This window comes from Lactobacillus gasseri ATCC 33323 = JCM 1131 (assembly GCF_000014425.1).
In the GTDB taxonomy this organism is placed as follows: domain Bacteria; phylum Bacillota; class Bacilli; order Lactobacillales; family Lactobacillaceae; genus Lactobacillus; species Lactobacillus gasseri.
In genome coordinates, this window is record NC_008530.1 from 576,715 (window position 1) to 631,588 (window position 54,874).

74 protein-coding genes and 2 tRNA genes (2 of these 76 running past the window's edge) are annotated in these 54,874 nt (G+C 35.5%); 69 read left to right on the top strand and 7 right to left on the bottom strand.

What is annotated here, in order from left to right:
• The 14 genes from LGAS_RS02690 to LGAS_RS02755 form a co-directional block, all read left to right on the top strand.
• A protein-coding gene (locus LGAS_RS02690; RefSeq protein ID WP_003652376.1) for a GNAT family N-acetyltransferase crosses the window boundary here: on the top strand, positions 1 to 59 show its final stretch. 463 nt of this gene lie to the left of the window's left edge; only the last 59 of its 522 coding nucleotides appear in the window; its start codon lies off the left edge, out of view; the stop codon is at positions 57 to 59.
• Between the two features lie 117 nt (positions 60 to 176).
• Positions 177 to 1,046, top strand: coding sequence for a phosphate ABC transporter substrate-binding protein (locus tag LGAS_RS02695; RefSeq protein WP_003653540.1), 870 nt, complete (start codon positions 177 to 179; stop codon positions 1,044 to 1,046).
• Positions 1,047 to 1,062: 16 nt separating this feature from the next.
• On the top strand, positions 1,063 to 2,055 hold the full coding sequence (gene pstC / locus LGAS_RS02700) for a phosphate ABC transporter permease subunit PstC (protein ID WP_003647610.1): 993 nt from the start codon (positions 1,063 to 1,065) through the stop codon (positions 2,053 to 2,055).
• Positions 2,055 to 2,945 (top strand): phosphate ABC transporter permease PstA, encoded by an 891-nt coding sequence (gene pstA / locus LGAS_RS02705; protein WP_003647609.1) that lies wholly within the window; start codon positions 2,055 to 2,057, stop codon positions 2,943 to 2,945. The genes pstC and pstA overlap by 1 nt, the downstream gene beginning before the upstream one ends.
• A 10-nt stretch (positions 2,946 to 2,955) precedes the next feature.
• On the top strand, positions 2,956 to 3,756 hold the full coding sequence (gene pstB, locus LGAS_RS02710) for a phosphate ABC transporter ATP-binding protein PstB (RefSeq protein WP_003647608.1): 801 nt from the start codon (positions 2,956 to 2,958) through the stop codon (positions 3,754 to 3,756).
• Between the two features lie 10 nt (positions 3,757 to 3,766).
• Positions 3,767 to 4,522, top strand: a complete 756-nt coding sequence (gene pstB / locus LGAS_RS02715; RefSeq protein ID WP_003652383.1) for a phosphate ABC transporter ATP-binding protein PstB — start codon at positions 3,767 to 3,769, stop codon at positions 4,520 to 4,522.
• 17 nt (positions 4,523 to 4,539) lie between these two features.
• The gene (gene phoU, locus LGAS_RS02720; protein WP_003647606.1) at positions 4,540 to 5,223 is read left to right on the top strand and encodes a phosphate signaling complex protein PhoU; all 684 of its coding nucleotides are present in this window, start codon (positions 4,540 to 4,542) and stop codon (positions 5,221 to 5,223) included.
• A gap of 133 nt (positions 5,224 to 5,356) precedes the next feature.
• On the top strand, positions 5,357 to 6,895 hold the full coding sequence (locus LGAS_RS02725; protein WP_003647605.1) for a YfcC family protein: 1,539 nt from the start codon (positions 5,357 to 5,359) through the stop codon (positions 6,893 to 6,895).
• A gap of 79 nt (positions 6,896 to 6,974) precedes the next feature.
• A complete protein-coding gene (locus LGAS_RS02730; RefSeq protein ID WP_003647604.1) occupies positions 6,975 to 7,442 on the top strand; it encodes a Dps family protein in 468 nt (155 codons plus the stop codon).
• Positions 7,443 to 7,566: 124 nt separating this feature from the next.
• On the top strand, positions 7,567 to 7,908 hold the full coding sequence (locus LGAS_RS02735) for a hypothetical protein (RefSeq protein ID WP_003647603.1): 342 nt from the start codon (positions 7,567 to 7,569) through the stop codon (positions 7,906 to 7,908).
• A 58-nt stretch (positions 7,909 to 7,966) separates the two neighbouring features.
• Complete coding sequence (rbsK, locus tag LGAS_RS02740; protein ID WP_003647602.1) at positions 7,967 to 8,890, top strand: ribokinase; 924 nt, start codon at positions 7,967 to 7,969, stop codon at positions 8,888 to 8,890.
• 2 nt (positions 8,891 to 8,892) lie between these two features.
• Positions 8,893 to 9,591: a ribose-5-phosphate isomerase RpiA gene (gene rpiA / locus LGAS_RS02745; protein ID WP_003647601.1), complete on the top strand. Its 699-nt coding sequence runs from the start codon at positions 8,893 to 8,895 to the stop codon at positions 9,589 to 9,591.
• 114 nt (positions 9,592 to 9,705) lie between these two features.
• The gene (locus LGAS_RS02750) at positions 9,706 to 10,629 is read left to right on the top strand and encodes a nucleoside hydrolase (RefSeq protein ID WP_003652389.1); all 924 of its coding nucleotides are present in this window, start codon (positions 9,706 to 9,708) and stop codon (positions 10,627 to 10,629) included.
• Complete coding sequence (locus LGAS_RS02755) at positions 10,629 to 11,357, top strand: GntR family transcriptional regulator (RefSeq protein WP_003647599.1); 729 nt, start codon at positions 10,629 to 10,631, stop codon at positions 11,355 to 11,357. Before LGAS_RS02750 ends, LGAS_RS02755 begins: the two co-directional genes overlap by 1 nt.
• A gap of 64 nt (positions 11,358 to 11,421) precedes the next feature.
• Here the strand turns inward: LGAS_RS02755 and LGAS_RS02760 are convergent, their stop codons facing one another.
• Positions 11,422 to 11,748, bottom strand: coding sequence for a bacteriocin immunity protein (locus tag LGAS_RS02760; RefSeq protein ID WP_003647598.1), 327 nt, complete (start codon positions 11,746 to 11,748; stop codon positions 11,422 to 11,424).
• Positions 11,749 to 12,011: 263 nt separating this feature from the next.
• Here LGAS_RS02760 and LGAS_RS02765 point away from each other — a divergent pair, with 263 nt between their 5' ends.
• The 6 genes from LGAS_RS02765 (at position 12,012) to hpt (ending at position 19,047) form a co-directional block, all read left to right on the top strand.
• On the top strand, positions 12,012 to 12,791 hold the full coding sequence (locus tag LGAS_RS02765; RefSeq protein WP_003647597.1) for a DeoR/GlpR family DNA-binding transcription regulator: 780 nt from the start codon (positions 12,012 to 12,014) through the stop codon (positions 12,789 to 12,791).
• A gap of 111 nt (positions 12,792 to 12,902) precedes the next feature.
• Positions 12,903 to 15,308: a phosphoketolase family protein gene (locus tag LGAS_RS02770; RefSeq protein ID WP_003652391.1), complete on the top strand. Its 2,406-nt coding sequence runs from the start codon at positions 12,903 to 12,905 to the stop codon at positions 15,306 to 15,308.
• Positions 15,309 to 15,473: 165 nt separating this feature from the next.
• A complete protein-coding gene (locus LGAS_RS02775; protein WP_003647595.1) occupies positions 15,474 to 16,130 on the top strand; it encodes a nitroreductase in 657 nt (218 codons plus the stop codon).
• 120 nt (positions 16,131 to 16,250) lie between these two features.
• Positions 16,251 to 16,949 carry a hypothetical protein gene (locus LGAS_RS02780; protein WP_025012251.1) on the top strand — a complete coding sequence of 233 codons (699 nt, stop codon included), beginning with the start codon at positions 16,251 to 16,253 and terminating at the stop codon, positions 16,947 to 16,949.
• A gap of 50 nt (positions 16,950 to 16,999) precedes the next feature.
• The gene (locus LGAS_RS02785) at positions 17,000 to 18,379 is read left to right on the top strand and encodes a hemolysin family protein (protein WP_003647592.1); all 1,380 of its coding nucleotides are present in this window, start codon (positions 17,000 to 17,002) and stop codon (positions 18,377 to 18,379) included.
• A gap of 98 nt (positions 18,380 to 18,477) precedes the next feature.
• Positions 18,478 to 19,047, top strand: coding sequence for a hypoxanthine phosphoribosyltransferase (hpt, locus tag LGAS_RS02790; protein WP_003647591.1), 570 nt, complete (start codon positions 18,478 to 18,480; stop codon positions 19,045 to 19,047).
• Positions 19,048 to 19,130: 83 nt separating this feature from the next.
• Here hpt and LGAS_RS02795 read toward each other — a convergent pair whose 3' ends face one another.
• Positions 19,131 to 20,441 (bottom strand): APC family permease, encoded by a 1,311-nt coding sequence (locus LGAS_RS02795; protein WP_003647590.1) that lies wholly within the window; start codon positions 20,439 to 20,441, stop codon positions 19,131 to 19,133.
• Between the two features lie 113 nt (positions 20,442 to 20,554).
• Here LGAS_RS02795 and LGAS_RS02800 point away from each other — a divergent pair, with 113 nt between their 5' ends.
• The 4 genes from LGAS_RS02800 to LGAS_RS02815 all read left to right on the top strand — a co-directional run bounded on the left by LGAS_RS02800 (position 20,555) and on the right by LGAS_RS02815 (position 23,971).
• Positions 20,555 to 21,271, top strand: a complete 717-nt coding sequence (locus LGAS_RS02800; protein WP_003647589.1) for a GH25 family lysozyme — start codon at positions 20,555 to 20,557, stop codon at positions 21,269 to 21,271.
• Positions 21,272 to 21,281: 10 nt separating this feature from the next.
• Entirely contained in the window at positions 21,282 to 22,517 is a 1,236-nt protein-coding gene (locus LGAS_RS02805) for a DEAD/DEAH box helicase (RefSeq protein WP_025012252.1), read from the top strand.
• Positions 22,517 to 23,848, top strand: a complete 1,332-nt coding sequence (locus LGAS_RS02810) for a PTS sugar transporter subunit IIC (RefSeq protein ID WP_003647587.1) — start codon at positions 22,517 to 22,519, stop codon at positions 23,846 to 23,848. Before LGAS_RS02805 ends, LGAS_RS02810 begins: the two co-directional genes overlap by 1 nt.
• Before the next feature lie 50 nt (positions 23,849 to 23,898).
• Positions 23,899 to 23,971 (top strand) — tRNA-Arg (locus LGAS_RS02815).
• Positions 23,972 to 24,048: 77 nt separating this feature from the next.
• Here the strand turns inward: LGAS_RS02815 and LGAS_RS02820 are convergent.
• From LGAS_RS02820 to LGAS_RS02835, 5 genes are all read right to left on the bottom strand, one after another.
• Complete coding sequence (locus tag LGAS_RS02820) at positions 24,049 to 25,167, bottom strand: tyrosine-type recombinase/integrase (RefSeq protein ID WP_011678801.1); 1,119 nt, start codon at positions 25,165 to 25,167, stop codon at positions 24,049 to 24,051.
• A 2-nt stretch (positions 25,168 to 25,169) separates the two neighbouring features.
• The gene (locus LGAS_RS09625) at positions 25,170 to 25,307 is read right to left on the bottom strand and encodes a hypothetical protein (protein ID WP_170246882.1); all 138 of its coding nucleotides are present in this window, start codon (positions 25,305 to 25,307) and stop codon (positions 25,170 to 25,172) included.
• 73 nt (positions 25,308 to 25,380) lie between these two features.
• A complete protein-coding gene (locus tag LGAS_RS02825; protein ID WP_011678802.1) occupies positions 25,381 to 26,004 on the bottom strand; it encodes a DUF3862 domain-containing protein in 624 nt (207 codons plus the stop codon).
• Positions 26,005 to 26,068: 64 nt separating this feature from the next.
• On the bottom strand, positions 26,069 to 26,551 hold the full coding sequence (locus LGAS_RS02830; RefSeq protein ID WP_011678803.1) for an ImmA/IrrE family metallo-endopeptidase: 483 nt from the start codon (positions 26,549 to 26,551) through the stop codon (positions 26,069 to 26,071).
• Positions 26,526 to 26,864 (bottom strand): helix-turn-helix domain-containing protein, encoded by a 339-nt coding sequence (locus tag LGAS_RS02835; RefSeq protein WP_025012263.1) that lies wholly within the window; start codon positions 26,862 to 26,864, stop codon positions 26,526 to 26,528. Before LGAS_RS02835 ends, LGAS_RS02830 begins: the two co-directional genes overlap by 26 nt.
• Before the next feature lie 153 nt (positions 26,865 to 27,017).
• On the opposite strand from LGAS_RS02835, the gene LGAS_RS02840 reads away from it, so the two are divergent.
• The 45 genes from LGAS_RS02840 to LGAS_RS03060 all read left to right on the top strand — a co-directional run.
• Positions 27,018 to 27,242: a helix-turn-helix transcriptional regulator gene (locus LGAS_RS02840; protein WP_011678805.1), complete on the top strand. Its 225-nt coding sequence runs from the start codon at positions 27,018 to 27,020 to the stop codon at positions 27,240 to 27,242.
• Positions 27,243 to 27,274: 32 nt separating this feature from the next.
• Positions 27,275 to 27,610: a DUF771 domain-containing protein gene (locus LGAS_RS02845; RefSeq protein WP_011678806.1), complete on the top strand. Its 336-nt coding sequence runs from the start codon at positions 27,275 to 27,277 to the stop codon at positions 27,608 to 27,610.
• 4 nt (positions 27,611 to 27,614) lie between these two features.
• Positions 27,615 to 27,893: a hypothetical protein gene (locus tag LGAS_RS02850; RefSeq protein WP_025012262.1), complete on the top strand. Its 279-nt coding sequence runs from the start codon at positions 27,615 to 27,617 to the stop codon at positions 27,891 to 27,893.
• Positions 27,894 to 28,010: 117 nt separating this feature from the next.
• Positions 28,011 to 28,157: a hypothetical protein gene (locus LGAS_RS09630; protein ID WP_011678808.1), complete on the top strand. Its 147-nt coding sequence runs from the start codon at positions 28,011 to 28,013 to the stop codon at positions 28,155 to 28,157.
• A gap of 51 nt (positions 28,158 to 28,208) precedes the next feature.
• Complete coding sequence (locus LGAS_RS02860; protein ID WP_011678809.1) at positions 28,209 to 28,541, top strand: hypothetical protein; 333 nt, start codon at positions 28,209 to 28,211, stop codon at positions 28,539 to 28,541.
• On the top strand, positions 28,541 to 29,401 hold the full coding sequence (locus LGAS_RS02865; protein WP_011678810.1) for a DUF1351 domain-containing protein: 861 nt from the start codon (positions 28,541 to 28,543) through the stop codon (positions 29,399 to 29,401). The genes LGAS_RS02860 and LGAS_RS02865 overlap by 1 nt, the downstream gene beginning before the upstream one ends.
• Before the next feature lie 5 nt (positions 29,402 to 29,406).
• Positions 29,407 to 30,219, top strand: coding sequence for an ERF family protein (locus LGAS_RS02870; RefSeq protein WP_011678811.1), 813 nt, complete (start codon positions 29,407 to 29,409; stop codon positions 30,217 to 30,219).
• A gap of 9 nt (positions 30,220 to 30,228) precedes the next feature.
• Positions 30,229 to 31,152: a conserved phage C-terminal domain-containing protein gene (locus LGAS_RS02875; protein WP_011678812.1), complete on the top strand. Its 924-nt coding sequence runs from the start codon at positions 30,229 to 30,231 to the stop codon at positions 31,150 to 31,152.
• A gap of 5 nt (positions 31,153 to 31,157) precedes the next feature.
• Positions 31,158 to 31,463: a helix-turn-helix domain-containing protein gene (locus tag LGAS_RS02880; RefSeq protein WP_011678813.1), complete on the top strand. Its 306-nt coding sequence runs from the start codon at positions 31,158 to 31,160 to the stop codon at positions 31,461 to 31,463.
• The gene (locus LGAS_RS02885; RefSeq protein WP_025012261.1) at positions 31,456 to 32,241 is read left to right on the top strand and encodes an antA/AntB antirepressor family protein; all 786 of its coding nucleotides are present in this window, start codon (positions 31,456 to 31,458) and stop codon (positions 32,239 to 32,241) included. The genes LGAS_RS02880 and LGAS_RS02885 overlap by 8 nt, the downstream gene beginning before the upstream one ends.
• Before the next feature lie 14 nt (positions 32,242 to 32,255).
• Complete coding sequence (locus LGAS_RS02890) at positions 32,256 to 32,441, top strand: hypothetical protein (protein ID WP_003648027.1); 186 nt, start codon at positions 32,256 to 32,258, stop codon at positions 32,439 to 32,441.
• A gap of 9 nt (positions 32,442 to 32,450) precedes the next feature.
• A complete protein-coding gene (locus LGAS_RS02895; RefSeq protein ID WP_011678815.1) occupies positions 32,451 to 32,663 on the top strand; it encodes a hypothetical protein in 213 nt (70 codons plus the stop codon).
• Between the two features lie 192 nt (positions 32,664 to 32,855).
• Positions 32,856 to 33,119, top strand: a complete 264-nt coding sequence (locus LGAS_RS02905) for a hypothetical protein (RefSeq protein WP_011678816.1) — start codon at positions 32,856 to 32,858, stop codon at positions 33,117 to 33,119.
• Positions 33,116 to 33,316, top strand: a complete 201-nt coding sequence (locus tag LGAS_RS02910) for a hypothetical protein (RefSeq protein WP_025012259.1) — start codon at positions 33,116 to 33,118, stop codon at positions 33,314 to 33,316. The genes LGAS_RS02905 and LGAS_RS02910 overlap by 4 nt, the downstream gene beginning before the upstream one ends.
• Positions 33,313 to 33,669 (top strand): hypothetical protein, encoded by a 357-nt coding sequence (locus tag LGAS_RS02915; protein WP_025012258.1) that lies wholly within the window; start codon positions 33,313 to 33,315, stop codon positions 33,667 to 33,669. The genes LGAS_RS02910 and LGAS_RS02915 overlap by 4 nt, the downstream gene beginning before the upstream one ends.
• Before the next feature lie 69 nt (positions 33,670 to 33,738).
• A complete protein-coding gene (locus LGAS_RS02920; protein ID WP_238374678.1) occupies positions 33,739 to 33,993 on the top strand; it encodes a hypothetical protein in 255 nt (84 codons plus the stop codon).
• 12 nt (positions 33,994 to 34,005) lie between these two features.
• Entirely contained in the window at positions 34,006 to 34,467 is a 462-nt protein-coding gene (locus tag LGAS_RS02925) for a RusA family crossover junction endodeoxyribonuclease (protein WP_011678819.1), read from the top strand.
• Positions 34,468 to 34,689, top strand: a complete 222-nt coding sequence (locus tag LGAS_RS02930; protein ID WP_011678820.1) for a hypothetical protein — start codon at positions 34,468 to 34,470, stop codon at positions 34,687 to 34,689.
• Positions 34,690 to 34,758: 69 nt separating this feature from the next.
• Positions 34,759 to 34,890, top strand: a complete 132-nt coding sequence (locus tag LGAS_RS09745; RefSeq protein ID WP_255308706.1) for a hypothetical protein — start codon at positions 34,759 to 34,761, stop codon at positions 34,888 to 34,890.
• Entirely contained in the window at positions 34,880 to 35,170 is a 291-nt protein-coding gene (locus tag LGAS_RS02935) for a hypothetical protein (RefSeq protein ID WP_011678822.1), read from the top strand. The genes LGAS_RS09745 and LGAS_RS02935 overlap by 11 nt, the downstream gene beginning before the upstream one ends.
• Before the next feature lie 2 nt (positions 35,171 to 35,172).
• On the top strand, positions 35,173 to 35,391 hold the full coding sequence (locus tag LGAS_RS02940) for a hypothetical protein (protein ID WP_011678823.1): 219 nt from the start codon (positions 35,173 to 35,175) through the stop codon (positions 35,389 to 35,391).
• On the top strand, positions 35,375 to 35,545 hold the full coding sequence (locus LGAS_RS09550; protein WP_011678824.1) for a hypothetical protein: 171 nt from the start codon (positions 35,375 to 35,377) through the stop codon (positions 35,543 to 35,545). The genes LGAS_RS02940 and LGAS_RS09550 overlap by 17 nt, the downstream gene beginning before the upstream one ends.
• Before the next feature lie 29 nt (positions 35,546 to 35,574).
• Positions 35,575 to 36,105: a hypothetical protein gene (locus LGAS_RS02945; protein ID WP_011678825.1), complete on the top strand. Its 531-nt coding sequence runs from the start codon at positions 35,575 to 35,577 to the stop codon at positions 36,103 to 36,105.
• A gap of 729 nt (positions 36,106 to 36,834) precedes the next feature.
• A tRNA-Gln gene (locus LGAS_RS02950) sits at positions 36,835 to 36,907 on the top strand.
• Positions 36,908 to 36,962: 55 nt separating this feature from the next.
• Positions 36,963 to 37,247 carry a ParB N-terminal domain-containing protein gene (locus LGAS_RS02955; protein ID WP_011678826.1) on the top strand — a complete coding sequence of 95 codons (285 nt, stop codon included), beginning with the start codon at positions 36,963 to 36,965 and terminating at the stop codon, positions 37,245 to 37,247.
• Positions 37,248 to 37,687: 440 nt separating this feature from the next.
• Positions 37,688 to 38,305 carry a DUF4145 domain-containing protein gene (locus LGAS_RS02960; RefSeq protein ID WP_003648039.1) on the top strand — a complete coding sequence of 206 codons (618 nt, stop codon included), beginning with the start codon at positions 37,688 to 37,690 and terminating at the stop codon, positions 38,303 to 38,305.
• Between the two features lie 182 nt (positions 38,306 to 38,487).
• On the top strand, positions 38,488 to 39,144 hold the full coding sequence (locus tag LGAS_RS02970) for a hypothetical protein (protein ID WP_003648517.1): 657 nt from the start codon (positions 38,488 to 38,490) through the stop codon (positions 39,142 to 39,144).
• Between the two features lie 60 nt (positions 39,145 to 39,204).
• Positions 39,205 to 39,726 carry a terminase small subunit gene (locus LGAS_RS02975; protein ID WP_011678827.1) on the top strand — a complete coding sequence of 174 codons (522 nt, stop codon included), beginning with the start codon at positions 39,205 to 39,207 and terminating at the stop codon, positions 39,724 to 39,726.
• Positions 39,727 to 39,814: 88 nt separating this feature from the next.
• On the top strand, positions 39,815 to 40,546 hold the full coding sequence (locus tag LGAS_RS02980) for an NUMOD4 domain-containing protein (protein WP_011678828.1): 732 nt from the start codon (positions 39,815 to 39,817) through the stop codon (positions 40,544 to 40,546).
• Between the two features lie 2 nt (positions 40,547 to 40,548).
• Positions 40,549 to 41,772, top strand: a complete 1,224-nt coding sequence (locus LGAS_RS02985; RefSeq protein WP_025012257.1) for a PBSX family phage terminase large subunit — start codon at positions 40,549 to 40,551, stop codon at positions 41,770 to 41,772.
• Complete coding sequence (locus LGAS_RS02990; RefSeq protein ID WP_011678830.1) at positions 41,763 to 43,175, top strand: phage portal protein; 1,413 nt, start codon at positions 41,763 to 41,765, stop codon at positions 43,173 to 43,175. Before LGAS_RS02985 ends, LGAS_RS02990 begins: the two co-directional genes overlap by 10 nt.
• Positions 43,165 to 44,697 (top strand): minor capsid protein, encoded by a 1,533-nt coding sequence (locus LGAS_RS02995; protein ID WP_011678831.1) that lies wholly within the window; start codon positions 43,165 to 43,167, stop codon positions 44,695 to 44,697. Before LGAS_RS02990 ends, LGAS_RS02995 begins: the two co-directional genes overlap by 11 nt.
• Complete coding sequence (locus tag LGAS_RS03000; RefSeq protein WP_025012256.1) at positions 44,681 to 44,878, top strand: hypothetical protein; 198 nt, start codon at positions 44,681 to 44,683, stop codon at positions 44,876 to 44,878. Before LGAS_RS02995 ends, LGAS_RS03000 begins: the two co-directional genes overlap by 17 nt.
• 117 nt (positions 44,879 to 44,995) lie before the next feature.
• The gene (locus LGAS_RS03005) at positions 44,996 to 45,556 is read left to right on the top strand and encodes a phage scaffolding protein (protein WP_011678833.1); all 561 of its coding nucleotides are present in this window, start codon (positions 44,996 to 44,998) and stop codon (positions 45,554 to 45,556) included.
• Positions 45,556 to 46,638 (top strand): hypothetical protein, encoded by a 1,083-nt coding sequence (locus LGAS_RS03010; RefSeq protein WP_011678834.1) that lies wholly within the window; start codon positions 45,556 to 45,558, stop codon positions 46,636 to 46,638. Before LGAS_RS03005 ends, LGAS_RS03010 begins: the two co-directional genes overlap by 1 nt.
• An 8-nt stretch (positions 46,639 to 46,646) precedes the next feature.
• The gene (locus LGAS_RS03015) at positions 46,647 to 47,036 is read left to right on the top strand and encodes a head-tail connector protein (RefSeq protein ID WP_011678835.1); all 390 of its coding nucleotides are present in this window, start codon (positions 46,647 to 46,649) and stop codon (positions 47,034 to 47,036) included.
• Entirely contained in the window at positions 47,033 to 47,395 is a 363-nt protein-coding gene (locus tag LGAS_RS03020; protein WP_011678836.1) for a hypothetical protein, read from the top strand. Before LGAS_RS03015 ends, LGAS_RS03020 begins: the two co-directional genes overlap by 4 nt.
• Entirely contained in the window at positions 47,392 to 47,826 is a 435-nt protein-coding gene (locus LGAS_RS03025) for an HK97 gp10 family phage protein (RefSeq protein WP_011678837.1), read from the top strand. The genes LGAS_RS03020 and LGAS_RS03025 overlap by 4 nt, the downstream gene beginning before the upstream one ends.
• Positions 47,823 to 48,230, top strand: coding sequence for a phage tail terminator family protein (locus tag LGAS_RS03030; protein ID WP_011678838.1), 408 nt, complete (start codon positions 47,823 to 47,825; stop codon positions 48,228 to 48,230). The genes LGAS_RS03025 and LGAS_RS03030 overlap by 4 nt, the downstream gene beginning before the upstream one ends.
• Positions 48,214 to 48,432, top strand: coding sequence for a hypothetical protein (locus LGAS_RS03035; protein ID WP_025012255.1), 219 nt, complete (start codon positions 48,214 to 48,216; stop codon positions 48,430 to 48,432). Before LGAS_RS03030 ends, LGAS_RS03035 begins: the two co-directional genes overlap by 17 nt.
• Positions 48,432 to 49,787, top strand: coding sequence for a phage tail sheath family protein (locus LGAS_RS03040; protein ID WP_011678840.1), 1,356 nt, complete (start codon positions 48,432 to 48,434; stop codon positions 49,785 to 49,787). Before LGAS_RS03035 ends, LGAS_RS03040 begins: the two co-directional genes overlap by 1 nt.
• 11 nt (positions 49,788 to 49,798) lie before the next feature.
• Complete coding sequence (locus LGAS_RS03045; protein WP_011678841.1) at positions 49,799 to 50,269, top strand: phage tail tube protein; 471 nt, start codon at positions 49,799 to 49,801, stop codon at positions 50,267 to 50,269.
• A gap of 11 nt (positions 50,270 to 50,280) precedes the next feature.
• On the top strand, positions 50,281 to 50,700 hold the full coding sequence (locus LGAS_RS03050; protein WP_011678842.1) for a phage tail assembly chaperone: 420 nt from the start codon (positions 50,281 to 50,283) through the stop codon (positions 50,698 to 50,700).
• Between the two features lie 236 nt (positions 50,701 to 50,936).
• Positions 50,937 to 54,347: a tape measure protein gene (locus tag LGAS_RS03055; protein WP_011678843.1), complete on the top strand. Its 3,411-nt coding sequence runs from the start codon at positions 50,937 to 50,939 to the stop codon at positions 54,345 to 54,347.
• A 1-nt stretch (position 54,348) separates the two neighbouring features.
• Positions 54,349 to 54,874, top strand: partial view of a hypothetical protein gene (locus tag LGAS_RS03060; protein WP_003654297.1) — the 5' portion only. It continues 155 nt past the right edge of the window; 526 of the gene's 681 nt are visible here — the first part of the coding sequence; its start codon is at positions 54,349 to 54,351; the stop codon falls past the right edge of the window.

The following is a 54,874-nucleotide window of genomic DNA, read 5'->3' on the forward strand; positions in this document are numbered from 1 at the left end:
TACATGGGATTTATCGTCCAGATGAAATTTCATACGTTTATGAAAATGTCAGAGAATAAATAACTTTTTGGCTAGGTTGAAAAACCTAGCCTTTTGTTTAGTTTAGTCGTTCTGTTGACAGAGAATATTATGATAAAATATTCTTGTTAAATACTGTAAATTACATGGAGAAATTGATGAGAACAAATTTTAAATTTAAAATAGCTGCTGTTTTAGGACTATTAGCTATTTTAATCGGACTTACAGGCTGTGCTAACAATAATAGCAATAAGATTACTGTTGTTGGATCTAGTGCCATGCAGCTTTTAGCTGAGCAAGCTGGAAATGACTATCGTCTTTCTCATCCAGACAGTAATATTGTTGTCCAAGGTGGAGGTTCTGGTACTGGTCTTAGCCAAGTACAGGCTGGCGCTGTTGAAATCGGAACTTCTGATGTTTTTGCTGAAACACAAAAAGGAATTGATGCAAAAAAATTGCAAAATCATCTAGTTGCAGTTGTAGGGATTGTACCAATCGTTAATAAGAGCGCTGGCGTGAAGAATTTAACCAGACAGCAATTGAGTGATATTTTTACTGGTAAGATTACCAACTGGAAACAAGTTGGTGGTAAAAATCAAAATATTACTGTAATTAATCGCTCTAAAGGTAGCGGTACACGAGGTACTTTTGAAGGTTTAATTCTAAACGGAAAGAAACCAATTCAAGCGCAAGAGCAAGATTCTAACGGTACTGTACGTAAGATCGTTAGTTCTACGCCAGGGACCATTTCTTATATTTCTTTCCCTTATGCTAATGATGAAAATATTCAAAAATTGAGTATTGACGGAATAAAGCCTACAAATAAAAATGTAGCAACAAATCGTTGGCATCTTTGGTCTTATGAGCATATGTATACTAAGGGAAAGCCTAATAAAAATGTTCAAAAATTTATTGATTATATGCTTGGCAGTAAAGTTCAGAATGACTTAGTACCTAAGTTAGGCTACATTAGTATCAACAAGATGCAAGTTGAACGTGATAGTAATAATCATGTTGTGCAAAAATAAAGAATAGGACGTTTTGATGGATAACAAAGATCTAAAAAAAGTAGTTGAATCTGCTTTAGATAAGCAAAAAGTTCCTCATGTTAAATTAAAGAAGATTGGAACTAGCAAGGTTGATGTTGCTAGTTTAACTGAACCTTCAAAAGAGACGCGACAAGAATATTGGGGTAAGGGGTTAACTTACTGTGCTATTATCCTAATTATTATTTTAGTTGCTTCAATTATCGGTTTTATTGGCTTTCATGGTTTAGAAACATTTACCAAAGATCATGTAAATGTGTTCCAATTTTTGACCTCTAGCGACTGGGATCCGGGTGAAGGAAAGAGCCATGTAGGTGCAGCTGCAATGATTATAACTTCTTTTTCAGTTACTTTATTAGCAGCTTTAGTAGCAACCCCATTTGCCATTGCGGTGGCCTTATTTATGACTGAGTATTCTTCTAAAAAAGGAGCACGCTTTTTACAATCTGTAATTGAATTATTAGTTGGGATTCCATCTGTTGTTTACGGATTTTTGGGATTAACAATTATTGTTCCATTTATTAGAAATATTTTTGGCGGCACAGGATTTGGTATTTTGTCTGCTACTTTGGTTTTATTTGTCATGGTCTTACCAACGATTACTTCCTTGACTGTTGACAGTTTAAAGGCCGTTCCTTCTGACTACCGAAAGGCTTCTTTGGCTTTGGGAGCAACTAAGTGGCAAACAATTTATAAGGTAATTTTACGAGTTGCTTCTCCTAGAATTATGACTGCGGTAATTTTCGGAATGGCACGTGCCTTTGGGGAGGCGTTAGCCGTACAAATGGTTATTGGTAATGCAGTCTTGATGCCAGCTAACTTAGTGAGCCCATCAGCTACTTTAACTAGTCAATTAACTAGTCAAATGGGAAATACTGTGATGGGAACGTTGCCTAATAACGCCCTTTGGTCATTAGCCCTGTTATTATTAATTATGTCTTTAGTCTTTAACTTCTTAGTCCGCTTAATTGGAAAGAGAGGACAGAAATAATGAATGCAAAAACGCGTAATAAAATTGCTACTGCTGGTATTTATACCTTGGTGAGTATTGTCGTAATTATTCTTTTTGGAATTTTGGGCGATATTTTAGTTTCTGGTGTACCGCATCTTTCATGGCATTTTTTATCTTCTGAAGCCTCTTCTTATCAAGCTGGTGGCGGAGTACGAGATCAGCTGTTTAACTCTTTGTATTTGCTAGTCTTGACACTGATTATTTCTTTGCCAATTGCATTAGGCGCTGGGATTTATTTAGCAGAATATGCTAAGGATAATTGGTTTACAAACTTAATTAGGACAACCATTGAGATTTTAAGTTCTTTACCATCCATTGTTGTAGGTTTATTTGGTTACTTATTATTTGTAGTGCAATTTGGTTTTGGCTTTTCCATTATTTCTGGTGCATTGGCACTAACATTTTTTAATCTACCAACTTTGACTAGTAATATTGAACAAGCTATTGAAGGTGTTCCACAAGCTCAAAGAGATGCTGGACTTGCTTTAGGCTTATCTAATTGGAAGACGATTCGGGGAATTGTTTTACCAGCAGCTTTGCCAGGAATTTTGACAGGTATTATTTTAAGTGCTGGTAGAATTTTTGGTGAAGCAGCAGCCTTAATTTATACTGCAGGTCAAAGTGGATCAACGATTGATTATAGTAATTGGAATCCGCTTAGCCCAACTAGTTTCTTAAATGTTATGCGCCCAGCAGAAACTTTAGCTGTTCATATTTGGAAAGTTAATACAGAAGGAATCATTCCGGATGCAACTATTGTTTCAGCTGCAACTTCTGCTTTATTAATTATTGTGGTAATTTTGTTTAACCTAGGTGCACGTGCTTTAGGTAACCATTTATACCGTAAGTTGACAGCTGCTAAGTCATAAGGAGAAATTTATGCAAAATGTGAATGAAGCACCTACTTTTATTCATCAATTCGATCAAGATGAACAAATTATTTCTACTAAAGATCTTAGTGTCTTTTATGGTGGGAGTATTCAAAAGCTTTTTGGAGCTAGCCTGCAATTTAAGAAAAAAACGATTACTGCCTTAATTGGAGGATCTGGATCAGGAAAGTCGACTTTTTTACGTTGTCTTAATAGAATGAATGATAAGGTTGCTCGAGTTGATGGTGAGATTTGGTATCACGGCTTAGATATTAATAAAAACAATATCAATGTTTACCAATTAAGAAAGAATATTGGGATGGTCTTTCAAAAGCCAAATCCATTTCCAAAATCAATTAGAGAAAATATTACATATGCTCTCAAAGCAAATGGTGAAAAAGATAAGCAAAAGCTGGATCAAATTGTTGAAGAAAGCTTAAGAGCAGCTGCTTTGTGGGATGAAGTAAAAGATAAGCTAGATAAGAGTGCCTTAGCAATGTCAGGTGGGCAGCAGCAGCGTTTATGTATCGCTAGAGCGCTTGCCTTAAAACCTGAAATTTTGCTTCTCGATGAACCAGCTAGTGCGCTTGATCCTGTTTCTACTTCTAAGCTTGAAGATACGCTCAAGCAGTTGAGAACCGATTATACAATGATTATGGTTACTCATAATATGCAACAAGCTAGTCGAATCAGTGACTATACAGCTTTCTTTCATTTAGGACATGTTCTAGAGTACGATAAAACAGAAAATATTTTCACTAATCCTAAGGGTGAAATTACGGAAGATTATATTCGCGGAAGTTTTGGATAAGGGGTTTACTGTGGAAAATATTATTACAAGTAGAGATGTTCATCTAAGTTATGGAAATGTTGAAGCCTTGCATGGAATTAGCTTGGATTTTGAAGAAAAAGAGCTAACTGCTTTAATTGGGCCTTCGGGGTGTGGAAAGTCAACTTTCTTGCGCTGTTTAAATAGGATGAATGATGATATTCCAAACATTCATATTAGCGGTGATATTCAGTTTGAAGGACAAAACATTTATGGTTCTAAGATGGATTTGGTAGAATTACGTAAAGAAGTTGGGATGGTATTCCAGCAGCCGAGTCCTTTTCCATTTTCTGTTTATGACAATATTGCTTATGGATTAAAGATTGCTGGAATTAAGGATAAAGAGTTAATTGATCAGCGCGTTGAAGAAAGTCTCAAGCAAGCGGCAATTTGGAAAGAAACCAAAGATAATTTAGATCGCAATGCTCAAGCTTTTTCTGGTGGTCAGCAACAGAGAATTTGTATTGCGCGTGCTTTAGCAGTTCGTCCGAAAGTAGTTTTGCTTGATGAACCCACAAGTGCGCTTGATCCAATTTCAAGCAGTGAAATTGAGGAAACCTTGCTTGAATTAAAGCATGAATATACTTTCATCATGGTAACGCATAACTTGCAGCAGGCCAGTCGAATCAGCGATTACACTGCTTTCTTAATGAGTGGTGACTTAATTGAATATGGAAAAACAGCTGATATGTTCATGAATCCTAAGAAACAGATTACGAGTGATTATCTGAATGGACGTTTTGGTTAATAAGGAGAAGTTTTAAGATGCATGAAGTTTTTTTAGATGAATTACGTAAGTTAAATACCCGTTTTATGGGGATGGGGATTGATGTTAGCGAGTCAATTGAGGAAGCTACCCAAGCCTTTGTTGATCATGATAAAAAATTAGCTCAAAGCCTGGTAAAAGATGATCAAAAAGTTTCTCGGGCTGCTACTAAAGTTGAGAAGAGAACCTTGAAGTTAATGGCTCTGCAGCAGCCGGTTGCTAGTGATTTTAGAAATGTAATTAGTATCTTAAAGGCAACGGGAGATTTAGAACGAATTGGTGAAAATGCACTTTCAATTGCTTGGGAGACAATAAGAGTAAAGGGTAATCCACGTATTCCAGAAGTTGAAGCAATCATTAAGTCAATGTCTAAGAAAGTTAACTTCATGCTTGATCAAGTTTTAAAAGCTTATGTTCAAGGTGATGAAAAATTAGCTCGGGAAGTTGCTAAAAAAGATGACGAAGTAGATGAAGATTATGTAAAGGCGCGTAAGTTGATTATTGCTGGAATTAAACAAGATCCAGAAGCCGCTGTTGCTTCTTCAAGTTACTTTATGGTAATTCGTTTACTGGAACGGATTGGAGACCACGTAGTTAACTTGGCGCAGTGGGTTGTTTATAAGATGTCAGGCGAATTAGTTGACTTAAATACTAAAGATACTGATGAAATGACTGAACTATAATCGAAAATATTTAGACTAAAAGACTGCATTTTGCAGTCTTTTTTGTGCAGATAAATGTAAGCGCGTGCAAATTTTCATAAAGAAATCTATAATAAAACTATAAATTAAACTGTAAATGTGATCGGGGGAAGTTATGAGTAATACAGTTCAAAAAAAGAAAAAGCATCAATTTCCAACAGCGTATACGGTTATTATTATCGTTCTGTTATTGGTGCAGATTTTAACATTTTTTATCCCATCAGGTAATTATGCAACGCTTGAGTATGATCAACCTAATAAGGAATTTGTGATTACTAAGCCAAATGGTAGTAAGCATAAAGAGGCAGCAACTCAAAAAACTTTAGATAAGTATAAAGTTAAGATTGATGTGAAGAAGTTTACTAATGGTACTATTTATAAGCCAGTGGCAATTCCTGATTCTTATGAAAAGATTGATCAGAAAAAGCCAGGATTAGGTGGAGCAATTTATCAATTTTTATCTTCACAAGTAAACGGAATTGCGCAAAGTATTGATATTATTGCCTTTGTTTTAATTCTGGGTGGATGTATTGGCGTTGTGCACGCAAATGGTGCTATTGATGCCGGTATGCAGGCACTTTCTAAAAAGATCAAGGGTAAGCAAGTATTACTAATCGTTTTGGTAATGGGCTTGATTGCCATTGGTGGTACAACCTTTGGTTTAGCTGAAGAGACCATGGCTTTTTATCCAATTTTGATTCCCGTATTCTTACTGGCTGGCTTTGATCGTATGACGGTTGTCGCGACGATCTTCTTAGGAACCAGTATTGGTACGATGGCGTCGACGATTAACCCATTTTCAACTGTAATTGCTTCTAACACTGCTGGTGTTAACTTCACAGAGGCATTGCCGTTAAGAATTTGTATGTGGGCAACTTGCGTTATTGTGGGGATGATTTATGTTATCGCTTATGCCAAAAAGGTACAAAAGAACCCCAAGGCCTCATATGTTTATAATGACTTCGTTAAAGAAGATCAAGAATATCTGAATCAAGACCAAACAACGCAAGAACAAGAATTTACTTGGCGTCAAAAATTAACATTGCTTGTTTTCGCAATTGCATTTATCGTAATGATTTGGGGTGTTCAGCAAAAGGGCTGGTACTTTACTGAAATTGCGGTTGTCTTCTTGGCAACTGGATATATTTTTGCCTTTATTTCAGGCTTGAGCGAGCACAAGTTTGTTGAAAGCTTTGTAAATGGCGCAGGCGACTTATTAGGTGTGGCTTTAACAATTGGATTAGCGCGTGCCGTTTCAATTGTAATGGAAGAAAGTCATACTAGCGATACCATCATGAACTTCTTTAGCCAACAAGTCTCTGGTATGCCACCACTAGTGTTCATTTGGTTTATGTTCTTGGTCTACATTGTTTTAGGCTTCTTTATTCAATCATCTTCTGGTTTAGCCGTTCTCTCAATGCCAATTATGGCGCCATTAGCCAACGTAGTTGGTATTGACCGAGCAAGCATTATTGATGCTTATAACTGGGGACAGGGCTTTATCAGTTTGGTAGCTCCAACTGGTTTGATTTTAATGAGCTTAATGATGGTGAATATCGGCTTTAACAAATGGTTTAAGTTTTGCTGGAAATTATTAGTAATTGAGTTTGGTATTTGTTTAGCATTTTTAGCAATTGGTCTGGTTGTTTACTGATAAGGCAGATAAATAGCTTTTATTAATTTTTATAGTTATGATTTAAATATGAATATTATTTTATTTAAGGAGGCATTTTATGGCTTATCCAAAAACTAAAAAAATTATGAATGAAATCGTTGCCGATTTAACTCAAACACATATGGTTGTGCATCAACATCATTGGTATATGCTCGGAAGAGGATTTTTGAAATTACATCCATATTTAGATGATGTAATGGATGAATTAGCTGAGCAACAAGATGGAGTTGCTGAAAGATTAATTGAGATTAACGGTAGTCCAATTTCAACTTATGAAGAAGTGTTAGAAGAAACTAACGTTCCAGATCAAGTTGGCAGTTGGGATTTATCCATGGAAGAAAGATTCCAATTAATTGTCAATGCATATAAGCAATTACGAGATGATTATGAACGTGGTATTAAGATTAGTGAAGATGAAGGAGATAATTCCACTAATGACTTGTTAATTGCTTATCATACCGCCGTTGAAAAGAGAATCTGGATGATGTCAGCTGAACTTGGCAAGAGACCTGGCGAAGGTGAATAGATTTTAAAGAATAAAGAAGGGGCGAATAAATTTTTGCTCCTTTTTTATCATTTATTGTTATGATTTAGAAAATTATAAGTTAAATATATTCTTTATAAGTGATATAGAAAATTTAGGTATAACAATGGATCTATTTAACAACCAACAAGCTAGAGATGCTGCAATTAAAGCCATGCATGAATACCATTTAGCTTACAAAACAGGTAAAAATATTGATACAGCAAAAGTTAAACAATCACTAAAAAAGTTATCCCAGTCAGATAGAACTTTTATGTTTATCATAGGAAATACAAGCAATCCCTTAGTTGCAATTCCATCGATCAATTATGATATAAAGAAGAATACTCTAAATAAATTAATTATGGCCTGCTTTTATTTCAAAAAAGAAACCGAAAACAAAATGGATAGGCAAATATTAGTGGTGCAGGCAGATAACTTTTATAAATCGGTTGCCTTAAATAAATAATAAATGAACCTTTTTGCTATAATTAAAAGAAAAAGATCGTGCATGAAAGGAAAAATTGATGAATAAAGTTACAATTGTTGGATCAATTAACGTTGACAACATTATGCATATCAAAAAGCTTCCTCAACCAGGAGAAACAATAGCAATGTCCGAATTTTCAAAGGCAGCTGGTGGTAAAGGTGCAAACCAAGCAGTCGCAAGTAGTCGTGCCAAGAATGAGACAATATTTGTTGGCCGTGTTGGGGATGATGACAATGGTCGCTTTATGCTTGAACAATTTAAGGATAATGGCGTTAATGTTGAACATGTAACAGTAACTCCTAATGAGCAAACTGGTCAAGCTTATATTTTACTTCAAGAATCTGGTCAAAATTCAATTATCATTCAACATGGCGCTAACTTTGATGTAACGGCTGCAGATGTTAGAAATGCTAAGAGTCAAATTGAAGATAGCGATTTTGTGATTGCACAATTTGAAACTCCACTTGAAGCAACTATTGAAGCTTTCAAGATTGCTAGAGCTGCTGGTAAAACTACTATTTTAAATCCTGCTCCTGCTCGTACTGACATTCCCAAAGAATTGTTAGAGCTAACCGATTTAATTACACCTAATGAAACTGAAGCTGAAAGCATCACTGGAATTAAGGTTGATAGCGAAGAATCAATGAAGAAGAGCAGCGAACTCTTCCACAAGATGGGAATTAAGGGTGTAATTATCACAATTGGTGAGCGTGGTTCTTACGTTTCTTATGAAGATATCGAAGAAATTATTCCAGCTTTTAAGGTTAAGGCAGTTGATACAACCGCTGCTGGTGATACTTTCTTAGGTGCTTTATCTAGTGAATTAAAACCTGATTTAAGTAACTTAAAAGAAAGCGTAGTTTATGCTTCTAAATCTTCTTCATTTACTGTACAGAAATTAGGTGCATTTCCATCCATTCCGACTAGAGATGTAGTTGAGCAAGCTTTAAAGGAGAATTAAATATGGATAAGAGTGAACAAGATCAATTAAAAAAAGAAGCAGCCACTAAAGCCGCTATGATGGTAGAATCTGGTTCTGTTTTAGGTGTTGGAACCGGTTCGACAGTTGCGTTCTTTATTGATGCATTAGGGGAACGCAAAGAAAAAGAGAATTTTAGTCTTAAACATATTGTTACTACTTCTAACCGCAGTAAAAAGCAACTTGAAGGCCTAGGCTTTCAAGTTGATGAATTAGCGGATATTGATCAAGCTGATTTGACTGTAGATGGAGCAGATCGCGTCGATGATAATTTAGATGGAATCAAAGGTGGCGGCGGTGCTTTGACTTTAGAAAAGAATGTCGCTATTAACTCTAAAAAAGTCATTTGGATTGTTGATGAGTCTAAGCTTGTTCACCATTTAAGTGGTTTTCCTCTTCCAGTTGAAGTTCTACCTGTTTCTGCAGAACAAAATTTTAAGCGTTTTGAAGAAGAAGGATTAAAGCCGCAATGGCGTCTTGATGATAACGGCAAACGTTATGTAACGCACTATGGAAATTACATTATTGACTTAGCGGCTGATCCAACTCCTGTACCACATGGTTTAGCAGATTACTTAGATCATACAGTTGGTGTTGTTGAACACGGGTTGTTCTTAGATATGTGCGATGAAGTGATTATTGCTCATAGCGATGGTACGATTGAAGACAAGAAGAGAAAGTAAATATTTTTAAAGAAAATAATCTAACTTTTAAAGACTTGACTAGTTCAAGTCTTTTTTTGTAACAAATCTTAGTTCATAATAAATATGATACGTAAAATAGAAAGAAGGACCTTTATGTCAAAAAAGCCCTTAATTATTAGTACAGATCCAGGAATCGATGATGTTGCTGCAATAACGATTAGTCTTTTTGCAGCTGATCTTGATGTTAAAATGATCGTACCAACTTGGGGCAATGTTTCCTTAGAGCATACCCTACAAAATACTCTTGATTTAGAAAAATTTTTACATACTGAAGTGCCTGTAGTGAAAGGTGCTAATCAACCATTGGTACGTCCAGCTATTAGCGCTGCTTCAGTTCACGGTAAGACAGGAATCGCTGGTTTTGAATTTGAAAAAGCAAATAGTGATTTACTTGAAGAAGGACTTGCTGCTACTAAGATGTATGAAGAAATTAAAAGCAGTCCTGAAAAAGTAACTCTTTTAGGAATCGGGCCGTTAACTGACTTTGCGCTTTTATTTAAACAATATCCTGATGTAGTAGACAATATTGCTGAAGTTTACATTATGGGTGGAAATATTGGCCACGGAAATCATAGTCCATTTGCAGAATATAATATTGCTGGAGATCCAGAAGCTGCTCAAATTGTCTTTCATTCTGGGTTGCCAGTCTATGTTGCTCCACTCGAGGTTGGTGATAAAGCACATCTAACCAAAGATCAAATGGATAAGATTAAGGAATGTGGCGAAGTTGGAAATATGCTATATTCAATGTTCTCAAATATTCATGAACCTGATGGAGATACTAGAATTAAGATTTATGATCCAACTGCCGTAGGAATTATGCTTCATCCTGAATTTTTCACCTTAAAACCTGCGAATGTTGAAATTGAATTAGCTGGACGTTATACTTATGGCGCTAGCGTGATGGACTTTTTAAGTGAAGAACATAATGCGCAAATCGCAACCGACGTCGATACAAAGAGCTTTGCAACTTGGTTTGTTCAAAGTATCCAAGCTGCCAATAACGGGAGAAAATAATGACTGATTTAGTCTATCGCTCAGTGATGCGCGATATTAAACAAAAAATACTTAATAATGAATATGAAGATATGCGCTTACCAGATGAGCGGAGTTTAAGTGACTATTATCATGTAAGTCGTTCATCAATGAAACGGGCTTTGGGATTACTTGCGCAGCAAGGGATAGTTTTTAAAAAAAGGGGTAGTGGAACTTTCATTAATCCTCTTTACTTAAAGAACCAAGCTCTCTTTAAATATGAAGGATCAAATTTGGGTATTACTGATTCTTTTAGCGTTCCTGGTAAGAAACAAAGTATTGAGCTATTAGACTATCAAGTAATTAAGGCTGATGAAGATTTAAGACAAGATCTCTTTTTAAAAGAATCAGACTTTGTTTATCAAATTAAACGATTGCGATTATTAGATGATCAACCATTTTTGATCGAAACTGGTTTTATTCCAATTAAAATTACGCCAGAATTAAATCCAGATATTTTAAAGGGATCGCTATTTAATTATTTAGAAGACACGCAAAATAAGACAGTAACACGATCATTCTTAACAATTACTGTTGAACCTTCAACTTTAGAAGATCAATCTAAGTTAATGCTGGCTCCTAATGAACCAGTTGGCGTAATGGAAGGTATTTTCTTTTTAGATGATGGAACGCCATTTGAAGTTTCGAATATGCGGATTCACTATAAGTATATGAAATACAATACTTTTGTTAACTTAAGTCAAGAATAAAAAATAAGACATCGTTTTTCTCGGGGGATGAGAGAAACGATGTCTTTTTGCTTGAGGGGATAGTTTAATCAAATTGCAAACTATCATTAATTGGTGCCAGATATACATAGTTTAAGTTAGTATTTTTGCATTGTTCACTGAGAGAATTAATTAAAGCATCTTGTTCCTTAGTGATTGGAATTTGTTTTAACGCTATTTGAGATTGCAAAAACATAACTAATTTATTACTCCAAGCAATTGCGTCATCATGATTTTCAGCTTTTGCTATAACCTTTAAAATTGCTTTTTCAAGAGGAAGATATGCATTAATCTGTACTTTATTAAAACTAGCATATAAGTCCTTTAACGTTATGACAACTTCATTTTGTTTAGTAATAGTATTTTCTAACATGATAATGACCTCGCTATCGTAAATAACTAATTTATTTCTGGGCCCACTTAAATACTAGCATCTTGCTTATTTGAAAAGCTTATTTTGACAGTAAATAGCAACTTTTATTAAGTGTTTATCTTGATTTAAATAACGTTATGCTGATTTATTTCAGTAAATGGTTCCTTAAATACAGATAAATCCTTAAAATAAGGCTAGAAATACAGACAAATACATAAAATAAGAGGACTTTCTGCTAAGATTGATCTTGTGGGGTGAGAAAAATGCAGTCACAAATAGAAAGATTAGATCTAATTCGGCAAAAATTAGATGAAAGAAAAACGATTAGTACTCGTGAAATTATGAAATTATGTCACGTTTCTTTTGATACAGCAAGAAGAGACGTGATTAAGTTAACCAGCACTGGTCAAGCAATTAGAATTCACGGCGGATTAATGAAAATTAAACAGGGAACAGTTCCAGATTATAATTCTCGGGCACATGTCTTATCTCCGATCAAAAATAAAATAGCTAAGATGACAGCTAAGTATTTAACCGCTAATCAATTGATTTATTTAAACGCTTCAACTACGATTTCGCAGCTTTGTCGTTATTTAACTGGCTTAAATGCAACGATTATGACTAATTCAATTGATAACGCTGGAGCTTTAATGATGGATAATTTGCCTAATGTGATTTTATTAGGTGGATACTTAAATAAAGAAAATCACTATACTTCTTCTTTAAATAGTTTAAAAGAAATTGATCAGTATGAGTTTGATGTTGCTGTAATTGGAACGTCATCAGTTAATAAAAAGGGTGTATTTGTAGTTAATCATTCTGATGCTCAGATTGAAAGAGAAGTTGTTAATCGAACAAAGACAGTCATTTTGCTAGCAGAAGAATATAAATTTAAGGAAGATCGTTCTTCACCATACAAGGTAATGGACTGTAAGCAGGCAGATATTTTAATTACAGATAATAAATTAGCTCCTCAGTATCGGAAGTATTTCAAAAAGAATATCAAAATTCGCGAAGTATTAGCAGAAGAAAGCAAAAACTAAGTTTTAAAAATTGGACCGTCCCAATAATTTTAAAAGTTGAATTTTTGCGTATGATGAATTATGATTAATACTGTAATAAGCAATGAAAACTATTTCAAGGAGATACTTGCTATGGTAATAAATTATGATTCTGAAGAATACTTAAAGAGCGTCGACGCATATTGGCGTGCTGCCAACTACTTATCAGTTGGTCAGCTATTTTTAATGAATAATCCACTATTAAAAGGCGAATTAAAGGCTAAAGATGTAAAACCTAAGCCAATTGGACACTGGGGCACAATTGTTCCACAAAACTTTATTTATGCTCATTTAAATCGAGCAATTAAAAAGTATGATTTAAACATGTTCTATATTGAAGGTTCTGGTCATGGTGGCCAAGTAATGGTATCTAACTCATACTTAGATGGCTCATATACTGAGCGCTATCCAGAAATTACTCAAGATGAAAAGGGAATGGCTAAGTTGTTTAAGCAATTTAGTTTTCCAGGTGGAGTTGCTTCTCATGCTGCACCAGAAACACCGGGATCAATCCATGAAGGTGGAGAGTTAGGTTACTCACTTTCTCATGGTGTTGGTGCAATTTTAGATAATCCTGATGTAATTGCAGCTGTTGAAATTGGTGATGGGGAATCCGAAACTGGCCCACTTGCTACTTCTTGGTTCTCAAGCAAGTTTATTAATCCAATTAAAGATGGTGCTGTAATTCCTATCTTACAAATTAATGGTTTTAAGATTTCTAACCCAACTATCGTTTCAAGAATGAGCGATGAAGATTTAACTAAATATTTTGAAGGAATGGGCTGGAAGCCATACTTTGTTTCTGCATATAAAGATGGCGAATTCAATGGTTACAAGGATCACATGGAAGTTCACCACGAGATGGCTAAGACAATGGATGAAGTTGTTGAAGAAATTAAGGCTATTCAAAAGCATGCTCGTGAAAATAATGATGATTCATTAGTGAAATGGCCAATGATTGTCTTTAGAGTACCTAAGGGCTGGACTGGACCTAAATTTGACTTAGATGGTAATCCAATTGAAAATAGTTTCCGTGCTCACCAAATTCCAATTCCAGTTTCTCAAGGGGATATGAGTCATAAGGAAATGCTTACTGACTGGATGGAAAGCTACAAGCCAGAAGAATTATTCAATGAGGATGGATCACCTAAGGAGATCGTTAAAGAAAATACCTTGTCAGGCGACCAAAGAATGGCGATGAATCCAGTAACTAACGGTGGAATTAATCCTAAAGTTTTAAATATGCCTGATTACCGTGATTTTGCAGTGAAATTTGATAAACCTGGTTCTGTTGAGAAGCAAGATATGGCTGAATGGGCAAAATACTTAGATAAGATGGCTGCCTTAAATCCAACTAATTTCCGCGGTTTTGGTCCAGATGAAACTAAATCTAATCGTTTATTCCAACTTTTAGATAATCAAAAACGTCAATGGATGGAAAATATTCATACTCCAAATGATGAAAACTTGGCTCGCGAAGGTCGCGTGATTGATTCGCAATTATCTGAACACCAAGATGAAGGATGGCTTGAAGGTTACGTTTTGACAGGCAGACATGGCTTTTTTGCAACTTATGAAGCATTTGGCCGCGTAGTTGATTCAATGCTTACCCAACACATGAAGTGGTTAAGAAAAGCAAAAGAACAAACTTGGCGTCATGATTATCCAGCTTTGAACTTAGTTGATACTTCAACTGTTTTCCAACAAGATCATAACGGTTATACTCACCAAGATCCTGGTATGTTAACCCACCTTTATGAAAAGAACCGTCCAGATTTAATTCATGAATACTTACCAGCAGATACTAACTCACTTCTTGCTGTATCTGATAAGGCATTTAGAGATCGTGAATGCATTAACGTTTTAGTAACTTCTAAGCAACCTCGTCCGCAATGGTTCTCGATTGAAGAAGCTAAAAAGTTAGTTGATAAAGGTCTTGGCTACATTGATTGGGCATCAACTGATAAGGGTGCTAAGCCAGATGTTGTCTTTGCTTCCACTGGTACTGAACCAACGATTGAGTCATTAGCTGCAATTGACTTATTGCACAAAAAGTTTCCAGACTTAAAGATTCGCTACATTAATGTTATTGATGTCATGAAATTAATGTCTCCAGAAAAGAATCCAAATGCAATCAGCAATGAAGAATTCGATCGTCTTTTCCCTAAAGGTACACCAGTCATCTTTGCTTGGCATGGTTTCAAACCAATGATGGAGTCAATTTGGTTTGACCGTGGACGCGGAAAAAATGACGTTCATATTCATGGCTATGAAGAAAATGGTGATATTACTACGCCATTTGACATGCGAGTATTGAACCATATGGATCGTTATGATTTAGCAAAAGATGTTGTCGAAAGTGTTTCCGACCTAAGTGAAAAGAATGCTGACTTTATTGATGAAATGGATAGCTTGCTTGCTAAACACCATCAATATATTCGCGATAATGGTAAAGATATGCCTGAAGTTACAGAATGGCAATGGAATGGTTTAAAATAAAATTGAATAAATAGTTTTTATAGAAAGACCTAATGGATGTTAGGTCTTTTTTTATGGTTAATTAGTTATTAAAATTTGCTCTATCCTAAGTGCAGCATAGCTGTTATAATGAACTTATAGAATGTAAGTGTAATTTTATTAATGAAATATTGAAGGGATGATTGGATGGAATTTAAAGATGTCTTAACCCGTGAACATGCAACAAGAAAATTCACGGATCAAAGAGTAAGTGAAAAGACCGTACGTAAAGTTATCGAAGAAGCACAAAGAACACCATCTTTACTTAATTCACAGCCTTGGCGTATTTATGTTGCTGAAGGTGAAGTAGCAAAAACAATTCGAAAAGAACACGAAGAAAAGACCTTGGCTAATGAAGAACCCCATGAAGAATTTGATTCATTATTAAACGTTGAATGGGATACATTTCCAAGTAAGAATATGGCAACAATGAGTGAAACTTTAGACTATTTCTTACGAGGAGAAGCTGATGACTTTGATCAAGCTCAACTTAAATTATTCAATGCTCCTGTAATTGTTTTTCTTACTATTCCTAAACAATCTCCAGCTTGGTCAATCTTTGACTTAGGTGGTTTTTCACAAACTTTAATGCTTGCAGCAAATAATCGCGGCTTAAGTACAATGCCAGCACATGCTTTTGTTAAGTATCCTGAAGTGATCAGAAAATATTTGGATATTCCGGAAGATGAAACAATTGGAATTGGAATTGGCTTAGGATATCCTAATAAAAAAGCAACAATTAATAATTATAAGTCTAAGCGTGTACCACTAGATGAAATCTTAAAAATTAAGAAAAATCTTTAATCATGATTTCCTGAAGAATTGAGTGAATTTACTTTAATTCTTCAGGATTTTTTGTACTCACTTATTTAAAATAAAATTAAAATATGGCATAATTATAAGAAATAGTAAAAGGAAATGAAAATGATGACTTTATTAGTTTCTCCGCAGCAGTGGGCTAATTGGGATCAGTGGTATAACTACACTTTACCTGGCTATATTTTAATTTTAGGAACTATCTTTTTATTTGTTGGCTTAATCCCATTTTTATGTGTAAAAAATAAATTAACAGCAGTTTTATTTGGGGTAACGACTACAGTTTTGTGCCTTTTTCTAGGTGCATCTTATTTTAAAAATAAAGAGTCAACGGAATATATGAAGGAAAATCATTACTTAACTGCAATGGTAAGAGTATACGATGCCCAAATTTTTGCTAAAAAATATTATGATCCAAATGAAATTGAGGCATTTAAATATGTGGCAGATATTAAGACACCTTCTCATTTGCCTTCGATTTATCAAAAAATTCCTGTTAAACAAGAAGTTACTTATCTTGGTAAAAATGACTATTATGCCTTTGTTAAACTGGATAATACAGTAATGAAATTTAGTTTAGCAGATTGTAAGAAGGTTCCTGGTAATAAAGCCTACTTTACTGGATATCATTTTAAGATGAAAAATAAAAAATTTTTGAAATTAGGTTTTATTGATTTAAAACATGATTTGCGCGATAAGGTTGAATTACCGGCAAATTCTTATAATAAGCAAGTATCAGAGAATATTGAAGAAAATTATAATCATCCAGGATTAGTTGCAAACTGGATCCCTGATTCGGAGAAATAATGCTAAAATAGAGATGTAATTATTTAATATATAAAAAAGGTGAAGATCACTTGTCTACAAGTACTATAACTACTAATTTAATTGTCATTTTCATAACGTTTTTAATTGCGATATTCTTTGTTGTTGCCGAATTTGCTTTAGTGCAAACTAGATCTAGTCAGCTAGAAGATATGCTAGCAAACGGTCAAGGCAATCCTAAGAAGTTAAAGCGTGCTTTGCACATGGTTCATAACTTAAATGAATCATTATCTACTACTCAGGTGGGTACGACCTTAGTCGGTGTTATTTTAGGTTGGATTGGTCAAGGAACAATCGAAGAATTATTGACTGATGTATTTAAGATGACGCCATGGTTTGGGGCAAAGACTAGCGGTGTATTAGGAGCAACTTTAGGTGTTGTATTGTTAACCTACTTAGAAGTTGTTGTAACTGAAATTGTTCCTAAAAATATTGCTATCGATATGCCTGTTAAGTGTTTGATGGCTGTTGTTACTCCCTTGACAGTCTTTCATACGGTAGTATATCCATTTGTTTGGTTACTTAACCATAGCGCTAATGGCTTACTTCATTTATTGGGAATGCAATCAGCTGATGAAGAAAGCGAAGTTTATTCACAATCTGAAATTCTACGTTTATCACGTAATGCTGTAACTGGTGGATCACTTGATAAAGACGATTTGTTATACATGGAGCGTGCCTTTGAATTAAATGATAAGGTTGCTAAAGATATTATGACTGATCGTACTCAGCTTCAAGTTTTGAATGCCACTGATAATGTTAAAACTGCTTTAAAGAAGTATATTGAGGATGGTTTTAGTCGTTTTCCAGTTGTTCGTGATAATGATAAAGACGATATTGTCGGTTATGTTTATGCTTATGATATTGTAAGCCAAGATCAAGAAAGTCCTGATGTCCCGATTACTAGAATTATTAGAGCGATCATTACTGTGCCTGAATCCATGTTGATTCAAGATATCTTGAAGTTAATGATCAAAAAACATACTCCAATTGTTCTAGTAGTAGATGAATATGGTGGCACCAGCGGTATCGTAACGGATAAAGATATTTATGAAGAGCTCTTTGGTTCAATTAAAGATGAAATTGATGATGTTTCTGATGAATATATTGTTCGTGATGATCATGGGGACATTCATGTTTCAGGAAAGACTACTTTATACGATTTTGAACGTTACTTCCATACTAAACTTAAGAGTTTTGAAGACAGCGATATAATTACTATCGGTGGCTATATGATGGAACATTACCCTAACTTGAAGAAGGGTGAATCTGTTGACTTAGAAGGCTTTAAGTTCAAATTGGTAAATATCGAACAAGGTTTCATGCGTTGGTTCCTTGTTTCTAAGATAGCCAGGAACACTGATAAGAAAGCAGCAGATAGCGATCAAAATAAAGAAGAAAAAGCTAAATAATCGGTAAAAAGCACCTTAAGATGGGTGCTTTTTTTAATAATTAAATGTTATAATTCTACTAATAACAAAGCATTTATAAAAGGATATAGAGGGTTAAGATGCAAAATAGTGATAATATTGACAACATTATTGATCGTGTTTTATTCAGCCAAGATGATATTGAAGAAATTTGTCAAAGACTTGGCAAACAATTGACTGAAGATTACGCTGGAAAGTTTCCATTAGTCATTGGCGTATTAAAGGGTGCAGTTTATTTCATGACGGATTTAACTCGGCACATGAATGTAAAGATGCAAAATGATTTCATGGATGTTTCAAGCTATGGTGACGGTTTTGAGTCAAGTGGTAAAGTCAGATTAGATATTGATGTTCAAGCTGATGTCAAAGATAGAGACGTTTTACTAGTTGAAGATATTGTTGATACTGGTCATACTTTGAAGTTCATGAAGGATCTATTAAACAAGCGTGGTGCCAAAAGTGTAAAATGCTGTGCTTTACTTAATAAGACTGAACGTCGTGAAGATAATGTAGTTGTAGATTACTATGGATCAAAAGTGGAAAATGCGTTTGTTGTTGGTTATGGTTTAGACTACTTAAATGCATATCGTAATTTACCTTATGTCGGCGTTTTAAAGCCAGAAGTTATTCAGGCAAACTTAAATCGTTAATAGTTAAAATATTACTTTAATAGACAAACAAAAAAGGGTTGAAAGCTACTCACGAGAGATAGTTTCAACCCTTTATTTATAAATTAATTCTGATGATTATGTTTCTTCATATAGTAGTAAACAGGTAATCCCAAAGCTGTTAAACCAATTCCAGTTATTGAAAGCCAGAATTCATTAATTACGGTACTAATTACAATAAAAAGACCACCGCCGATTGAAATGATTGGAATAATTGGGTACCAAGGAACAACATATGGCCGTTCTAGTTTAGGCTCACGATAGCGTAGAATTACCACCGCAATTGAAATTAATGTCGTAAAGGTCCACATAACAAATACCAACATATTAGTTAAGAGATCAAAAGTTCCTAAAAAAATCATTATTAAGGAAACGGTCAAAATAATCAAAGCACTAATTGTCGGTACACCTGTATTAATGTTAGTGCGACCGATTTTATTGGAAAATGGCAACATTTTATCTTTTGCTAGAGTATATGGAATTCTCATTCCTGTAAGCATAAAGCCATTAATTGCTCCATAAACAGAAATTAAAATTCCGATTGTAATTAATTTGCCCCCTAGACTGCCAAAGAGCTTTAAGGAGGCAAGATAAGCAGTATTTTGGTTGCCAATTATTTCTTTAAAGGGAATTGCAGTTAAGAAAGCATAATTTACTAACACATAAATTAAAGTAATTGCGGATAGTCCAATAATAATGGCTCTTGACAAGTTCTTTTCTGGTTCTTTAACTTCACCAGCTAGATTGGTGACATTGATCCAGCCGTCGTATGCAAATAAAGCAGCTAGTAAACCGCCACTTAAACCAGCCCAAAAAGAAATATTATGGCCAGAACTTAAGGGAAGTAAGTTGACATTAATTTTAGTTGAATTAAAAAGGCCAAAAATTACAATTAATGCAATTGGAATAGCCTTCAGAATTGTCATCGCTGACTGCATTCTGGTTGAAAATTTGGTAGAAATAAAATTTAAACTCATTAAAAAAAGAGCGAGCAATAAAGCAATCAGGGTTGCATATTTAGTAGGGAAACCAAATAAGACAGCAAATTGTTGCCCAAATACCACGCTTAAAGCGGCGATATTGGCAGGAAAGTAGACTAGCATTTGTGCCCAGCCAAATAAAAAGCCCCAAACTTTCCCATAAGTATATTCAATATATTTAATTGATCCGCCAGTAACTGGAAGTGCAGCAGCAATTTCAGAAACTGTTAGACCAGAAGCAATAGAAACGATACCGGCTAAAATCCAAACAAAAAGAGTTAAAGATGGTGTGCCTGTTTCATGACTAATGCTACCGATTTTAAAGAAGACGCCCCCGCCAATTACAGTTCCTACCACTGTAGCCAGCGCCTGTCCGAAGCTAATTTGTCTTTTCAATATGTGCTTTCCTTTCAATTCATTTATAACTTTTAGTATTGATATCATTTTATACTAAATCTTAGTGAAAGTGGTATAGAAAGGAGAAGTTCGTTAAAATAACTAGTGGAGGGATGATTGTGCATCGTTATCGACATAAATATACTTTTCCAAGTATTATTATTTTGCTCATTCTAGCCTTTTCTGGGTTAGTATGGGGATATTTCAATATGAGGCAAAATACGACTGTGCCACGTGGCTCAAATATGAGTGTACTTGGAATTGAATTAGATCAAACTAAAGATTATATTGACCTTCATAAATTAGAAAAGAACGGGATTTCGTTTGTTTATTTGCGTTCAACGCAAGGGAAATCGTATTTTGACGACAATTATTTACTTTACCGTGATCAGCTTCAGGGAACTAATCTTAATTTTGGTACAATTATTGCCTATAGTGATGAAACCAGCAATCAGGATCAGTATCAATATTTTGTAAATAAAGTTGGAACTAATACTGGCAGTTTACCAGTTATGATTGTGCCAGCTACTAATCACTTAACTAAGTCATACTGGAAAAGAATGGGTGAATTTGCTCAGATGATAAATAATCTTGGCAAGAGAACGATGATAGCAGGCGACTACCGTTATCATAATTACTTTCCAGAAGGAACAAGATTTTTATATACGGGAGCAAGTTTAAAAGATAGACGACATTATGCCTTTTGGTGTTACACTCAAAATGGAAGAGTTAAAAATATTGATAATTTAGATCGAGACGTCACAATGTTTGCTTACATTGGTACTAATACGCAATATGCGCAACTATATAGTCAAGAGAAAACACAATAGAGGAAGTAAAATGTATTCAAAAGCAGTTTCACAAGTTTTAGAAAGAGAACGCAAGACTAAACCAACTTTAATTCAAGAGCGGACCTATGATGCAATACACAATGGTGCGAGTCTGGTTGGGCTAGCTAAGACTGGTACGGGAAAGACTTTGGCATATGGATTGCCAGTAATGGAGCGAATTGACGAAATTGGCGGCCGAGGAGTTATTTTAGAGCCGACAACTGAATTAGCAATTCAAACGAGAAATAATCTTTTGCCTTATGCTAAAGCTTTAGGACTTAAAACAATCGCACTAGTTGGGGCCGGCAATAGAAAAAGACAATTAGAGCGTTTAAAAAAAGAAAAGCCAGAAATAATTATTGCTACTCCGGGAAGGTTTTTTGATTTTTTATCCGAGAATCGGATTAAATATCAAGATATTAATGCCTTAGTAATTGATGAGGCAGATGATATTTTAGAATTTGCAAAATTAGATTTATTAAGTTCATTAGGACAAAATTTATCCTCAACAGCTCAAATTTTACTTTTTGGTGCTTCAGAGTCTGAAGTAACTAAAAATGCAGAAGATCTTTTTAATCATACTTTTTTATTGGTTGATGTACGGCCAGAGCAAAAGTCTGAAGTTAAGCATTATTTCTTGCAAGTTTCAAATGAATATAAAATGCAGTTTTTACAACGGTTAGCGAAATTAGATAAGTTCAAGGGTATTCTGTTCTTTGACAGTACTGAAACTGAAATGAGATTCGCACGAATTTTTAGTCATAGTAAGACTAAATTTGCTGTTTTAAGTAATGAAACTAGTAAGCAAAATCGCGAAAAGTTGCTTAGTGATTTCAAAGCGGGGCGGATTAAGTTCTTATTTGCGACTGATTTAGCTGCGCGTGGTTTAGATTTACCTGATGTTAGTTATGTCATTAATTTTGAAATACCAAGTGAAGTTAATACATACTTACATCGTAGCGGTAGAACTGGACGGATGAATAAGTCAGGTACAGTCGTTACTCTTGGGGATGACCATGACTTTAGAAATTTAAAGAAATTGCTAGCTGGTACTTATCAAATTGAAAGAGCATATTTTGCTGGTTATAGTTTAACTACTGAAAAACCTAAGTCTAAAAAGGTAGAGGCAGTAGAAAAGAAAGAGCATAAAAAAGTAGAAAAAAGTAAGCCAAAACATAAAAAGAAGCGTTGGCGTAATAAAAAAAATAAAGGATACCATCCTCGAAAGAGCAGAGGAGAGAAATAATGTCATCTTTAGTTAAATGGCTTGAAACTTACGTTTTACCGCCTGCATCTCGTTTAGCTCAAGTTCGGTGGCTAGTTGCAATGCGGGATACTTTCATTTCTTTATTACCGATTACAATGGCTGGTTCAATTGCGATGCTATTTAATAGCATCATTAGAGCCGCTAAAGTACAGATGCATTGGGATACTTTTTATTCTTTGATGCAGCCAGTTGTCGCAATTGATAATATTATTTGGGAAGGTACATTCGCACTTTTTGCAGTTTATTTTGCGATTTCTTGGGGCTATCACTTAGCTAAGACCTATGAAGTAAATCGTTTTGCTGGCTCAGTTGCTTCCTTAGTTGCCTTTGCAATGAGTATTAGTGATTCAGTAAAATTACATATTGATGGAGACGTAGTTGATATTAAAAATGCTTTTGATATCAAGCAATTTTCAACAATGGGCTTGTTTACGGCTATTATTTTTGGTTGCATTGGGACTGCCTTGTTTATTGTATTTTATAAGGCAAGAATTCGACTCAAAGTTGATACCAGTATGCCTCATGCTGAATGGGTGGCATTTAGTACCTTAATTCCAATTTTACTTTCAGTGTTTATTGTTGGCTTTGTTAATTATGCATTTCAACGGCTTACTGGAACTTATTTTGGCAATTGGCTTCTTGCGACTATTCAGCGTCCCTTGGTTAATTTGGGACAGGGATTTGGAGTCGTCTTATTGGTTACCTTTCTGGTGCAAATTTTTTGGTTCTTTGGAATTAACGGCATCAGTGTTTTAACTCCAGTAATGGACTCTTTGTGGTTAACCCCAGAAAATATTAACGTTACAGCTGTTCGAAACAGTGAGCGTGTTCCATATATTTGGGTTCGCGATTCATTTAATGTATTTGCCTGGTTTGGTGGAGCAGGAGGTACCCTAGTATTAATTATTGCGATCTTAATGTTTTCTAAACGTAAAGATTATCGAACAATAGCTAAGATGGCTGTAGCACCTGGTATATTCAATATTAATGAACCTATTATTTTTGGCTTGCCTGTAGTTTTTAATCCAGTTTATTTAATTCCATTTGTTGTTGCTCCGCTTGTAAATGTGTCACTAGCATATTGGGCAACAACGGCAGGTCTAGTTAATCCGGTTCAAATTTTTGTTCCAACAGTAATGCCGCCACTTATTGGGCCGTTTCTAGCATGTAATTATGATTGGCGAGCTATTGTTTTAGCACTTATTAATATGGTAATCGCACTTCTTATTTGGATGCCGTTTGTTTTTGCGGCTGACCAGATCACTAAGCAAGATAATAATCAACGTAATTTCTATTTACCACAGTATTAAATTTTTAATAGTTAAAAGTCAGTTTTTATGTTAAAGTAGAAACTGATTTTGACCCCGTAGTTCATCTGGATAGAACAATGGTCTCCTAAACTGTAGAGGTGAGTTCGAATCTCACCGGGGTCATATTGATGTAGAGCTATTTGTGGGACTTTATAAATAAACAAAAATTAAATTTGACCCCCAAATGACCCCTAAGCAAGTTAATCTTCAATTTTTTTGGATAATACATCGTTGATTTTTTTATTAACTAATTCTCTGTGCTTTTCAAATTCATAGGCGTATGTTTCTTCTGTAGTTTTAGTTGTAGCATGTCCTAGGCGTTGTGCAATGTCATAAGTAGAAATATCAGCTTGAAGCAAAAGAGCAACTTGAGAATGTCGTAAAGAATGAGGGTGGAAATCATCGGCTGAAATACCTAAATTTTTTAGTGCAGTTCTAAGACATTCTGTTAAGCCCTTAGATCCGGGTAGGCATCTATGCGTCTTTGACCAGAAAACTTTGGTTTTATGATTATTTTTTAATTCTTGAATACAATCCATCATTTTAGACGGGACACTCACAATTCGTTGAGATGACCCGTTTTTTGTTGGTCCATAATCTTTTTGAGTATATACCCAACTTTTTTCTACAGTAATGAGATTGCTTTTTAAGTTAATATTATCCCATGTTAATCCTGCAACTTCGCTTTCTCTTAAGCCCGTTAGGAGCATTAACATTAGCATATATGAGGAAGAATACTGAGGTTTCCTATGGTCGTAAAGATATTTATATAGTCTAGGAATATCTTTGTCTTGTAAATAAGTAACCTTATAGGCTTTATCTTGGTTATAAGCTAGTGAAATATCGTCAGTAAAGTTTCTTGTTATTATGCCGTCATTAATCGCAGAACGGATACAAGCTTTGATAATATTATGAAGTTTACGCATGGTCGTCTTAGCATGGTCTTTTCCAAAATCATTTATAAACTGCTGATAGGTGGTTCTTTTTATTGATTTGATTTTGGTAGCTCCAAAGTAGTTTCTAATCCGTTTACCTTGCAATATATATTCAGTTAATGTATTAGGTGCTACAGAATTACTTTGACCGTTTGGAGTACCTTTGTATGTCTTTACCCAATTATCGTAATAATCGGCGAAAATCGGGTTTTCTGTCACGTTAACACCATCGCTTACTTGGACTGCTAATTTATTATCTTTTTTTTCAGCTTCACGTTTATTTTTAAATCCTCGGCGGGTAATATAGTGACGTTTGCCATTTACATCGTACCAAGAACGCTTGATATACCATGTTTTTGATTTATTATCCTTATAAACAGACATTTTTAATCCTTTTTTTCATTAGAAATTTTAAAAAGCTTCAACAATGTTTGATAATCTTCATCACAAATATCTTTCTTTTCTCCATAAGGATCGCATGCGAAAATTCCTAATCTTCTAAGTTTCTCTCGATTGGTTAACATTTTTGTCACCTCCTTTCAGAACACTAGTTCTATCTGATCGTAAAAATAAAACCAGCGTTAACTGGTTTTAAAACTATTTCAAATCGGTTTGAGTCTTAGAGGTTAATGCACCATTCTCAAATGTAAGAGAAGCAAATGCACCGTCAGCTTTTCCTTTAATACCGGTGTACCATAATCCCGTAACCGTCTTAGTACCAAGAAGAAGAGACTCGTTCAAGCTGTCAGGTTCCCCATATTTTTTAACGATATCATCATATGTGGCGCCGTCTTGAATACTATTAAAAGCCGCAAGATCTAATTTTTCATCACGTTTTCCCCACTTAAAGCCAGTGATGTCCTTAGTAACAGCCTTATCTGGCTCAAATTGAACGGTAACAGTAACAGCGCCTTTATTCCAGATATAAGATTTTGTCTTATAACTATCTACGGTAGTGGTATCAGTTGTATTAGCTTTTCCCAGTAACTTTTCTACATCTTGAATAGTGGAACCGCCTTCACCATGATTGCTTAATTCACCAACTTTAATTTGATCGAACTTTTCTCTCAACTCTTTATTTTGAGAGATAGTTTCATTCTTTTTCTTTTTTTGGGAAGTTTTAGCAGAATCGCTTTTACTACCGCTATTAGATGAACAAGCTGACATAGACAAGCCAAGTAGGGCAAGTCCGGTAGCAGCAACTAAATATTTCTTTTTCATAAAATCCTCCTATGAGCTAACCTTAACATCAGCTTTTTAAGTCATCAGTCTTGGACTATAAAGGTTAAAATAGTAAGTCATTATTGCTTTCAAATTTTTGGGCAACCACTTTTTTCAATCTCTCAGGAATTCCAAACTGTAGCATAAATTCTCCAGGGTCTTCACAGGTATATCCTTGGGAAGAAGCATAATTCCAGATGAGATCTAATCCATATAGATCAGCTTGATCTTCCTTAAAAGCATCATCATTGCGATTAAAAGCACGATGTTCTTGCCATTTATAAGTATGGTCATAGTACATAACACCTTTATCGCCATTTATATAATGCCCTAATTCGTGAGCAGCCATGAATGGAATTTCTGGTGGATTCCACCAGTTTGTATTAATAATGATAGTTTTTTGTTTAGGAAGATACCTAGAACGGAAATGTCTGTCTTCTAAGCGGGATAGTATGTAAGAAAGATGATGATCTTCAATTAAATTACAAATATAGATTAGCAAATCATTATTGTACATGGCATTACTCGTAGTGAACGTCTCCATCATTCTTATGTCTTTCAAGAATTGCTTTGATAACGTCCATATCTTCTTCTGAAACAGGGCGTCCACCGTAACTAAGAACGACAGGATCTTTTTCTAGGTCAACGGATTTAGGCTCACTAGTTTTATCTGAACCTAATAAATAATCAGCTGACACATCAAAGTATTCAGCTAGTTTAGCTAAAGCACCGCTTGAAGGCTCAGCTTTCCCATTTTCCCATTTAGTAATAGTTTGTTGAGATACATGTAATAATTTGCTTAGTTCTGTTTGTGAGAGTCTATGAGATGTCCTCAACTCACGTATTCTATCGCCAATCATGCTCTTCAACCTCCGTTTATCAACTATTGTACTTAAATTATAATACTTTATACATATTTTTAACTTAAAAAGTAAAAAAAGTAGTAAAAAGTGTTTACATTATAAACTATGATGTATATAATATATATGTAAGTTGATAAAGGAGTTGATAAAATGAAGCGGGAACTTAAAAGCTTACGAGTTGGAGCTGGGCTTACGCAAACTGAATTAGCAAAGCGATTAGGCGTTACTAATGTTACAGTTTCAAGGTGGGAGAGAGGAGAAGCAATTCCAAAGCCCAAGTATATTAAAGCCATGGCAAAATTATTTAATATCAAGGGGCAGGATATTTTTTTAAATTTAATTACTACTAAAGCTTATAAAGTTGCTACAAAATAGAAACAAATAGTGATAATAAAGTAGGTGATTAAATGCCTGAGCTAATTAATAAAGATGCTCTCATAGTTATCTTTAAGCCGATTATCAAAGCTTTATTTGATAAGGAAAAGGAAGAAGCAGAGGGCGCAACAATTAACATTGATGAGTTCCGAAAAAAGTATTGCGGAGGTAAAGGTCAAGAGTGGGTAAGGTTGTATGTTTTCGATAAGTTTAAAAAGGAAATTGATTTCGAAAATGGTGGTTTTGTAGTTAACCCACACAACGGCAAGAAAACAATCATTTTTAGAAAAGACGCTAAAAAGTGGATTGAAGAAAACTATCACCGCATTGATTGGAATGCAAGTATTAAGAAAGATTTTGGGAGGTAGAAAAATGATAAAGGTTACAACGGGCGATGTAATTAGACAATTGGTATCAAGAGGCGTATTCGAGTGGAAGAAAGATGCTGAATATCAGATTGGCATCAAAGATGAACAGATTGTTGTTAACAAAGATGGATCGGCTGAAATTGCCTATCTAGGTAACACCTTAGAAAGTGTTATTCAGTTAGCCGATATGTTTAAAAAGGTAGGTACTAAGGAACAGCAAGAGCAAATTAACGCAGCACTTACAGATTTAGTAACGATTGGAGATCGCTGGAATGAAGCGTAAGAAGACAGATTGGCTGGTTGCAATTGTGTGTTCAGAAGTAATTGCAGCAGGGGTTATATGTATCACTATGTTGGGCTATTACTTCTGGAGAATATTCCTTTAAAGGAGGTGGGATAGATGACATTAGAAGCAAGATTAATCAGCAATAGCAACGCATTTTTTGCTAGACAAGATAAGTCACCACTAGATGTTGATGAGTACCAGAAACAATTCGAAATTGCTTTAATGCAACAAAAAAAGCCGTTACCGACTGCAAATCAGTAACGACTAATCAAAGGTTTTATAAATTAAATTACTAAGGAGTATTTTACCACAATGGTCGAAATTATGACACCCGTACAAGCTGCCACTTATAGAGAGCAGCGATTGAAAAAAGAACAAAGAAATTTAGCAAAACAAGGTATTAGTTCAGCAATGGAAGGCAAAAGCCTTGTAACCATTGGTGATGCAAATCAGGATTATTTAAGTTTTAAACATTTCGTTACAGCTCAAATTTTTAGATTGGGTATCGATACTTATATGGGTCTTACAGGTTGGGACGACAAAAGAGAATTAATTGAAGAGCTTGCCAGTGTAGAAGATCCCAATGATGATCTTTGGAAAGAGGATGTACTAGATTATTTTGACGGATTTGAGGGGAACTACTGATGAAAGAAATTTCAACAAAATTAGATGAAACTAGTCCTGATTATAAAGTTAAATTTACTCCAGCCTCAATTGAGTTTGACGATTATGGAAAGCTTAAAGAAGAGACAGATGAAATATATAAGAGATATAACGGCTATGTTGTTGTTCCTGAAAATCTAAAAGGGGATAGAGCAATTGCTGCTGATTTAAATAAAAAAGCTAAGGCTTTAAAGGCTGCTAAAAGTACTGTTAGAAAGCAAGCATTAAAACCCTTAGATGAGTTCAATGAGCAGATGGACGCCTTAATTGATGAGATTACAGATGTTTCTGGTCAAATTCATCAAGGATTGAAGGACTATAGAGAGCAAGGTATTAAGTTAAGACACGAAGCTAATATTAAGCACATCGACAAAATGGCTGAAAAGTTTGGTCTTACTCATGAAGATATAGCCTATGACGCTAAATGGGATAACAAGTCTAATAACTGGAAGAAGATTGAAGAAAACATCAATCAACTTTTAGAAAAGGCAGCACAAGAACGTGATTTCAAAAATGAAAAAATCACTTTAATTACAGAAGCTGCTGAAAAAGAGCAAATTTTACCAGATAGTTATATCAATTTGATTGATGATCTAACTATTTCTGAAATATTAGCTCGAATTAAGAATGATGGAAAACGTCAAAGAGAACTAAGTTTAAAAAAAGATGAGCCTATCAAGCAACAAGTTAAAGGCAATTCAGTAATTGATACGACTACTGGAGAAGTAGTTGGCGAAACAAAAGTTGCTTATCTAAAAATTACTGGATCAGATGAACAGATGAAAAAGTTAGTCGAATTTATAAAAAGTCAAGGATTAAAAGTAGAACCAATTGAGAGGTAATAAAGATGGAGTTTGTCGGAGAAGTAAAAGATCGTGCAAGTTGGGCATTACACTTCGCACAAGTTAAAGCTAATATCAAACAACCACAAAGAAGTCATAAGGTTCAAGTATCAGGAAAAACTAAAACTGGTAAGCCTTATACGTATGAATACAAGTATGCAGACTTAGCAGACGTTGATAAATCAGTTATGGAAGCCACTAAAAAAGTTGTTGATGATAAAGGCAATGTACAGTTTACTTACTTTTTTGATGTTAACAACACGGATCAAGGTGTAGATGTACAAACCATTCTAGTAGATGTATCTGGCTTTTATGCTGTCACAAATAAAGTTTGGTTTAAAAACTTTAATGTGGGAGACGCACAGAAAACAGCTAGCTTAATCAGTTATGCTAAGCGTTATTCCTTAAGTGCAGCTTTTGGAATTGCTAGTGAAGATGACGATGATGCGCAGGACGTAAAAAATATTGAAGAGCCTAAAGTCTTATCTAAACAAGAGTTAGATAATTACACGGTTTACTATAACGGAATTAAAGCTAATCTAGCTGAATTATATCAAGAAGCTGTAGATGGAATTGCTGATGCTCAAGATTGGATTAGAGGATCACATACTCCGCAGGACGCCCAAGCCATTTATCAGTTAAATCAAAGTTACAAACGGCGTGAAAAAGATAAGCAAGAGGCTTTAAAGAAAGCCGAAGAGGAAGCTAAAAAAGAAGAAAAATTAAGAGAAGCACAGCGAAGTGAAGAGAAGCCAAAACAAGAAGATGTATCCAATTTATTCGGAACATTACCTGCTGACGGGGAATACATCAAATAGGAGGTCAAAATGGGTAGAAGAATGTACAGCGATAAGATTGTTGAAACTGATAAATTCTTAGATATGCCCGTATCTAGTCAAAATCTATATTGGCACTTATGTATGCACGCAGATGATGATGGATTTTTAGGAAATCCTAAAACTATAGTTAGATCAATTGGTGCACAACAAGACGATTTAAAAATTCTAGTTGAAAAGGGATACGTAATTGTATTTGAAGATGGAGTAATTGCTATAACAGACTGGTTCGTTCATAACTACATTCCTAAAGATCGCTATCATGAAACAGTTTATAAAGAAGATAAAAAACAACTTGAGCTGTCCGAAACCAAGCAATACCGCCTTGTTACAAGAAAGCCGATTGTTCAGGATACAAAAAGTAAACAAGTTGTAGACAACATGGATACATCTTGTATACAAGATGATAACAAAGTGTATACCGAAGATAAGTTAAGTAAAGATAAGTTAAGTAAAGATAATAATATATATAAATTGTCGAGTTCAGAGAACATCGACACCGATCCAGAACAAAAATCTCAAAAAATACCTTACGAAAAAATTATCGATTACTTAAACAGAAAGACTAATTCACATTATCGTCCAACTTCTAAAGCTACTAGGCGACTAATTAAAGCTAGATACAACGAGGGCTTTACTGATATTGACTTTAAGTCTGTTATAGACAAGAAGTGTGCTGAATGGCTACAAGATGGCAACATGGTTCAGTACTTAAGACCAGAAACTCTTTTTGGAACTAAGTTTGAAGCATATCTAAATCAGCCAGATACAGGACCTATTCCACGAAACAATTTTAGAAATAAGCCAGTTCGAAGGGCTACAAACTGGGATAAGGTTCAGCAACAACAATCGCAAACAACACTACAAATGACGCGAGAAGAACGTAACGCAATTTTCAGAGAGTACGGGAGGTAACCACCATGCAAAATAGGCTAAAGAAATTGAGATTGGAAAAGAGATTAACTCTTGCCGATATACAAGCTAAAACCAACATTGATTTTAGAATTTTAGAAAATTTCGAAAAAGGATTGGAAAATGGAATACATAACTCTTTAGCAATTTGGCAAAAGTTGGCTAACTTTTTAGAAGTTCCAATTGAGTACCTAATGGGATTAAACGACGATAGCAAGACATTAACTGTTAACGACTTGAACCCAGCCAAAGAAGATGCTTACGAGCGTATTACGGATATGCTATGCGAAGATGAGGACGATGAAGATGAATAACGAATTAATCAAAGTAACGGTCAAGAATGACCAGCAACTAGTTAGTGCTAGAGATTTATATAAGGGATTAGGTATCAAGCGAAGATTTTCCGCTTGGTGGGAACAGAACAGCAATGACTTTAAAGAAAATAGTGATTTCCAACGTGTACTTATAAGTACACCTAGAGAAAACCGCGGTAGCATTGAGCTTCAGGACTATGCACTCACAATTGATATGGCTAAGCAGCTGTGTCTTTTGAGCCGTACCTCAAAGGGCAAGGAATATCGAGAATACTTAATCGAAGTTGAAAAGAAGTGGAATAATCCGGACATGATTATGCAACGCGCCTTAACTATCGCTAACAATCGGGTGAAGTTGCTGGAAACTGAAAAGAGAGAACTAAAAGAAACAAATGCTAGACAAGCAGCTAAGATTGCTAAAGATGCTGACGATGTGGTTTTTGCCAAGGCTATTAGATATAGCCATCATGCAATCCCTGTTGGCGAATTAGCTGAAATTTTAACTCAAAACGGTTTTGTGATTGGAAGAAATCAACTATTCCAATTACTTAGAGAAGAAAAATATCTTTCAAGTTTTAATCATAGCTGGAACGTGCCAATGACACAGATGGTTAAAAGAGGTCTGTTTAGAATTACACATAATTTGACCAGAGATGGCAGAGGATATTCTCAAACATGGGTAACACCTAAAGGTCAGAAATACATTATTAACAAAGCGCTAAGAGGAAAATTTGATGATATTTATCAAAAAGTTATGGTATCAACCTTGAACGTTTAGAAAGGACTAGCACGATGAACGAAATTGAAAATATTAAAGCCGGTTTGACTTATCTTTTAGATATTAACGATTTGAAGAACAATGTAACGGTAACCAAAGATGGCAAGTCGCATTCTATGAATGTGAAAGATTTGAAAGAAGCAAATTATGATGTTCTTTTACAAATTGCTGAATTATTAGGTATGGATGTTAATAACTAGGAGAACAGAATGCTTGAAGAAAATCACGATTTAGAGAAAATCATCGAAGATGCTAAACAATATCGCTGGTACTCAGTTCCTGATATGTACGTGGTTGAGATCTTAGACACAACAGGTCGCTCAGCTGGATATGCCAAGTCGATATTTATCGACAAGAAAGAGGCAGCAAAAGTTGCTAAGAAGCTCCATGGAGTAGTAAGGCAGGTAAGTCAAAATGAGTAAAACCCAGCTAAAACCAAAGTGGTATGCAATGTATAGAGGTGACACATTCATTGATCTTGGTACAGCAGATTATTTAGCTGAAAAGTATCACAAAAAGAAACAATCTCTGTTGTACTTGTCGAAACCTGCATATCACAGAAACGCATCGAAAAATAGTCAAAGATTAACACTGTACAAAATGGAGGATTAACAATGGAAATTATTGATAATCGCACAAAGAAAGAAGAGTGGCGCTTGGGTGATGTACTTGTATCTGGGAGCGCTCAATTAACAGGCTTAATTGTAAAAGATAACAATGGAAAATATTGCTTAATAGATATTACTCCTGACGAATCTGGAAACTACAGCACCATGGAAGGTTGTTACTATGGCGATAGTTGTGAAAATTTAGCAGAACTTTATTGCAAAATGGGTCCCAATTGGCACAAAGTAAACGCAAAGCTGGTGATCGAATGACAGTAGCAACTAGAGAAAAATGTCCATATTGTCAGGGCGTAAAAAGAATTAGAGATGATCTAGTTCATTATACTTTCAGACATATTTTGCAAATTCAAAATGGTGATGAATTATGGTCAATAGTAATTACCAATAAGAACGAATATAGAACCATGGCTTATATTGAATACTGTCCTAAATGCGGGAGGAAACTATGAAAAAAATTAAAGTAGAAAAAGATAGTGTAGAAGAGAGTTATCGTTGGGCTTATGGCTGGCGAGTGGTAGATGGGAAGTGTTCTCCACCTGCAAGGAACTTCCCTTTACCAGATTTTGTTCAAGCAAGAATTGATTGGCTATCTGATGAAGTGAAACGTGGCGGCTTAACTTTTCAAGGTGCTTTCAGAATTTTGTTGGATATTGATGATGAAAAGGCCCTGAAAGAGGACTGGGAACTTGGAGCTGCAAGTGACTATATGCCAGTTAGCGATAAGTATCGAGAATGGTTGCAAGATCCAATTCTTCACGATATTAGACAAGTTGCAGTTATGGTGGGGTTCATTTATGCCTGATTGGGTTTTTGCAGCAGCATTCTTAATTCTGCTAGCTATAGTAATTTTGGTAGTAGGAGCGATGTAAATATGATTTTTAAATTGGAAGAAGATTTACCTTTTGATATACAGGGAAATTTAAATGAATACTGGTTAAATATCTTGGAAAGGAATAATTTCAAAGTAATTGAAATTAATAAAAAAACACGTGAACTTGAGTACCGAATAGAACTTATGAGTCTTGATGATCTACGGAAATTACAGAAAAAAATCGGATTAAACTTGACAATTTCGTTTGAAGACGATGAAGGCACAAACGAAGTTGATGGGATTATTACAATTTAGGAAATTAAGTATATGAGAGTTAACTTTACGATTGAAGGACCGCCGATTGGTAAGGCAAGACCGAGAGTTACTAGGACGGTAACTTACACGCCAGCTAAGACTGCACGATATGAGGATTTAGTCAGGTATACAGCGATTAATAGTTTCAAAGGAATATTTGATAAAGATGAACCTTTAGACGTTAAGATCATGGCATATTTTGAAGTACCGAAGAGTTTAAGCAAGAAACGTAAGGCTTTATGTTTAGCTAACCAAGAACTGCCAACTAAGAAGCCTGATGCTGATAACGTGGGCAAAATCATCATGGACGGCATGAACCCAAAGATGAGGCGTGATAAACGACTTCACAAAATGGTTGAAGTTATGAGAGGTGTTTATCATGACGACAAGCAAGTAACAACCTTGTTAGTCAAAAAGAGGTATGCCGAGCGTGCAAGAGTTGACGTGAGGATTAAGAGAGATATGGGTGATTAGATGCAAAAAATTGATTTGAGTCTGGTAAGTAAATTTGTAGATGCAAGCATCGCTAACGATAAGAGATTGGCTTTGAAGTTAGCAAAAAAGATTGCTGAACAGCATAACTGTTCTTTGAGTTTTGAACTTGACACTTTAGACTGGAGCGCAAATTGGTTGAAAAGTGATGAAAGAGTGACTACTCAATCTATGGTTCGGGAGCTGAGAAAGTATGAAGCATAGTGCAGAATTAATCAGTATAGCAGGGATGCTAATTTGCTTAGGTGCTGTCGGATTTGTGGTGTTTTGTCTATGAGCAATAATTTGAAGTATCAAAAAGGCAAGTGGTATCACGTACAAGAAGACGGTTCACTTAAGCCAGTAGATTATGACAAAGAAGTTGAAGAGTATTACAAGAAATGGAGAGATAACTATGGCAATTGAGTTAAAGATTGGGGCTAGAGGAACGAGAGAAGATTTTGAAGACACATATACTAGAAGTTTCTTAGAAGATAACGGTCTGTTTAAATTTGATCCAAGAAAGTTTACAGTTAACTGTGTGTGGGGAGTTCATACTAAATACGGCTATATGTGTTCTTTCAGTTATGATGACATTTTGACATACATGGGCGATGGTGTCTGGGACTTAAGAGTAGCTGAAGAAACAAAAATAACTGATGAAGAGTTGAAGAGAGCATTATCAGAACCTGACAAGGAGTTCTAGCAATGCAACTATACGGGCATGAAGTAAATCCTTATACGTATAAGGATTTTAAGACAGAACAACTTAAGAATTTTAGATCAATGCTTAAATCAAACATCAAGAATTTTGAAAATATTATAGAGCCAACAATCGAAGAAATGATTGACGAAGATAAAGCTGAGGAGCTGCTGCCTTTGATTGAGCATGAAATTAAAGTGAGGTCGAATGATGGACGAAACTAGGAACGATTTAGAAGTAGGCAATGAAACAGCAGTCATGATGTACTTGAACATCTTAAAGTATGCTAAGCATCATTGTCCCGAAGATGAAGATCCTTATGAGATCACGGATCGAATATTTACTGATATGTTCGCAGCGAATAAAGCAAGTAATTAAACAACTAGAAGACGAGAGGGAGTGTAAGTGTGTATCAGATTGACTTAGGATTACAGCCAAATTTAAGGGCTACAGCTAAAAGGGTGGATAAGTTCCTGACTATTAATTTTCAGAGCTATCTTAATTTAGCTGGCTTACATCGTAATCAGCTTACAAGCCCTCAATTATCTTTTGCACCTGGATCGACAAACAAAAATGGCGTTGAAAAGAACTTTATTGACGAAGCACAAGACGATATTGATATTGCTGATCCTGCTAGGAAGGTCTGTGCAGCGATTTATCGGACGATGGATAATTGCACTGATACATCATTAAAGCCTTACAGACGTATCTTAATTGGAACTTACATTGACCAGTTACGTATCGTTGATGTAGCAGCTACAGTTAATTTGTCGACTAGGTCAATTGATACTAAGAAGATTAATGCTCAGTGTGAGTTCGCTGATAGATGGCTTTACTGGAAAAAATACTTTGGTGTTAATGATTTACCCGACTTAAGAGTTTTCAGTCAAAAGGTCAAAACAGTATGGCCGGATAAAATTAAGATCCGGAAAAATTAGTCGTGCGTAAAGCTTGCGTAAACCTTGCGCGCTGCTTGCGTTCATTTCATGATAAATTGTTATTGTCGAAAGATTAGACGTGGTGGTTACGATCTTTCGACTTCACCTTGATACGTGCGGTACGTTTGAAAGAATATCTCCTTTCGAAATTAATACAAGATCTTAATTTGTTCGGTAAGTAACAGATTAAAAGTAACCGTTCTTGGTAGACGTTAGCAGTCGTTCAATTCGACTGGCGGTTATAGCCTGACTAAACTCAGGCGATAAACATTCCTCTAAATGACTTTTATTTTTAGTTTTTAGCTTACAATTCTTTTATTTTTTACTTTTTCTTATTTATTTGACTCAGGCACTCAGGTTCGAATCCTGATTGCTTGATAGCCTAGGCGGTAGTCCATTATTGGCTATTGTATATAATAGTTGCCTAGGTAAATGACGCCTATGCCATGACCCTCAACGGTTTCGAGGAGAGCGTGGGAAGAGCTGGGGCGTTGTTGGCTGGCCCGCAGCAGCAACTGCCGTGGGTAGAGTGGCACAATTTGGAATTTAGAAAGAAAAGAGGAATTTTCTTTCACAACTATGTAGCGGGGTTCAATTCCTCGCCTGCCCATTGCCTGTCGGAAAGCAGGCGTAAAAATAATATTATTTAGATCACGAATATATTTTGTTTGTCTGATTTTAATTTACAGAATTGCATCTGGTTTAGCTCTGTACCTAACAGAGCATTCTAGGACTATAGCCAAATTGGTAAGGCATCAGGTTTTGATCCTGTGTATTGTTGGTTCGAGCCCAGCTAGTCCTATAGATTAGCTCGTTTTTTGTTTTATAGTGTTTATTTCAAGGAATAGGAGTTAAGTATGAAAGTTGAGACAGTTTCAATTAATAAGATTAAACCTTATGAGAACAACCCTAGAAATAATGATGATGCAGTTGACGCTGTAGCTAATTCTATTAAGGAATTTGGCTGGCAACAGCCCATAGTTGTCGATAATGGGGGGGTAATCATAGCTGGTCATACACGGTACAAGGCTGCTAAGAAATTGGGCTATAAAGAAGTTCCAATTGTGGTTGCAGATAGCTTCGATTACTGGCAAAGGTTTAATAACTGTGAACCTATTGTTGATCTTCATAAATATAAGTAAGGGTACTTTGAAGGTATAATTATGGTACTTCAATAGTCTTTAGGTATGGTTAAATATATATTGTGAGTTAATGAAAATTAATTCACCGCATTAATAGAATTCCTCTCTATATTTATGTATTTAACATTTAGGCTATTGCTCTGTGTTAGCTGCGCATACATGCATTCTTTAAGAATGTCCTTTAAGAGCATAATTATGATTAGCTTTAGTTTTGAAATGCTTAGTTTTAAGCCACTAAGGCTAATCTTTATAGCAACTTAGTTCAATGGGAGAACAAAGCGTGTACAGTTAAACAATGTGCTTGAGAAGGTGGTTCGATTCCATCAGTTGCTGTAGTCCTTTTTAGGACTAAATAATTCCATTCGTTTCAAAAAGTCAAGTCTTTTAATTAGGCTTGACTTTTTTATAATTATTTTTGAAACGAATGGAGGCTAAATAAAATGAATGTTTTTACAAATAATATTATTGATGGTTATATAAGATGGAATAAAAACAATATGATTAGCAAAAATTTTACATGCGGTTACTGTGGAGCGTATGTTTCTAGTGATAAAGGAATGCCTCTTGTAGATCAAGGTAGAGTAAATCCGACAGAAAGTATTGGTGTGTATATATGTACTAATTGTTATATGCCTACTTTTATTTATGATGATATTCAAGTACCAGGAAATAGATATGGGGTAGCAGTTAGTGGAGTTCCTAAAGATGTAAACGATGTTTATGAAGAAGCTAGAAGTTGTTACGGTGCAAATGCTTTTACTGGAGTAGTTCTATTGTGCAGAAAGTTATTAATGCATGTTGCTGTAGATTTAGGGGCTAAAGATAATCTTAAATTTGTTGAATATGTAAATTATTTAAATGAGAATCATTTTGTAAGTGTTAAAAGTCATGATTGGGTTGATCAAATTCGAAAATACGGCAACGAAGCAACTCATGAAATACAAGTTAATACTAAAGAAGATGCACAAAAGATTATAAAGTTTTGCGAAATGATATTAAAAATGAATTATGAATATCCTTCGGAGATAAATGATTCGAATGATGGGAAAAATAATTAATTTTATAATGACTAGTCGAAAGGCCAGCTCTTTTTTTATGAAGGCTTTTATGAAATTTTTAGCAGTAGTTCTAAAATATTTACCATTGTTGGACTTAGTTAGCTTAAATTTATATTCATCTCAAAGAATAAATCCTATTATTTCGAAATTGATTTTTTTATAATTGTTATTGAGGTGATTTTATGACTGCTTTAAATGCTGAAATTAGTCCTAATAGTATTATTTTATCTATGGATACTTTAGCATCGAGAAAAAACAACAACGGAAAAACTATTCCATCTTACTTTACTCAAAAATTTGAATATTATCCTTTTACTCAAAGCATATTGTGTGGAACTGGAGATTTTTCAATTATTAGACTAGCTTTTGATAGATCTAGATCAATTTTATCGAAAGAAGTTAAAACATTTAGTCTAATAATTCGAGATGTTTTAAAAAATAATATTGAAAAAGTAAATACAGACACAACAATTTATATCTTCGGCTTTGATGAAGATATGAATACACATGCTTATGCTCTTAGGAGCACTAATAAATTTGGTATTCAGGAGATCGCAAGTTATTCAAATCCTAATTGGATATTAAAGCCTCAGTGTGAAGAAGCGATAGATTATTTGCTTAATAGCGATTCAAATAATAAAATTCATATATTCAAAGAACTAATGAAAATCGAAAAAAATATTGACGACAAAAAAACTAAAGAAAGGGTTGGGATTGGTGGTCAAAATATTTTAATTAATTTAGTAGCTAAAGATGGAGAGATATTATCTAGCATTAATATAATTGATGAATTTGAAGATTACGATAAACAATATAAGTTTTGTCTGGAAAATTTATGATTTTTAAGTCAGCATAAGCTGACTTTTATTTTGTCTAAATTAAGGTGGTGGTGAGATGTTTTGGAACGGAAGTTAACAACTAAACAAAAAATATTTTGTGATGAGTATATAAAGTCTGGGAATGCTAAAGAGGCAGCCATTAAAGCGGGATATTCTCCAAAAACTGCTAAATCAATTGGTCAGGAAAACCTGACTAAACCTGACCTGAAAGCTTATATTGACGCTAAAATGGCTGAAATTGAGTCACATAAGATCGCTGATGCTAAAGAAGTGTTGGAATTTTATACTAAAGTACTCCGAGATGAAGTTGTTGAAGAAGTTCCAATGTCTACTGCTGATGATGTGGTTGTAATCAAAAAGAAGCCTTCTTTCAAGGACAAAATTACAGCTTCAAAAGAAATTATGAAGCGCTATCCATTAGTCGATCCTATTGAGAAACAAAAACTTCAAAAACTTATTGCAGATACTCGTATATCGGAAGCAAAGGCTACAGTTGCTGAACGATTAGGCAATGAAAGTGATGACAAGCTTGATGAACTTATGGATAAGTTGATAAAAGCAAGTGAAAAGTCCCAAGAATGAAGATGGTATAATTATTATGAAAATAAAAAAAGCCCTAGCGGTGCTGGTGACACCCTAGAGCTAGGTAATCATAGAAAGGTATGATCACATGAATAATAATATAGAAATTTGGAAAGACGTTCAAGGCTATGAGGGGCTTTATCAGGTGTCAAATCTTGGAAGAGTAAAAAGTTTGTATAAAAATACTAAGATTCTTATGCCTAGATTAAATAACCGTGGGTATCAGTATGTAATGTTTTTTAAAGACAAAAAATATAAGCATTTTTTAGTTCATAGATTAGTAGCACAAGCTTTTATCCCTAATCCTAATAAGTTACCTCAAGTAAATCATATTGATGAAAATAAAGAAAACAATTGTATTAGCAATTTAGAATGGTGTACAAACATTTATAACAATCTATATCGTGGCAAAGTTAAAAGAGCTGGAATAAAGAACGGTATATGTGTTGCTCAATATAATTTAAAAGGCAAATTAGTTAAAGTGTGGAATTCTGCGCATGAAGCTTCTAAAGAAGGCTACAATGCTAGCCACATAAGAGAGTGTTGCTTAGGACAAGCACAAACTCATAATAATTATATGTGGCGATCAGTCAGTAACAATCATGTAATTAAAAAGATTGAGCCATATCAAAAAACAAGTTTTACTAATCGTTCAGATTTAAGTGAAAACATTGGTCAATATGATATTGATGGCAATTTGATAAAGGTTTGGCCATCAATAAGAGAAGCTTCAAGAAAAGGATTCGATCGTAGCAGTATTTCATATCATATAAAAAATAAAAAACCATATAAAGGTTATATTTGGAATTTAATGAAATAATAATGTCATTAAACGATTTATTTACAAAAAAACAACAAAAGGTACTTCAATCTTATTTGAATGATGATTGGAAGTATCTTTTTTTAATTGGTGCGGTTCGTTCGGGTAAAACATATATTTCAAATTGGATGTTTTTACTTGAGTTAAAACGAGTTGCAAAGTTAGCAAAGACAAATAATGTTAAAAGACCGATTTATATATTAGCTGGGTATTCTAGCAATTCAATTAATACAAATATTATTGCGTCAATTGAGAACGAGTTTGGTATAAATATACCAGTTGATAGACATGGTCATTATCATTTGTTTGATGTAGAAATTGTTCCGGCTTATACAGGTTCAATACGTGGTATTGGTTCTATTCGTGGAGCTACTGCGTATGGTGCTTTGATTGATGAAGGAACGCTTGCAGATCAGGGCGTTTTTCAAGAAATAATTAATCGTTGTTCTATTGAAGGTGCAAGAATTGTGGTTACTTCAAACCCTGATGCACCAACAAATTTTATTAAGACTGAATATATTGATAATCATGACCCAAAAGCGAGAATCAAAGTGTTTAATTTTACAATCTTTGATAATACTTTTTTATCTAAAGATTACGTGGATGCTTTAGTGGCTGCTACACCTTCTGGAATGTACACAGATCGAACGATCTATGGTAAGTGGGTTAGTGCCGAGGGGCAAATATTTAGTGATTTCAATATTGAAACTATGACTATTACAACTGATCAACTACCAGAAATGGTTAAATACTATGCCTCGATTGACTGGGGTTTTGGTAAAGGTCATAAAGGAGTTATTCAACTTTTTGGTGATGATGAAAATGGAACAAGTTATTTGATCAAAGAATGGGCACATGAGCATAGATTCATTGATTATTGGATAGATGTTGCCAAAGAAATTAAACAAAAATATGGGAATATCGTCTTTTGGGCTGATTCAGCTCGTGTTGATTATGTGAATCAAATGCAAGCTAATGGTATCAATTGTATTAATGCCAATAAAAATGTATTGAGTGGTTTGGAATTTGTAGATAGTTATTTCAAACAAGGAAAGTTAATCATTAATAAAGATGAAGCTGATAATTTATTAAACACTATTTTCAATTATGTTTGGGACGATAAGAAAGAAGCTCCTCTAAAAGAAGATGATGATAGTGAGGACTGCTTAAGATATGGAATTTATTCAGAACATTATGAAGGAGGGGGGTTCGTGCCTTGGAATTAGATGCTTTAAAAAAGTTAATTCAAAATACTTCAACAAGTAGAAATGATCTAATTAATAATTACAAACAAGCAGTGAATTATTATGAAAATAAGACTGATATCACTACCAGAAACAACGGTAAAGCTAAGCTTAATAAGGAAGGTAAAAAAGATCCTTTAAGAAGTGCTGATAATCGCATTCCATCAAACTTTTATCAGTTGTTAGTAGACCAAGAAGCAGGTTACGTTGCTTCTGTTTTTCCTGACATTGACGTTGGAAAAGATGCCGATAATAAGAAAATTATTGATGTCTTAGGCGATGATCGTGCGTTGACGCTTAACGGCTTATTAGTAGACAGTTCGAATGCTGGTCGAGCTTGGTTGCACTACTGGATTGATGAAGATAACAATTTCAGATATGGCATTATTCAACCTGACCAGATCACACCAATTTATGCGACAACGCTAGATAATAAGCTGCTGGGTATTCTGAGAAGCTATAAACAGTTAGATCCTGATAGTGGTAAGTACTTTACAGTTCACGAATACTGGACGGATAAAGAAGCACAATTCTTCAGGACAAGCGCAACCGATAGCACAGTGATTGAGCCTTACAATATCATTACTTCTTACGATCTAAGCGCTGGCTATGAAACAGGACAGTCAAACACCTTAAAACACAACTTTGGACGAGTTCCTTTTATTGAATTTCCTAAAAATAAATATCGCTTGCCTGAACTTAACAAGTATAAGGGGTTAATTGATGCTTACGATGACATCTACAATGGATTTATTAATGACTTAGACGATGTCCAAACTGTAATTCTCGTCTTAACCAACTATGGTGGTGCTAGCTTAGAGCAGTTCATGAACGATCTAAGAGAATATAAGTCTATTAAGATCAATAACGCAGGTAATGGCGATAAGAGTGGCGTTGATAAGCTCCAAATTGATATCCCTGTTGAAGCCCGTGACGATGCACTTAAGATAACCCGTGATAACATTTTCTTGTTTGGTCAAGGAATTGATCCAGCTAACTTTGAGAGTTCAAATGCTTCTGGTGTAGCAATCAAAATGCTATATTCTCACTTAGAATTAAAGGCTGCTAAAACACAAACTTACTTTGAACATGCTATTAATGAGTTGGTTCGTGCAATTATGCGTTACCTTAACTTTTCAGATGCGGACAAGCGCCATATATCGCAACATTGGACGAGAACTAAGGTAGAAGATAGCTTAACTAAGGCTCAAATTGTTTCTACAGTAGCCAATTACAGTTCAAAAGAAGCAGTTGCTAAAGCTAATCCTATTGTTGATGATTGGCAGCAAGAACTGAAAGACTTAGCCAAGGATAGAGAAGAAAATGATCCATATTCTAAACAAGCTGACGAGTTAAACGGTAAAGGCGTAGACGATGAAGAGTAGTGACTACTGGCGTCAACGTGCTATTGCTGAAAAGAAAAAGCAACTTGAAGCGTCAGCAGATTATGAAGCGGCTATGCAAGTTAGACTAAGACGGTTAGAGCATGAATTCGAAAAAGAAGCATTAGTTTACTTACAGCGATATGCTAATGAGAATAATGTCGGCTTAAAACAAGCTGCTAGCGTCTTAGGAAGTATTAACACAACTAAATGGTCGATGACCTTAGAAGAGTTTGAACGTAAAGCTAAGGCTGGTGGTTATGATAAAGAGCTAAACGCCGAATATTACAAGAGCCGTATTTACAGACTTCAACAGTTGCATGACCAGATGGTTGAGTTTTCTAAAAAGTATGGCATGGCTGAACAACTAAAAATGCAAAAAGGTTTAGCCAAACAGTATCAGAATAGCTATTACTTACATGCTTATGATAAGTACCGAGCTACTGGTCAACTGGATATCAAGCTAAATCATTTCAACGAACAGCAATTAGAAAATATTGTTTACAGCCCTTGGAAAGGTAGCGATTTTAGCAAGCGAATTTGGAAAGAATACACTGAAATTCTTCCTGATGAGTTAACTGACACAATGCTAAGAGCAACTTTATTTGGATATTCTCCAAGCAAGGTTGTTTCAATGATGAGAGATCGTTTTAAGAAGGTTTCTGATCGAGATTTGCATAGGCTGGTTACTACTGAAATGGGACACGCTGCCGAAGAAGCAACAGCACAGTTCTATAAAGATAGCGATATTGAGCAATACCAATACTTAGCCACATTAGAAAGCCACACTTGTGACCAATGCACCCACTTAGATGAGCGCATTTTTAATGTCAAAGATAAAAAAGAGGGTATTAACTATCCTTTAATTCACCCATATTGCAGATGCACGACTGTTCCTTACGATAAAGACTTGCCAGACGTTGAAACTCGTTGGAGTAGAGATCCGAAAACAGGTAAAGGACGCTATGTATATCGAAATGCTTTAGATTATAGTGAGTGGAAAAAGCTTTCCAATGTTAAGATACTCAACTTATCACTACCTACACCAAAATTGACATGGGACGAAGAAGCTGCAATTCATAAATATAATTCTTTTGAGTCTTACGGTTTAAATGCGGACTTAAGAGCAGGCAATACATTGTCACCAGCCGAAGAAAAGTTAAAACATGATTTAGATACTGCTCTGGATAAAATTCCATACTATTCAGAAGACGAACCACTTAGTCGCTCTTTATATTTTGAAAGCAGGGATGATATAATGGTCGATTATGTTAATAAAGCTTTGACTCAAGGATACATTCAAGAGCCAAGTTATACGTCTTCAAGTGCTGGTATGGTATATAATCCAGAAGATGATTTACGAGTTGTAATTTTAAAAAGTCATAGTGGACATGATATTAGAAAATTTAATGATGTTGAAGGTGAAGTATTATTTAAGCGAAATACAAGATTTGATGTATTGAGATTAAATATCATAGATGGTAAACCATATATTGAGGTGGTTGAACATGAAGAAAATGACTAAATATAATCTCAGCAATGAAGAATTTTTAAATTACATCAAATCAATTCCTAAATCCCAATTTAACAATAAATCTCATATTGAGTATTTTAAAAAAGTTTATGAAGCAAAAAAGAAATCAGGCAGTGATTACTCTAAAGAAGAAAAATATTTAAAGGAAAATGGAGTAAAGTTAGATGATTAAACAAGTCGTTGATATAATCAACGGCTTTTATTTTGACCTGAGTAAGTCGTTAAACTGCTCTTTTTGTATGCCCTTATGAGAGGCGAACTCGTATAAAACGTGTGAAAGGATAGAACAATGAAAAGAAAACAATTAGAAGAGCTTGGATTACAAGAAGAGCAGATTAAAAAGATCATGGATTTAAACGGCGAGGATATTCAAAACGCTAAGGATAAAGCAAGTGCTAGCAATGCTGAAATTTTAGAAGAGAATAAAGCCCTTAAGTCCCAGATGAGTGAAAGAGATAAGGATTTAAAGAAGTTGCGTGCTCAAGTTAAGGATAATGAAGACTTAACTAAGCAATTTAATGATCTAAAGAGCAAGTATGACAAGGATACAGCTGACCTTACTCAAAAACTTGCTACCAATCGTTTGAACAGCGCAATTGACCAATCATTAAGCAAAGCTAATGTTCGCAATAACAAGGCTATTAGAGGTCTTTTGAACATGGACGAAATTAAGCTTGATGATGATGGCAATTTGACAGGTTTAGACGATCAAATTAAATCTTTACAGAAATCTGATGGTTATTTATTTGATGAAGGTAGTAAGCAAGATTACCAACCAAATAATGGAAAACCTGCTAACGCTGATCCGGTCCAGGCAATGGTTGATATATTTAAAGGAGAACATAAATAATGGCAATTAATTACGCTGATAAATATCAAAAAGCAGTTATTGATGGTTTTTATCCAGACGTTTTATATTCAAGCGCTTTATGGCAATCACCATCTAACAATACAATTAACTTCTTAGATGCAAAACATATTAAAGTTCCACGGTTATCAATTTTATCTGGACGTCAAGACCGTGAAAGACGTACTATTACGCAACCAGCAGCCAATTACTCATTGGATTATGATGTTTATGAATTAACTAATGAACGTTACTGGAGTACATTAGTCGACCCATCAGATATTGATGAAAGTAATCAATTATTATCAATTGCTAATATCACTAGACAATACAACTTAGATAGTAAAATGCCTGAAAAGGATAGAGAAATGTTTTCTAAGTTGTTTAGTCAACGTCAGGCAGTTAATACTTCCGAAGGATTAGATCAAAATGCTGGTATCCACTCAGAAAGCTTAGACGCAAAAAACGTTTTAAAAGCTTACGATCAAATGATGCGTAACTTTGACCGTGCAAGAATTCCAGCCCAAGGACGTATCTTATACGTTGACACTGGTACTTATTACATGCTTAAGGACGCAGAAGCAATTAATAGAACAATTATCGTAAGTGATGCACAAAATATTAATCGTTCTGTACGTTCACTTGATGAAGTTACTATTGTTCCTGTGCCAGAAGATTTGTTCCAAACTAAGTTTGATTTCACTAACGGCTCTAAGACCGTTGATGATGCTAAGCAAATTAAGATGATGCTTATCTTCAATGGTGTTCAAATTTCTCCTGAAAAGTATGATTTCGTTGGATTAGATGCTCCAGCTGCTGCAAATTCCGGAAACTGGCTATACTACGAACAAAGTTATGATGATGTTCTTTTACTTAAGCCTAAATTTAAGGGGATTGAGTTCTTCGTGGCTGAAAAGGACGCAGATGGTGACTCTAATCCTGCTGGACGTAAGAAAACAACTGAAGAAGATGCTAAACCTAACGAAAACAACACTGTAGATGAAATCAAGGCCTACTTAGATAAGAATCACATTGATTACACTGGTAAGACCAAGAAAGACGAATTATTAACTTTAGTGAAGTAGGTGGTTAGATGGATAAATACCCACGATTTGAAGAGGTCAAAAAACATTTAGCTGATTTTCTGCCTAATACTGATAATGCACCTAACTATGACAGCGTATTGGAATTTACACTAGAAAAAGTTATTTCTGATGTTTCAATTTACACAAATATTCCAATTTTAGAGCTACCAGAAGAGCTTGAACCAACTATCTTAGGTTTAGCAGTACAAACTATTGACACTCATCAATGGCTAGTACCCAAAGATCAGCAAGTTGGTAATGTTCAGTCATTATCAGAGGGTGATACATCAGTTTCTTTTAGATCTCCAAGCGATATTTATTCAGCATTGCAAGCTACTAACACAATCACTGATAACTATGTGATGCTTTTAAATAATTTTAGAAGGTTAGCCCAATGAGTTACTTTAATGGCTTAAAAAATGCACTTCCTAAGCTATGGAATGATCGAGTTAAGATTGTGGGTACTCTTCCAACTAAACATGGCTACATTACTAATAATGAAGATGTGACTATTGTTGAAGATGAGCCAGCTAAGGTGGTTTTAAAAGGACAATCAGCTAGTGAACAGTCTTTCTTTGGTACTGACGAATATGATGCGAAATTGATTATTCGAAATGGCATTAAAATCCCTGCTGGTGCAGATATTTATGTGACTGATGTAAATGGTCAAGTGACTAAATATAAGCGTGCCAGCAAGGGCTATAGTGGCTATTTCAGCCATCAGGAAGTAGCAATGGTTAGGAGTGAGAAAGCATGAGTTTAGGACATGTTGACGATGCTCAATTTCAGCAATTCGCTAGTAGAGTAAGGCAGAAGATTGATAGTGGCTATGTAAAACAGGAGCTTGGAAAGAGTTCTAGACGTATAGGCACTCAATCACTACGAATTTTGGAAACAAACACTCCTGTAAAGCAAGGCAACCTTCGCAGATCATGGACGGCAGAAGGACCGACCTATGGTTGCGGTGGTTGGACGATCAAATTAATTAACAATGCTGAATATGCTTCTTACGTTGAAAGTGGTCACAGGCAGACACCTGGAAGATATGTACCATTACTGAAAAAGCGCCTGGTTAGAGATTGGGTGCCTGGTCAGTTTTACATGAAGAAATCTATTCCACAAATTCAAAGACAGTTGCCACAGTTGGTAACAGAGGGTCTGTGGGGGTTAAAGGACTTGTTTGAATGACAATAGTTGAAAGAATAGCTAAGCGAATATCAGAGATATTTCCTGATGTGACAATTTATTCAGAAAAACAGAAAAGCGGTTTTCAAGTGCCGTCATTTTATATCAGTAAGATAATGACAGTCACTAAGAGTCGCTTTTTTGATATTCAAGATAGAAGCTTGTCTTACTCAATAACATATTTTGCTAATCCAGATCGTCCTAATGCTGATATGGAAGAAGTAGAGCAAAAATTACTGAATAATTTTACAAGATTAGATGATTATGCAACTGTTAGAAACCGAGAAGCGACTATCAACCAAGATGATGAAACTTTAGTAATGAGTTTTGATTTGAGGTTAGAGATGTATCCGGTTCAAGACGGTGGAAAGCTAGAAAGGATTGAGTTTAATGGAGGAATCCAATAAAACGGAAACCGAGACTCCGATGGGCGAAATTAAAGCGCCTATTCAAGTTGAAGACGTTAAATTCACAAAACAAGCTTTGATTTCAAGTCCTAAGTTCTCAGTTATTGAACGGGATATTTTGAAATTAGCTTTAGATGATGACAAAGAATACACAATTGCCGAAGTTAAAAAGGCGATTGACAAATTTAAGGAGGGATTTTAATGGCAGGAGGAACTTGGAAAGCTCAAGATAAGCGCAGACCAGGCGCTTATATCAATGTCGTAGGTAATGGTCAAAGAGAAGCAGCTTCTTCTCTAGGTAGAGTGTTGTTAATTCGTGATAAAGGCTTAGGCTGGGGCAAGAATGGTGTCATTGAAGTAGAAGCTAACAGTGATTTCACTAAGAAATTAGGTACTACTTTAGATGATCCATCTCTTACAGCTTTAAAGGAAACACTAAAAGGTGCTTCTAAAGTGCTTGTTCTTAACCCCAATGAGGGTACAGCAGCGACTTTGACTAAAGAAGGACTGCCTTGGACTGTTACTGCAAATTATCCAGGTGAAAAGGGTAATCAAATTACAGTGAGTGTTGAAGTTAGTCCAGCTGATCAGAATGCGGCTACTGTATCAACTATCTTTGGTACTAAGTTGGTTGATGAACAATCAATCAAGTTCAATGAATTAGATAAGTTCAAGGGCAATGATTACATCACTGCAAAAGTAGTCGAAGAGGGTAGTTCAAAGCCTGTAGCATTTACTAATGTTTCAGGCGCTTTGACTGGCGGTACTACTACTGAGTCTAATAAAGTTGAAAGCTTATTGAATGACGCTTTAGAAAATGAAGAGTACGCAGTTGTTACTACTGCTGGCTTTGAACCATCAAGCAACATGAACAAGTTGGTTGTGGAAGCAGTTAAGCGTCTCCGTGAAAATGAAGGTCGCAAGGTTAGAGGTGTAATTCCTACTGATGCAGATACTACTTATAACTATGAGGGTATTTCAACCGTTGTGAATGGTTACACTTTAAGCGATGGTACTAATGTAGATGTTAAAGATGCAACTGGTTACTTCGCTGGTATTTCCGCTTCTGCTGATGTAGCAACTTCTTTAACTTATTTTGAAGTTGAAGATGCTGTTTCAGCATATCCAAAACTTGATAATGAAAAGACAATTAAGGCTCTTGATGCTGGGCAAATTGTGTTCACTACACGTCCTGGCCAAAGAGTAGTAATTGAACAAGATATCAATTCATTACACAAGTTTACAGCTGAAAAGCCACAATCATTCTCTAAAAATAGAGTAATGAGAACTTTAGACGAGATTGCTACTGACACTGAAAATACTTTTGAAAGAACTTATTTAGGCAAAGCCGGTAACAATGCAGCTGGTCGTGATCTCTTTAAGGCAGACAGAATCGCTTACTTAATGGGTTTACAAAATAGAAATATCATTCAAAGCTTCAAGAACACTGATGTCACAATAGAAGCAGGGAATGATACTGACTCTATCGTTGTTAACTTGGCAGTTACTCCAGTTGATGCAATGGAAAAACTTTACATGACAATGGTAGTTAGATAGGAGGAACGTAAATGGCAGCAATTGATGAGTTTTTAAATGGTCGAGATACTATTTCAACCAAAGATGCTACTTTATCAATCAAAATTAATGGCAACATTATTAAGATGATTGAATGTGATAAGTTCACAGCTAAGCTTGAAAAGAACAAGGAAGACGTCCAAACCTTAGGTTCTCACTGGAAGAGAAAGAAAACTACTTCTGTTGAAGGTACGGGAACTTTAGGTGGTTACTTGGTTAACTCAAACTGGATTAAGTACGGCATTCCTTATACTCAAGATGGTGGGGATTTGTATTTTGATGCAACTTTGACTATCCATGATCCAACTTCAAGAGCTGGTAAGCAAGTGGTGCAATTAACAGATGTCAACTTGGACGATATTCCAATTGCCGATTTTGAAGCTGATGACGGCGTAATGGAATGGGAAAGTGATTTTACTTTTGAAGGCGTCAACTTAGTCCAAGCATTTAATGGAATTAATTAAGGAGAAAATAAATGGCTGAAAGTGTTGAAGATTTTTTGTTTGAAAATGTTGGTAGTCCAGTAGAAGAAAAAGAAGTTAAGCTTGAAAGATTTAAGTCTCCTTTTAAGATTAAGTCTTTAACTGCTGATGAAGTGTCACATATTCGAAAGCAAGCAACTAAGAGAGTTCTCAACCGTAAGACACATAGATACGAACAAGAAACTGATGAAAATCAGTTCCAAGGTTTAGTTGTAGCAGAAGCTGTTGTTTCTCCTAACTTAAACAATGAAAAGTTGCAAACTTCATGGGGCTGTATTGCTAAGCCGGAAGAAGTTTTAAAGAAAATGCTTAAAGTTGGTGAATACACTGAGCTATCACAGGCAATTATGGACTTATCAGGTCTTAACGATGATGACAGTTCAGAAGACTTGGTTGAAGAAGCAAAAAACTAATAAATGAGTCTGTTGGCGACTTTAACATTTATCACTATGTTCTTAATGAATATCACTGGACGCCTAAACAATGGGCGGAGATGTCAAGGCGTGAGCAGGCTTTAGTCGTCGCTTCGATTGAAGTACGACAAAAATACGAAAAAGAAGAAGAGAGAAAAGCAAAAAGAAAGGCTAGGTCTAAGCATATTTAAGGCTTAGCCTCTTTTTTTGCATTCAGCAAAGAAAGGAGGTAGTAAATGAGTACAATTAGCACCACTGTTAAGATTAATGACGCTTTTAGTAACCCATTAGATCGCCTGTCTAGTGGTTTGCAAAAAGCGCAAAGTGGTATGAGCAAATTGAAAGAAGCTATTTCTGGCGGTTCTAGTGGCGGTAGTATGTTCAAGTCAATGGTTGGCGGTACTGTTGTTGGCGGAGCAATCAACAAAGGTATGGAACTTGCTAGTACTGGAATTCGTTCCATGTATGGCGAATTAGATGAAGCAAGTAAAGCATGGCAGACTTTCGATGGGAACATGCACCAATTGGGCAAAAGTCCGGCTGAAATTGCTACTGCTAAAAAGTCAATGCAACAGTTCGCCCAGCAAACTATTTACGGTGCTTCTGATATGGCAAGTACTTACTCACAATTGGCTGCTGTTGGCACGAAAAACGTGGATCAATTAGTTAGAGGTTTTGGTGGTTTAGCTGCTGCTTCTTCTAATCCGCAACAAGCTATGAAGACTTTGTCAGAGCAGGCAACTCAAATGGCTGCCAAGCCAATGGTGCAATGGCAAGACTTTAAACTTATGCTAGAACAAACGCCAGCAGGTATTTCTGCCGTTGCTAAGACAATGGGTGTAAGTACCCAACAATTAATTAAGAACGTTCAAGATGGAAAGGTTAAAACTGAGGACTTCTTGAACGCAATAGCTAAAACAGGAACAAACGCCAACTTTACCAAGATGGCTACTCAATTTAAAACAGTTGGGCAAGCTATTGACGGTTTAAAAGAAACAATGGCTAACAAATTGCAAGGTGCATTTGATAGAGTGGGTAAAGTTGGCATTAAATTTGTTTCTGATTTAACGGATCAGCTATCAAATGTTAATTTTGATGGTTTCGTTGACGGATTATTTAAAGCTGTTGCTGATATGGAACCAATTTTTGACGATTTAAAGACTGGTTTTGATGATTTTAAAAAAGGCTTTGCTGATTCTGGCGCTTTTAATTCTCTAAAAGATACATTTGATAGTATTACTGACTCTGTCGGTAAGTTAGTCAATACGATGGACCAAACTAACGGAGGAGACAGCTTATTTAAGCAACTAGGAAAGCTAGCTGGTGGAGCATTGGGTGGTGCTGCTAAATCTATTTCTGGAATTGCAGAAGCGCTTGGTGAACTAGATCCAGGCACACTTCAGATGTTAGCCCAAGCTTTTATCATCTTAAAAGGTGGGCTAAAAGGCTTAGTGTTTGAAGCTGTTATTTGGGGGCTAAAAGAACTGAATAAACTAGATCCTGGCACAATTAATAATATTGCGCAAGCTCTTACCGCATTAGCAATAGCTTTTACAATGTTGAAGGCTATGGGAAAAATTGCTGGCTATATGAAAGAAGTTTCTAAGTTCTTTAAAGGCTTCAAGAATGCTAAGAAGATCAAAGCTCCTGAAATTGATTCGCCAAAAATGACTAAGCCGGGTAAGATTTTAAGTAATGCTGGAGCATATATGAAACTAGGTGCAGCATTTGCCCTAGTTGGTGCTGGGGCTTTAGCGCTCGGTGCAGGATTTAAATTGTTAGCTGATGCAGCTACTCAGATATCTAGTGCAGGTGGCGGTGCTATAGCAACATTCTTTGGGATGATTGCCGCTATCGCTGCCTTAGTGGTCTTAGTAAGATTTTTAGGACCAGATTTGATTGGTGGAGCGGTTGGCTTTGCTATCTTTGCTGCCGCACTGCTATTAATCGGCGCTGCCGTTTTAGTAGCAAGTGCGGGTATCGCACTTTTAGCTACTCAACTACCTACTATTTCAGAATATGGAACTAGCGCAGCAGTTGGCTTGCTTGCTTTAGCTGGAGCAATTGCTGTATTTGGTTTAGCTGCAATAGTTGGAGCTGTTGGAGTACTTCTTTTAGGCGTTGCTTTAGCAGTTCTTGCTGTAGGTTTAGTTGCAGCAGGTGTTGGAGCATTAATTTTTGCTGTAGGTTTAGCCTTAGTTGGAATTACTGCTCTAATTGCAGCTGTTGGTGTCTTACTTTTAGGAGTAGCAATTGCTCTAGTTGCTGTAATGGTAATTATTGCAGCTGTTGGAATGCTTCTACTCGGTGTGACACTTGTCTTAGTTGCTGCAATGGGAATTGTTGCGGCGGTTGGCTTACTATTAATGGGCGTTGCTTTAATGCTGATTGTGGTTAGTGCAATGGTTGCTGCTGTTGGTTTAATTCTCTTATCAGTTGCGTTACTACTAATTGGTCCAATGTCCTTAATAGCGGCTGTCGGACTACTTCTTTTAGGTGTTGCATTAACTCTAGTCATGGCTATGGGATTAGTAGCTGCTGTAGGTATCTTGCTCCTCGGAGTTGGACTAGTCTTAGTAGCTGCAATGGCTATGGTTGCTGCTGTTGGATTAATGATGATGTCTGTAGCTTTAATGATGATTATGGTTACAGCTATGGTATCAGCAGTAGGTTTGATGTTACTGGCAGTTGCTTTAATGATGGTTGGTCCTATGGCAATGATTGCTGCAGTAGGTCTGATGCTCTTGGCAGCCGCTGCAATTATGCTTGGCGCTGGCTTAATGGTAGTAGCTGCCGCCGCAATGGCTGTAGCCGCTGCTCTAGTTGCAGTTGGTGCTTCTGTCATGGTTATGGCGTCACTATTTGTTGCCGCTGGATCAATGATGGTTTCAGCAATTACTAGCGCAATGAGTGGAGTAGTAAGTGCTGTTAGAAGTGGTATTTCCAGCGCTGTAAATGCTGCTAGAAGTTTTGGAAGTGCCTTAGTTTCTGTGGGTAGACAGTTAATTCAAGGTTTAGTCAATGGTATTAAGTCAATGATTGGCGCTGCCGTTAGTGCAGTGCAAGGAGTAGCAAGTAAAGTTGTAAGTGCCGCTAAGAGCGTGCTTCATATTGGGTCTCCTTCAAGATTGTTTAGACAGTATGGTCGCTGGGTCGATCAAGGTTTAATCATAGGATTAAACAGAGATGCTGGTGCAGCTGCTGATGCTTCTGCAAGTATGGCGCAAGGTGTTGTAGATGCTGCTAGTGGTATGTCGCCAACCTTAGACCCTATTGGATTAAGTGGCATAAATCCAGGAGATTTACTTGCAGCTGGATTTGATAGAGCACTGGACGCAATCAGCAATGTTGCTGGTGCAATTACTGGGCTTGATGGTTCAAGAGCTAATATTGGCATTTTCGGACAAGGTGCTGTTTCTTCAGCAGTGGGTAGCGATACAGTAACATCTGGTTCAATCGCTCCAAATTCAGTATTGACTAATAACAACAGTAGTAGCCAAACAGACAATAGTACTCAAGTTCAAATTGATAAAGGTGCTATTGTCATCAATGCTTCTGGCAATCCAGATGCAGACGTAGACAAGATTTTAGATAAGATCGATCAAAAGATTATTGATAGACGTAATAAAGCTCTAGGAGGTGGTTAATATGCCGGTCAACGGCTTTGGTGTTTATATCACTGATTATTCAACTAATAGAACGGTTGAATTGCCTGTGAACCCGTCAGAATTAACTTTGAAATATGAAACTGATGATAAATCAGAAACTATTGTGAACTTGGGAGAGATTAATCGAGTAGGTAACATGAAATTGGTATCTCTTACGATTGATAGTGTCTTTCCAAAGAAACATAGTTCTTGGATTAGTTCAGATAAGCTGTTAAAACCTGATGAATACATTAATTGGCTTAAAAACATTCAAGCTAATAAACATCATGTTCAATTAGTTGTCAGCTCTACTCAAATTAGTGTAACTATGACGATTTCTAGTTTTGAATATGGCTTTAAGAGCGGCTTTGCAGATGAATATGCTTATACTTTGGGCTTAAAGCAGTATAGAGAAGTTAAGTACCATAAAGTTAACGTCCCAGCCCCTCCAAAACCTAAACCAAGACCAGCTCCTCCTAAGAAGTTAGGCATTGGTTCAATTGTAATTGTAAATGGCCGGCTGCGCT

Coding starts and splice junctions, on each gene's coding strand:
- LGAS_RS02845 (WP_011678806.1), top strand. CDS start 27,275: ATGCCTGAGCTAATTAATAAAGATGCTCTCATAGTTATCTTTAAGCCG.
- LGAS_RS03020 (WP_011678836.1), top strand. CDS start 47,033: ATGAGTTACTTTAATGGCTTAAAAAATGCACTTCCTAAGCTATGGAAT.
- LGAS_RS02940 (WP_011678823.1), top strand. CDS start 35,173: ATGCAACTATACGGGCATGAAGTAAATCCTTATACGTATAAGGATTTT.
- LGAS_RS03025 (WP_011678837.1), top strand. CDS start 47,392: ATGAGTTTAGGACATGTTGACGATGCTCAATTTCAGCAATTCGCTAGT.
- LGAS_RS02820 (WP_011678801.1), bottom strand. CDS start 25,167: ATGTCTGTTTATAAGGATAATAAATCAAAAACATGGTATATCAAGCGT.
- LGAS_RS03045 (WP_011678841.1), top strand. CDS start 49,799: ATGGCAGCAATTGATGAGTTTTTAAATGGTCGAGATACTATTTCAACC.
- LGAS_RS02870 (WP_011678811.1), top strand. CDS start 29,407: ATGGAGTTTGTCGGAGAAGTAAAAGATCGTGCAAGTTGGGCATTACAC.
- LGAS_RS02805 (WP_025012252.1), top strand. CDS start 21,282: ATGTATTCAAAAGCAGTTTCACAAGTTTTAGAAAGAGAACGCAAGACT.
- LGAS_RS02755 (WP_003647599.1), top strand. CDS start 10,629: ATGACTGATTTAGTCTATCGCTCAGTGATGCGCGATATTAAACAAAAA.
- LGAS_RS02840 (WP_011678805.1), top strand. CDS start 27,018: ATGAAGCGGGAACTTAAAAGCTTACGAGTTGGAGCTGGGCTTACGCAA.
- LGAS_RS02760 (WP_003647598.1), bottom strand. CDS start 11,748: ATGTTAGAAAATACTATTACTAAACAAAATGAAGTTGTCATAACGTTA.
- rbsK (WP_003647602.1), top strand. CDS start 7,967: ATGAATAAAGTTACAATTGTTGGATCAATTAACGTTGACAACATTATG.
- phoU (WP_003647606.1), top strand. CDS start 4,540: ATGCATGAAGTTTTTTTAGATGAATTACGTAAGTTAAATACCCGTTTT.
- LGAS_RS02930 (WP_011678820.1), top strand. CDS start 34,468: ATGCAAAAAATTGATTTGAGTCTGGTAAGTAAATTTGTAGATGCAAGC.
- LGAS_RS03005 (WP_011678833.1), top strand. CDS start 44,996: ATGAAAAGAAAACAATTAGAAGAGCTTGGATTACAAGAAGAGCAGATT.
- LGAS_RS02830 (WP_011678803.1), bottom strand. CDS start 26,551: ATGATGGAGACGTTCACTACGAGTAATGCCATGTACAATAATGATTTG.
- LGAS_RS02880 (WP_011678813.1), top strand. CDS start 31,158: ATGCAAAATAGGCTAAAGAAATTGAGATTGGAAAAGAGATTAACTCTT.
- LGAS_RS02935 (WP_011678822.1), top strand. CDS start 34,880: ATGGCAATTGAGTTAAAGATTGGGGCTAGAGGAACGAGAGAAGATTTT.
- LGAS_RS02780 (WP_025012251.1), top strand. CDS start 16,251: ATGATGACTTTATTAGTTTCTCCGCAGCAGTGGGCTAATTGGGATCAG.
- LGAS_RS02810 (WP_003647587.1), top strand. CDS start 22,517: ATGTCATCTTTAGTTAAATGGCTTGAAACTTACGTTTTACCGCCTGCA.
- LGAS_RS03035 (WP_025012255.1), top strand. CDS start 48,214: ATGGAGGAATCCAATAAAACGGAAACCGAGACTCCGATGGGCGAAATT.
- LGAS_RS03015 (WP_011678835.1), top strand. CDS start 46,647: ATGGATAAATACCCACGATTTGAAGAGGTCAAAAAACATTTAGCTGAT.
- LGAS_RS09550 (WP_011678824.1), top strand. CDS start 35,375: ATGATGGACGAAACTAGGAACGATTTAGAAGTAGGCAATGAAACAGCA.
- LGAS_RS03055 (WP_011678843.1), top strand. CDS start 50,937: ATGAGTACAATTAGCACCACTGTTAAGATTAATGACGCTTTTAGTAAC.
- LGAS_RS09625 (WP_170246882.1), bottom strand. CDS start 25,307: ATGTTAACCAATCGAGAGAAACTTAGAAGATTAGGAATTTTCGCATGC.
- LGAS_RS09630 (WP_011678808.1), top strand. CDS start 28,011: ATGACATTAGAAGCAAGATTAATCAGCAATAGCAACGCATTTTTTGCT.
- LGAS_RS03040 (WP_011678840.1), top strand. CDS start 48,432: ATGGCAGGAGGAACTTGGAAAGCTCAAGATAAGCGCAGACCAGGCGCT.
- LGAS_RS02865 (WP_011678810.1), top strand. CDS start 28,541: ATGAAAGAAATTTCAACAAAATTAGATGAAACTAGTCCTGATTATAAA.
- LGAS_RS02910 (WP_025012259.1), top strand. CDS start 33,116: ATGACAGTAGCAACTAGAGAAAAATGTCCATATTGTCAGGGCGTAAAA.
- LGAS_RS02695 (WP_003653540.1), top strand. CDS start 177: ATGAGAACAAATTTTAAATTTAAAATAGCTGCTGTTTTAGGACTATTA.
- LGAS_RS02890 (WP_003648027.1), top strand. CDS start 32,256: ATGAACGAAATTGAAAATATTAAAGCCGGTTTGACTTATCTTTTAGAT.
- LGAS_RS03000 (WP_025012256.1), top strand. CDS start 44,681: ATGAAGAAAATGACTAAATATAATCTCAGCAATGAAGAATTTTTAAAT.
- LGAS_RS03030 (WP_011678838.1), top strand. CDS start 47,823: ATGACAATAGTTGAAAGAATAGCTAAGCGAATATCAGAGATATTTCCT.
- LGAS_RS02955 (WP_011678826.1), top strand. CDS start 36,963: ATGAAAGTTGAGACAGTTTCAATTAATAAGATTAAACCTTATGAGAAC.
- pstB (WP_003647608.1), top strand. CDS start 2,956: ATGCAAAATGTGAATGAAGCACCTACTTTTATTCATCAATTCGATCAA.
- LGAS_RS02860 (WP_011678809.1), top strand. CDS start 28,209: ATGGTCGAAATTATGACACCCGTACAAGCTGCCACTTATAGAGAGCAG.
- pstA (WP_003647609.1), top strand. CDS start 2,055: ATGAATGCAAAAACGCGTAATAAAATTGCTACTGCTGGTATTTATACC.
- LGAS_RS02925 (WP_011678819.1), top strand. CDS start 34,006: ATGAGAGTTAACTTTACGATTGAAGGACCGCCGATTGGTAAGGCAAGA.
- LGAS_RS09745 (WP_255308706.1), top strand. CDS start 34,759: ATGAGCAATAATTTGAAGTATCAAAAAGGCAAGTGGTATCACGTACAA.
- LGAS_RS02895 (WP_011678815.1), top strand. CDS start 32,451: ATGCTTGAAGAAAATCACGATTTAGAGAAAATCATCGAAGATGCTAAA.
- LGAS_RS02750 (WP_003652389.1), top strand. CDS start 9,706: ATGTCAAAAAAGCCCTTAATTATTAGTACAGATCCAGGAATCGATGAT.
- LGAS_RS02960 (WP_003648039.1), top strand. CDS start 37,688: ATGAATGTTTTTACAAATAATATTATTGATGGTTATATAAGATGGAAT.
- LGAS_RS02980 (WP_011678828.1), top strand. CDS start 39,815: ATGAATAATAATATAGAAATTTGGAAAGACGTTCAAGGCTATGAGGGG.
- LGAS_RS02905 (WP_011678816.1), top strand. CDS start 32,856: ATGGAAATTATTGATAATCGCACAAAGAAAGAAGAGTGGCGCTTGGGT.
- LGAS_RS02875 (WP_011678812.1), top strand. CDS start 30,229: ATGGGTAGAAGAATGTACAGCGATAAGATTGTTGAAACTGATAAATTC.
- LGAS_RS03010 (WP_011678834.1), top strand. CDS start 45,556: ATGGCAATTAATTACGCTGATAAATATCAAAAAGCAGTTATTGATGGT.
- LGAS_RS02765 (WP_003647597.1), top strand. CDS start 12,012: ATGCAGTCACAAATAGAAAGATTAGATCTAATTCGGCAAAAATTAGAT.
- LGAS_RS02985 (WP_025012257.1), top strand. CDS start 40,549: ATGTCATTAAACGATTTATTTACAAAAAAACAACAAAAGGTACTTCAA.
- LGAS_RS02915 (WP_025012258.1), top strand. CDS start 33,313: ATGAAAAAAATTAAAGTAGAAAAAGATAGTGTAGAAGAGAGTTATCGT.
- hpt (WP_003647591.1), top strand. CDS start 18,478: ATGCAAAATAGTGATAATATTGACAACATTATTGATCGTGTTTTATTC.
- LGAS_RS02970 (WP_003648517.1), top strand. CDS start 38,488: ATGACTGCTTTAAATGCTGAAATTAGTCCTAATAGTATTATTTTATCT.
- LGAS_RS02735 (WP_003647603.1), top strand. CDS start 7,567: ATGGATCTATTTAACAACCAACAAGCTAGAGATGCTGCAATTAAAGCC.
- LGAS_RS02725 (WP_003647605.1), top strand. CDS start 5,357: ATGAGTAATACAGTTCAAAAAAAGAAAAAGCATCAATTTCCAACAGCG.
- LGAS_RS02825 (WP_011678802.1), bottom strand. CDS start 26,004: ATGAAAAAGAAATATTTAGTTGCTGCTACCGGACTTGCCCTACTTGGC.
- LGAS_RS02800 (WP_003647589.1), top strand. CDS start 20,555: ATGATTGTGCATCGTTATCGACATAAATATACTTTTCCAAGTATTATT.
- LGAS_RS02885 (WP_025012261.1), top strand. CDS start 31,456: ATGAATAACGAATTAATCAAAGTAACGGTCAAGAATGACCAGCAACTA.
- LGAS_RS02850 (WP_025012262.1), top strand. CDS start 27,615: ATGATAAAGGTTACAACGGGCGATGTAATTAGACAATTGGTATCAAGA.
- pstC (WP_003647610.1), top strand. CDS start 1,063: ATGGATAACAAAGATCTAAAAAAAGTAGTTGAATCTGCTTTAGATAAG.
- LGAS_RS02835 (WP_025012263.1), bottom strand. CDS start 26,864: ATGATTGGCGATAGAATACGTGAGTTGAGGACATCTCATAGACTCTCA.
- LGAS_RS02730 (WP_003647604.1), top strand. CDS start 6,975: ATGGCTTATCCAAAAACTAAAAAAATTATGAATGAAATCGTTGCCGAT.
- LGAS_RS02775 (WP_003647595.1), top strand. CDS start 15,474: ATGGAATTTAAAGATGTCTTAACCCGTGAACATGCAACAAGAAAATTC.
- LGAS_RS02995 (WP_011678831.1), top strand. CDS start 43,165: ATGAAGAGTAGTGACTACTGGCGTCAACGTGCTATTGCTGAAAAGAAA.
- rpiA (WP_003647601.1), top strand. CDS start 8,893: ATGGATAAGAGTGAACAAGATCAATTAAAAAAAGAAGCAGCCACTAAA.
- LGAS_RS03050 (WP_011678842.1), top strand. CDS start 50,281: ATGGCTGAAAGTGTTGAAGATTTTTTGTTTGAAAATGTTGGTAGTCCA.
- LGAS_RS02770 (WP_003652391.1), top strand. CDS start 12,903: ATGGTAATAAATTATGATTCTGAAGAATACTTAAAGAGCGTCGACGCA.
- LGAS_RS02920 (WP_238374678.1), top strand. CDS start 33,739: ATGATTTTTAAATTGGAAGAAGATTTACCTTTTGATATACAGGGAAAT.